The sequence below is a fragment of the Pseudoroseomonas cervicalis genome (assembly GCF_030818485.1).
GTDB lineage: Bacteria > Pseudomonadota > Alphaproteobacteria > Acetobacterales > Acetobacteraceae > Pseudoroseomonas > Pseudoroseomonas cervicalis_A.
In genome coordinates, this window is record NZ_JAUTAJ010000004.1 from 3,387,501 (window position 1) to 3,442,085 (window position 54,585).

The following is a 54,585-nucleotide window of genomic DNA, read 5'->3' on the forward strand; positions in this document are numbered from 1 at the left end:
GTCGAACAGTCTGGAAAGTCTGGCCAGAGCGGGTGATAGCCCCGTAGGCGAAAGACTTGCAAAGATCCTTGAGTAGGGCGGGGCACGTGAAACCCTGTCTGAACATAGGGGGACCACCCTCTAAGCCTAAATACTCCTTGGTGACCGATAGTGCACAAGTACCGTGAGGGAAAGGTGAAAAGCACCCCGACAAGGGGAGTGAAAGAGACCTGAAACCGAACGCCTACAAGCAGTCGGAGCTCCCTCGTGGAGTGACGGCGTACCTTTTGTATAATGGGTCCGCGAGTTTCTGTTTGCAGCAAGCTTAAGCCGTTAGGTGTAGGCGCAGCGAAAGCGAGTCCGAACAGGGCGCCGAGTTGCAGGCAGAAGACCCGAAACCGAGTGATCTAGCCATGGCCAGGCTGAAGGTGGGGTAACACCTACTGGAGGGCCGAACCCACGCCTGTTGAAAAAGTCGGGGATGAGCTGTGGCTAGGGGTGAAAGGCCAATCAAACTCGGAAATAGCTGGTTCTCCGCGAAATCTATTGAGGTAGATCGTCAGGCGAACACCGCCGGAGGTAGAGCACCGGAAGGGCTAGGGGGACCCAAAGTCCTACCAAACCCTACCGAACTCCGAATGCCGGTGAGTGCTACCTGGCAGACAGACAGTGGGTGCTAAGGTCCATTGTCGAGAGGGAAACAGCCCAGACCAACAGCTAAGGCCCCCAAATCGTGGCTAAGTGGGAAAGCATGTGAGACGGCCAAAACAACCAGGAGGTTGGCTTAGAAGCAGCCATCCTTTAAAGAAAGCGTAATAGCTCACTGGTCTAATAGCTGTCTTGCGGCGAAAATGTAACGGGGCTCAAGCCACGTGCCGAAGCTTTGGGTGCTCGTAAGAGCGCGGTAGCGGAGCGTTCCGTAAGCCTGCGAAGGTGAACCGTGAGGTTTGCTGGAGGTATCGGAAGTGCGAATGCGGACATGAGTAGCGACAAAGAGGGTGAGAACCCCTCTCGCCGAAAGTCCAAGGGTTCCTGCGCAAGGCCAATCCGCGCAGGGTGAGCCGGCCCCTAAGGCGAGGGCGACAGCCGTAGCCGATGGAAACCAGGTGAATATTCCTGGGCCTGTCAGAAGTGACGAGTGTGAAACGTTGTCTCTCCTTATCGGATTGGAGAGGCTGCCAGATCACTCCAGGAAATAGCTCTGACATATAGACCGTACCCGAAACCGACACAGGTGGACTGGTTGAGTATACCGAGGCGCTTGAGAGAACCATGCTGAAGGAACTAGGCAAATTACTCGCGTAACTTCGGGATAAGCGAGACCCACCATTGGGCAACCAGCGGTGGGTGGCACAGACCAGGGGGTGGCGACTGTTTAGTAAAAACACAGGGCTCTGCGAAATCGAGAGATGACGTATAGGGTCTGACGCCTGCCCGGTGCCGGAAGGTTAAGGGGAGGAGTGCAAGCTCCGAACCGAAGCCCCGGTAAACGGCGGCCGTAACTATAACGGTCCTAAGGTAGCGAAATTCCTTGTCGGGTAAGTTCCGACCTGCACGAATGGCGTAACGACCTCCCCACTGTCTCCAGCATGGGCTCAGCGAAATTGAATTCCCCGTGAAGATGCGGGGTACCCGTGGTCAGACGGAAAGACCCTATGAACCTTTACTGCAACTTCGCAGTGGTGCCAGGAAGGGGCTGTGTAGGATAGGTGGGAGGCTATGAAACCGGGGCGCCAGCTTCGGCGGAGCCATCCTTGAAATACCACCCTGCGCCTTTCTGGCATCTAACTGAGCCCCGTATAGCCGGGGCCAGGACCCTGCGTGGCGGGCAGTTTGACTGGGGCGGTCGCCTCCCAAATGGTAACGGAGGCGCGCGATGGTGGGCTCAAGCCGGTCGGACATCGGCTGTTGAGTGCAAAGGCATAAGCCCGCCTGACTGTGAGCGCGACAGCGCGAACAGAGACGAAAGTCGGCCTTAGTGATCCGGTGGTCCCGCGTGGAAGGGCCATCGCTCAACGGATAAAAGGTACTCTAGGGATAACAGGCTGATCTCCCCCAAGAGTCCACATCGACGGGGAGGTTTGGCACCTCGATGTCGGCTCATCGCATCCCGGGGCTGGAGCAGGTCCCAAGGGTTCGGCTGTTCGCCGATTAAAGCGGTACGTGAGCTGGGTTTAGAACGTCGTGAGACAGTTCGGTCCCTATCTGCCATGGGTGTTGGAGACTTGCGAGGATCTGTCCCTAGTACGAGAGGACCGGGATGGACGTACCTCTGGTGCACCAGTTGTTCCGCCAGGAGCATCGCTGGGTAGCTAAGTACGGAACGGATAACCGCTGAAGGCATCTAAGCGGGAAACCAGCCTCTAAACGAGGTCTCCCCAAGGGCCGTGGAAGACCACCACGTCGATAGGCCGCATGTATACGCCTGGTAACAGGCTCAGCTAAGCGGTCCTAATAGCCCAAACGATCTCATCTCTCCCATCGCTGTCGGCCTCAAAACCGACACCGCACGCAGCACCAATCCGCACTCACACTCACTCACATCACCAAATCAGACACACCATCCGTTCACACCCAAAAAGAAGATCCGGCTTGGTGGCCTGGTGGCCATCGCGGGGTTGATACACCCGATCCCATCCCGAACTCGGCCGTGAAACACCCCAGCGCCCATGGTACTTCGCCTCAAGGCGCGGGAGAGTAGGTCGCCGCCAGGCCACCAAGCCGGACCTTCTTTTTGGTTTCCACCATGAACGGAACAAACCCACCACCGCGGGGTGGAGCAGCCCGGTAGCTCGTCAGGCTCATAACCTGAAGGTCACAGGTTCAAATCCTGTCCCCGCATCCCATCGCCCGAACAGATCAGTCCAAGGCACAGCGCAACCACGCTGTGCCTTTTCGCGCTTGCCCCCAGGCTGTAGACAGCCAGGAACCAGCCAGGGGATGCGCATGAAGGGCAGCGTCGCAATCATCGGCACCGGCTTCGTGGCCGATCTCTACATGCGCGGGCTGCAGACCTTCCCCGGCATCACCCTCCTCGCCGCGCATGACATCGATGCCGGCCGGCTGCAGGCCTTCTGCGCCCATTGGAAGGTGCCCGCTGCCGCCACGCTGGAAGAGGTCTTCGCGGCGAAGCCGGACCTGATCCTCAACCTGACCAACCCGCACGCGCATTACGCCGTCAGCCGCGCCTGCCTGGAGGCGGGCTTCCCCGTCTGGTCGGAAAAGCCGCTGGCGACCAAGCTCGAGGATGCCGAGACGCTGCACGCCCTGGCCGCCGAGCGCGGCCTGCCGATCGCCTCCGCCCCCTGCAGCCTGCTGGGCGAGGCGGCGCAGACCGCCTGGCTGGCGCTGCGCCGCGGCCTGATCGGCCAGCCCCGCCTGGCCTATGCCGAGCTGGATGACGGCTTCATCACCCAGGCCCCCTATCAGCACTGGATCAGCGAATCGGGCGCCCCCTGGCCGGCGCAGGACGAATTCGCGGTCGGCTGCACGCTGGAGCATGCCGGCTACTACCTGACCTGGCTGATGGCCATGTTCGGCCCGGTGCGCCAGGTCGTCGCCGCCTCGGCCCACACCGCCGGCGTGCCGCTCGCGGATGGCAGCCCGGCGGCGCCGGATTTCTCGGTGGCCACGCTGTTTTTCGAGTCGGGCATGGTGGCGCGGCTGACCTGCAGCATCGTCGCCAGGCATGATCACGGCCTGCGCATCTTCGGCGATGACGGCACGCTGGAGCTGAAGGAATGCTGGGCCAATGACGCGCCGGTGCGCATCCGCCGCCGCCTGCGCATCCGCCGGCGCCTGGTGGAACTGCCCTTCACCAGGCGCTTCCGCATCAAGGGCCCGACCCATCCCAAGACCGGGCGGCGCGGCGCCGCCAGCATGAATTTCGCCCTCGGCCCGGCCGAGCTGCTCGCCGCCATGGCCGAGGGGCGCAAGCCCGTGCTGGATGCCGATTTCGCCCTGCACCTGACCGAGGTGACGCTGGCCATCCAGGATGCGGGCGACCAGGGCAGCGCCCGCCCGATCAAGAGCCGCTTCGCCCCCGTCTCCCCGATGCCCTGGGCCGCGGCATGAGCCCCCGCCCGCTCGGCTTCGGCATCATTGGCACCGGCGGCATGGCCGCCCGCATGGCGGGCACGCTGCGCGCCCTGCCGGGGGTCAGCCTGCTCGGCGTCGCCTCCAACAGCGGCCGGGCGCCGGATTTCGCGGCGCGTCATGGCATCGCCAGCGCGCATGCCTCGGCCGAGTCGCTGCTGGCCCTGCCGGGGCTCGACGCCGTCTATGTCGGCAATGCCAATCGCGACCATGCCGCCGCCATCCTGGCCGCCGCGCGGGCCGGCAAGGCGGTGCTGTGCGAGAAGCCCTTCGCCCTTGGCCAGGCCGAGGGCGCCCAGGTGCTGGAGGCGGTGCAGCGCGCCGGCATCCTGTTCATGGAGGCGATCGCGCCGCCCTTCCTGCCGGCGCATCAGCGCCTGGCCGGGCACGCCACCGGGCGGGACGCGCCGCTGCAGCTGAGTGCCAGCTTCGGCTACCCCGAGGATGCGGCGCTGCGCCCCGGCCTGTTCGCCGCCGGCGCGCTGCGCGACCGCGGCATCTACCTGCTGGCCCTCGCGCTGCGCCTCTGCGGCCCGGTGGAGACGCTGCAGGCCGCCCTGCGCCGCGGCCCCGAGGGGCAGGATCGCGAGGCGGCGCTGCTGCTGCGCCACGCCAATGGCTCGCTCTCCCAGCTCACCGCCTCGCTCGACCGGCTGCTGCCGAATGAGGTGACGCTGGCCGCGCCCGGCGCGCTGTTCCGCCTGCCGGCGCCGATCATGCACCCCGAGGCGCTGCTGACCCTGCCCGCCCCGCCGCCCGCCGCTCAGGGGGGCGAGGTGCCGGGGCAGGGGCTGAAGGCGAAGCTGCGCCGCTCCCCCCTGCTGCGCCGGCTGCGCGCCGCCCTGCCGCAGGGCGGGCGGGAGCATCTGCCCTGGGGCGAGGATCCCTATGCCGCCGAGGCCGCGCATTTCGCCGAGCTGCTGCGCCAGGGGGCGACGCGCAGCCCGATCCTGCCGCCCGAGCTGTCGCTCGACCTGCAGCGGCTGATGGATCAGGCGCTCGAGAGCGGCTGAAAAACCCCGGCGACAAGCTCGTTTCGCGCGTGCAGCATGCCGGGCATGCCGCGTTTCACCGAAGCCGAGCTGATCGCCCTGGTCGCCGCCGCCCGCTCCTCCGCGCGCGGCGACCCTTTCGCCAACCCCGCCCTCTCCGTCGCCCTGGCGCTCAGCCGCAAGCTGGATGACGGGGAGGCCAGCCATGCCGAGCTGGCCGGCCTGCTGCGGCAGCTCGGCCGCGCCGCTTTCCAGGACCGCGCGCGGCGCCTGGCGCATGCGGCCGGCGGCAAGGCCGGGCTCACCGGATCGGACGCGGCGCTGGCCGCCATCGCCCGCCGCGTCGCCCGGCCCGACCCGGAAGACAGCCCGGTGCCGCTGGCCCGCTACCGCGCCGCCTGCGAACGCATCCGCGCCGCCGCCGTCTTCACCGCCCACCCGACCTTCAGCCTGCCGCGCGAGACCGGCCAGGCCCTGGCGCAACAGGCCGGCGGCGTGCCGGCGCCGGAGCCGCTGGCGCTGCGCCCGGCGGCGCCGACGCTGGAACAGGAATTCGAGCAGGCGGCCCAGGCCATCGCCCAGGGCCGCGACGCGCTGGACCGGCTGGCGGCCGCCTTCCTCGGCACCGCGCGGGCCATCTGGCCGGATCGCTGGACGACGCTGGATCCGCGCCCGGTCATCCTGGCCTCCTGGGTCGGCTATGACACGGATGGCCGCACCGATATCGGCTGGCAGGACACGCTGCGGCTGCGGCTGCGCATGAAGCGGCTGCAGCTGGCGCGGCTGGAAGCGCAGCTGGCCGACCTGCCGGAGGATTGCACCGCCGGCTTGCGCGCCCGCCTGGCCGAGGCGCTGGGCGCGGTGGAAGCCCAGATCGCCGCCTGCCCACCGCCCGGCCCGGTGCAGGGCGAGGCCGCCCAGGGCTTCGCCCGCACCCTGCTGGAGCGGCGGGAGGCGGCGCTGACCACCCCGGCGCCGCTGCTGGCCCTGTTCCCCGCCGCCATCGCCGCGGCGCCGGAGGAGCAGACGCGGCAGGCGCTGTGCATCGCCCGGGCCGGGCTGGTGGCGCATGGGCTGTCGCTGGCGCACACCCATGTGCGGCTGAACGCGGCGCAGCTGCACAATGCCGCGCGGCTGCGCTTCCCGCATCTGGGCAGCGGGCCGGAGGACCCGGCGCGCCGCCGCGCCCTGTTCGCCGCCATCAACACCGCGCTGGAGGAGGCCCAGGCCGAGCCGGTCGACACCGGCGGGCTGATGGCCGAGCAGGCCTCGGCGGCGCGGCTGATGATGACGGTCGCGCAGATCACCAAGCATATCGATGCCAGCCAGCCGGTGCGCTTCCTCGTGGCCGAGACGGAGAGCGGCTACACCCTGCTCGCCGCCCTGCTGCTGGCCCGCCTCGCCGGCGTCGAGGACCAGGTCGAGATCTCGCCCCTGTTCGAGACCGCGGAGGCGCTGGAGCAGCGCGGCGAGCGGGTGGTGGAGGAGGCGCTGCGCAGCCCGCAATGGCGCGCGCATCTGGCGCGCGTCGGGCGGCTCTGCCTGCAATTCGGCTATTCCGATTCCGGGCGCTATGTCGGCCAGGTCGCCGCCACCCATCTGATCGAGCGGCTGAAGCTGCGCATCGTCGAGCTGCTGGCCCGCCACGGGCTGACCCAGCTCGAGGTGGTGCTGTTCGACACGCATGGCGAGGGCCTCGGCCGTGGCGGCCATCCGGACGGGCTGGCGGCGCGCTTCGACTATCTGGACCCGCCGGCGGTGCGCGCCGCCTTCGCCGCGCGCGGCATTCCGGCGCGGCTCGAGACCTCCTTCCAGGGCGGCGATGGCTATCTGCTGTTCGGCACGCCGGCGCTGGCCCAGGCGACCATCGCGCGCATCGCCGAGCACGCCTTCGCCCCCCTGCCGGCCGGCGAGCCTGACCCGGTCTATGCCGAGGGCGGTTTCGCCGCCGATCTCTTCGCCGGCGCCCGCGCCGCCTTCGGCGCGCTGGTGGAGGATCCGGGCTATGCCGCGCTGCTCGGCGCCTTCGGCCCGGCGCTGCTGGACCGCACCGGCTCGCGCCCGGCCAACCGGCAGAGCGATGCGGGCGGCCCCATCGCCATCCGCCACCCGCGCGAGCTGCGCGCCATCCCCAACAACGCCGTGCTGCAGCAGCTGGGCTTCCTGGCGAACCTGATGCACGGGCTCGGCCAGGGGGCGCTGCAGGAGCACGACACCTTCGCCGAGTTGCTGCAGGACAGCCCGCGCTTCGCCAATGCCCTGGCCTTCGCCCGTGCCGGCCTGGCCCTGTCGGATGCGGACGTGCTGCGCGGCTATGTCGCCAGCCTGGATCCCGGCACCTGGCTGGACCGCGCGGCGCAGAGCCGCCGGCCCGGCCGCGCCGCCGCCCTGCTGGCGGTGGCCCGCGCGCTGGAGGAGCTGGAGCTGGGCGACCCGGCGCGCGCGGTGCTGCGCCGGCTGAAGGCGGATGACCTGGCGCTGCGCGCCGCCTGGCCGGGCGGCGCGCCGGGCATGAGCGACCGGCTGTTTGCCCTGCACGCGCTGCGGCTCTGCCTGATCCACCGCATCTGGCTGATCGCGGTGACCGTGCCGGATTTCTCGCCGCGGCACGGGCTGACGCGGGAAGGGCTGGTGCGGCGCCTGCTGCGGCTGGATGTGGAGGCGGCGGTGGAACTGCTGGAGCAGGTCTTCCCGGCGCAGGACCCGCCCGAGGCGTCGCTGGACTTCGCCGAGCCGGCCTCACCCCGGCATGGCGGTTATGGCCAGGAGCAGGCGGAGATCATCCGGCCATTGCGCGAACTTTTCGCGCTGGTGCGGGAGGTGTCGGCCGTGGTCTCGCTGGAATGCGGAGGCTTCGGATAAGCCCTTCTTTATTCTGAAGACTTTTTTCAGTTTGGCGTCCCGCTTCAGGCCTGAGGCGGGACGCCAAACTGGCAGAAAGTTTTTTGGTTCTTTTTTTCAAAAAAGAACATCTTCCGCGCTTCATAGGCCGAGGGAGAGAGCGCATGGAGTTCGGAGTGAGCGGCACGCTGATCGTGCTGGTGGTGCTGGTGGCGCTGGCCATCCTGACGGCGTTCAAGGGCATCCGCACCGTGCCGCAGGGCGAGTCCTGGACGGTGGAGCGGTTCGGTGCCTTCACCCACACGCTGCAGCCCGGGCTGAACTTCATCATCCCCTATATCGACACGATCGGCCGCCGGGTGAATGTGCAGGAGACGGTGCTGGACATCCCCGAGCAGGCGGTGATCACGCGTGACAACGCCAATGTCTCGGTCGATGGCGTGGTCTATTACCGCGTGATGGATCCGGCCAAGGCGGCCTATCAGGTGCAGAACCTGACCCAGGCGCTGACGGCGCTGGCGATGACCAATATCCGCGCCATCATCGGCGAGATGGATCTCGATGCCGCGCTGTCCTCGCGCGACAAGATCAACACGCATCTGCTCTCGGTGCTGGATGGCGCGACCGATCCCTGGGGCGCCAAGGTGACGCGCGTCGAGATCCGCAAGATCGAGCCGCCGGCCAACCTGGTGGCCGCGATGAACACGCAGATGACGGCGGAGCGCGAGCGGCGCGCCATGGTCGCCCGCGCCCAGGGCGAGCGCGAGGCGGCGATCGCCCGCGCCGAGGGCGAGAAGGCGGCGCAGGTGCTGGAGGCCGAGGGCCGTCTGGAAGCGGCGCGGCGCGATGCCGAGGCGCGCGAGCGGCTGGCCCAGGCCGAGGCCGAGGCGACCCGCTCGGTGGCCGCAGCGGCGCGGGATGGCGGCGATGCCGCGCTCGGCTACTTCATCGCCGAGCGCTACATCCAGGCCTTCGGCCAGCTGGCGGCGAACCCCTCCTCCAAGCTGGTGGTGGTGCCGATGGAGGCCTCGGCGCTGGCGGGCGGCATCACCGGCGCGGTGGAGCTGTTCCGCAATGCCGGGGGCGCCGGGCCTGTCGTGCCGCCGGTGGGCGGCGCGCCGCTGGTGTCGCGGCGGCCCGGCTCGGTGCCGGAGGCCGGGCGCGGCGCATGATGGAAGGCTGGGCGATCTGGGTGGTGATCGGGCTGCTCGGCCTCGGGGCCGAGCTGGTGCTGCCCGGCGCCTATCTGGTGTGGGTGGGGGTGGCGGCGCTGGGCACCGGGCTGCTGGTGGCGGTGGTCGATCCTGGCCTGCCGGCGACGCTGGTGGTGTTCGTGGCGCTGCTGGCGGCCGGCATCGCGCTGGGGCTGAGGCGTTTCCGCCAGCACACCACACGGCAGACGCCCAACACGCCGACGTCCGGCCTGGTCGGCCGGCATGGGGTGTGGCTGGGCGCGAGCCGGGTGAGGGTGGGCGATTCCGACTGGCCGGCGCGGCTGGAGGGCGAGGCCGAGCCCGGCCAGGCGGTGCGCGTGCTGGCCGTCGAGGGCATGACCCTGCTGGTCAAGGCCGACTGAAGGCGGGGTCCGGGGAGATCCTATCTCCCCATATCTTCCCTTTGGGGCGGATGGGGTTTGGGGAAGGCAGAGCCTTCCCCAAGGATTCTTTCCGGTGTGGCCGGCAGATCGAGCTTCCGTCCTCCCAGCGCATCGCGCAGCGCGTTCCACACGGCGGTGGCAAGCAGCAGCGGCGGCTCGCCCACCGCCTTGGAGCGGAAGATGGTGTTCACCCGTGCGGGCGCGTCTTCCAGCAGGCGCAGGTTCAGCACCGGCGGCATCTCGCGCGAGCCCGGGATCTTGTAGGTGGAGGGGCCGATGGTGCGCAGCCGGCCGTCCCGGTCCCAGACCAGTTCCTCGCAGGTGAGCCAGCCCAGGCCCTGGAGGAAGGCGCCCTCGATCTGGCCGCGATCGATGGCGGGGTTCAGGCTGCGGCCGCAATCCTGCACCAGGTCGGCGCGCAGCACGCGATGCTCGCCGGTCAGGGTGTCGACCAGCACATCGGCGATGGCGGCGCCGTAGGAGAAGTAGAAGAAGGGATGCCCGCGCATGGCGACCGGGTCCCAGTGGATGTCGGGCGTCCTGTAGAAACCCGTGGCGGAGAGGCTGACGCGCTCCGCCCAGCAGAGCTGCGCCAGCTCGCCGAATTCCATGCTGTGGTTGCCGGCGGTGACGCGGCCTTCGGCGAAGGTGATGTCCTCGACGGAGATGTTCCAGCGCCGCGCCGCGACCTCGGCCATGCGGGCGCGGATGGTGCTGGCGGCGGCGTGGGCGGCCCAGCCATTCAGGTCGCTGCCGGTGCTGGCGGCGGTGGGGGCGGTGTTGGGTACTTCGGCGGTGGAGGTGCCGGTGATGCGGATGCGCTCCACCTCCACGCCGAAGACATCGGCCACCACCTGCGCCACCTTGATGAACAGGCCCTGGCCCATCTCGGTGCCGCCATGGTTCAGGCGGATGGAGCCATCGGTGTAGACATGCACCAGCGCGCCGGCCTGGTTCATCGCCATGATGCCGAAGGAGATGCCGAAGGCGAGCACGAAGCCGCCCAGGCCGCGCCGCAGCGTCGGGTGCGCTGCGTTGAAGGCGTCGATCTCGGCGCGGCGGGCGTTCCAATCGGCGTCCTGCTTCGCCTCCGCCCAGACGCGGCGGATCAGATCGCCTTCCAGGGGCTGGCCATAGGGTGTCTCGGCGCCGTTCGGCCCGCCGGCGAAGTTCCTTTCGCGCACTTCATCGACGCTGAGCCCCGTGGCGCGCGCGACACCGAAAAAAACATCCTCCATCAGCAGCGCGCCCTGCGGCCCGCCGAAGCCGCGGAAGGCGGTGTTGCTGACGGTGTTGGTCTTGCAGGCCAGGCCGGTGATGCGCAGCGCCGGCACGTCATAGGCGTTCAGCGCGTGGGTGACGGCGCGGAAGATGACGCCGCCGGAGAGATCCAGGCTGTGCCCGCCATCGGCGGCCAGCGTCGCGTCCAGCGCCAGGATGCGCCCCGAGGCGTCGCAGCCGGCGCGCCAGCGATAGAGGAAGGGGTGGCGCTTGCCGGTGGCCGCCATGTCCGCCTTGCGGGAGAGGCGCAGCTTCACCGGCCGGCCCGTGGCGCGCGCCGCCAGCGCCGTGGCGGCGGCCAGCCAGGAGGCATTGCTTTCCTTGCCGCCGAAGCCGCCGCCCATGCGCCGGCACTGCACGGTGATGCAGGCGAAATCGCAGCCCAGCACACGGGCGGCGATGTGCTGCACCTCGGTCGGGTGCTGGGTGGAGGAATGCAGGGCGATCTCGCCATCCTCGCCGGGGATGGCCAGGGCGATCTGCCCCTCCAGATAGAAATGCTCCTGCCCGCCGCAGCGGAATTCTTCTTCCAGTTGGATGGGGGCGTCGTTCAATGCTGCCGCCCAGTCGCCGCGCTCGATCACCTGGGGCGGCATCAGCAGGGCGTTGGCGGCCAGCGCGTCCTCGATGGAGAGCACCGGCGGCAGCTGCGTGATCTCGGGCCGCAGCGCGGCGGCGCCGGCCAGCGCCGCGTCGCGCGTGGTGGCGACCACCACAGCGAGGGGCTGGCCCCAATGCTCGACACGATCCTCGGCGAACAGCAGCTCCGCCGCCTTGCCGCTGGGAGAAATATCGTTGCGGCCGGGGATGTCGCGCGGGCCGAGCACGGCCACCACCCCCGGCACCGCCCGCGCCGGCGCCATGTCCAGCGGCGCCAGATGCCCATGCGCCACGGGGGAAAGCGCCAGCGCCGCGTGCAGCAGGCCCGGCGGCTCGGGCAGATCGTCGGTGAAGCGGGCCTCGCCGGTCGCGTGGCGCAGCGCGCTGTCCTGGCGGAGCGAAGCACCCATGCCGGTGCGGCTGGGGCGGATCACGGCGTCGGTCATGCCTGCACCTCCAGCGCCAGATCGGGCCTTGTGGCGCGCCAGAACAGCCGCATCAGCAGCCCCTGCGCGCCGCGCAGCCGGTATTCCGCGCTGCCGCGGCCATCGGAGAGCGGGGCGACATCCCCGGCCAGCGCCTGCGCGGCGGCGGCGAAGCTGGCCTCGGCCAGCGGGGCGCCGGTCAGCGCCGCCTCGGCCCCCGCCGCGCGGAGCACGGTCGCGGCCATGCCGCCAAAGGCCAGCCGGGCCTGGCGGATGCGCCCTTCCTCCAGCTCCAGCAGGAAGGCCGCCGAGACGGTGGAGATGTCCTGGTCGTGCCGCTTCGACAGCTTCTCGCAGGCGAGGATCGCGCCCGGCGGCGGGCGGGGCAGCTCGATCGCGGTGATGAGCTCATCCGGCGCCAGGGCGGTGCGGCGATAGCCGGTGAGGAATTCCGCGACCGGCAGGCTTCGCGCACCCCGCGCGGCGGATTGCAGCTCCACCATGGCACCGAGGGCCAGCAGCGGCGGCAGCGCATCGCCGATCGGCGAGGCGGTGCCGAGATTGCCGCCCAGCGTGCCCATTCCGCGGATCTGCCGCGAGCCCAGCCGCGCCAGCAGCCCGGCCAGCGGCGCCAGCTCGGGCAGGCCGCGCAGCGCCCGCAGCAGCGCCCCATAGGGCAGGGCAGCGCCGATGCGCAGCATGTCCGCCCCGATCTCCAGGCCCCGCAGCTCCGCCACCGCGCCGAGCCCCAGGATGCGCGCCGGCCTCTCCCGGTGCTCGGCGAAGCGCAGGCCGAGATCGGTGCCGCCGGCCAGCAGCCAGGCCTCGGGATACGCCGCGCGCAGCGCCAGCGCCTCGGCCAGCGTCACCGGGGCATGGAAGACTTGGCCGGGAGCGGCCAGCTCGGCCGAGCGCGGGGGCGGCAGGGCAGGGGGCGCGGCGCCGTCATCCTGCACCCCCTCGAACACCGAAAGAATGGGGCGATAGCCGGTGCAGCGGCAGAGATTGCCCGCCAGCGCCTCATGCGCTGGGCCGCCCTCCCGTGCATGCGCCCAGGCGGACATGACGATGCCCGGCGTGCAGAAGCCGCATTGCGTCGCATCGCCCTCCGCCATCGCCCGCTGCACCGGGTGCGGCGCGCCGGGGCGCGACAGCCCCTCCACCGTGCGGATCGCGCGGCCCTGCATCTGGCCCAGCACCGCCAGGCAGGCATTGATCGGGGTGCGGGCGCCATCCGCCTCCTCCAGCACCACGGTGCAGGCGCCGCAATCGCCCTCGGCGCAGCCCTCCTTGGTGCCGGTCAGGCCGGTGGCCCGCAGCCAGTCCAGCAGCGTCGTGCCGGGCAGGGTCTCCGCCGGCAGGGTCCGGGCTTCCCCGTTCAGGATGAAGGCGATGCGCTGGGTCATGCCAGGGATCGAAGCAAAACCAGGGCCAGCCGGGGAGGGGTTAAAGCGATACGCCCCTCCTGAAGCGGCCCGCCTCTCCACCCGACAGCGGCAGCCCGACAGAAAAGTTCTTTTTTGGAAAAAAGAACCAAAAAACTTTTTTCCGTTTGCGGCGCGCCCTGGCTGCCCGCGCAACCCCCCTTCGCAGCGTCCCGCTTCGCAAGGGGACGGCGGCAGCCCGAAAGAAATTTGGAAAAAAGAACCAAAAGACTTTTTCCGTTGGCGGCGCGCCCTTGCTGCCCGCGCCCCGCCCCTTCGCCGCGTCCCGCTTCTCCACAAAACGGCGGCAGCCCGAAAGAAAATTGATAAGGGTCAAGGAGGCGGGCCACGCAGGGGCGTAACTGGAAAAAATGTCGCCCGAAACCTTCGCCCGCTACGCCGGCGCGGCCCTGCCGCGCTACACCTCCTACCCCACCGCGCCGCATTTCGCGCCGCTGGCGGAGGCCGAGTACCGCGCCTGGCTCTCCGGCATCGCGCCGGGCGACGCGCTCTCGCTCTATGTGCACATCCCCTTCTGCCGCAGCCTCTGCTGGTATTGCGGCTGCCACACGGCGGTGACGCGCATGCCGGCGCGGCTGGCCCGCTACAGCGACGGGCTGCTGGCCGAGGCCGCGCTGCTGGCGGCGGCGCTGCCGGCGCATGGCGGTGTCTCCGCGCTGCATCTGGGCGGCGGCACCCCCTCCTCGATCGGGGCGGAAGGGCTGTCGCGCCTGCTGGCCGCGCTGCGCAGGCACTTCCCCTTCCGCGACACTGCCGAGCTGGCGATCGAGCTGGACCCGCGCGTGCTGACGCCGGTGATCGCCGATGCGCTGGCCGAGGGCGGCATCACCCGCGCCAGCCTCGGCGTGCAGGATATCGACCCGGAGGTGCAGGCGCGCATCGGCCGCATCCAGCCCTCCGAGCAGGTGGCGCGCGCGGTGGCGCTGCTGCGGGAGCGCGGCATCGGCGCCATCAACCTGGACCTGATGTATGGCCTGCCCGGCCAGGGCGTGGCGGAGGCCGAGGCCAGCGCCCGCTTCGCGGCGGAGCTGGGGGCCGACCGGGTGGCGGTGTTCGGCTACGCCCATGTGCCCTGGATGAAGCCGGCGCAGAACGCCATCGATGCGCGGATGCTGCCGGGGGCGGAGGACCGCCTGGCCCAGGCGGAGGCCGCGGCCTCGGTGCTGGAGGCCGCCGGCTACCAGCGCATCGGCCTGGATCATTTCGCCCGGCCCACGGACCCGATGGCGCGCGCCGCCCTGGCCGGCGCGTTGCGGCGCAACTTCCAGGGCTACACCACGGATGCGGCGCCGGTGCTGCTCGGGCTCGGCGCCTCCTCGATCGGCCGGCTGCCGGCGGGCTTCGCCCAGAACATCGCCGATGAGCGCGGCTGGCTGGCCGAGATCGAGGCCGGGCGGCTCGCCATCGCCCGCGGCCGCGCGCTCACCGAGGAGGACCGCCAGCGCGCCAGCCTGATCGAGCGGCTGATGTGCGACCTCGCCTTGCCGCTGCGCGCGGTGCCGGAGACCGTGCTGGAGGCGGCGCGGCCGCGCCTGGCGCCGCTGCTGGCGGATGGTGTGGTGGCTGAGCGCGAGGGGCGGCTCGAGGTGACGGAGCGGCGCTTCCTGCGCCATGCGGCGGCGGCGTTCGACGCCTATCTCGGCCAGGGGCCGGGGCGGCACAGCAAGGCGGTGTAAGGCCGCTCCGCCGGGCGTGAGCGGCAAAGCGCGGCGCGGCACGACGCGGCGGGATGCGCCGCGCGCCGCCGCGGCCTATCATGCGGCGCCGAGACTTGAACGGAGCCGGACACAGCCATGGCCGAGATGCTGCGCACACCCGAGCGGGACCGCCTGATCGCCTATCTGGAGCAGAGCCTGCAGCGCGGCCTCACGCTGGGCGGGCGGGAGGTGGTGGCGCTGCGCGAGACGCATGGCCATTTCCCGACCGCCGCCTGGTGCTGGAGCGCCGACACCGCCGCGGCGGTGGAGCTGCTGGCCCAGCCCGGCCTGCGCCCGCGCTGGGCGAAGCTGTGCGACGGGCTGACCGATTTCCTGCTGGCGATGGGCGAGGGCCGGGTGCTGTCCCGCCGCGTCGCGCCGCCGGAGCTGCAGGTGCTGAGCGAGGATCCGCGCAACCTGCACATCGTCACCGCCACGCATGAATACCGCGGCGATTTGTCGCGCGGCCGGCTGCGCCAGTCGCTGCGCGCCAGCCCGATCACCCGGGCGCTCGACTATACCGGCCATCTGGTCGAGTTCCGCCTGGGGCGCGAGCGCTTCTGCCTCGATGTCGAGGAGACCATCGTCGAGCAGGGGGTGCGGCGCGAGGGCGATGCCGTGCTCCTGTTCCATGAGAGTGCGCTGGCGGTGAAGGCCGGGCTGCTGCTGAAGAAGCAGCGCGCCATCGGCAGGCTGCGCTACGAATACCGCATCGCCGCCGGCGATCCGCGCCTGCACCTGGCCGTGACGCTGCGCGCCGAGCCGGGTGTCAGCCTGACGCGCATCCGCCTGACCACGGCGGTGGACGAGCTCTCGGCCGATCCGCAGCGGGTCTTCGCGCATCTGGGCCTCGGCGCCGGCGGCGCCCACCGCCACCCCGCCGCGCCGGAGGGCGAGGCCACCGCCACGCTGCAGGAGGGCGCGACCGAACTGGTCAGCCTGGTCGAGGACCTGCTGCCGGCCGAGGCGCTCGGCCTGCATATCGCGCCCGCGGCGCCGCAGGCGGTGGTGAATGTGAAGCTGCAGGCCCGCCAGGGCCGGCCGCACTGGCTGCTGCTGCGGCATGGGCGCGACAGCCTGGAGGGCGGCCAGAGCTTCACCGCGCAGGAGGCCCGGCTGCTGACCGGCGGCACCGACCGCGCGGCGCTGGCCGACTACGCCGCGCTGCTGCGCGACCCGGGGCTGGGCTCCGGCCGCGACCCGGGCCTGACCATGGACCCCGGCGTGGCGCTGAACGCGGTGGCCACCCAGCTGCTGCACGACGCCGCCGGCGGCTATGAGGAGCGGCTGGAGCCGGCGCGCCGTGCCAGCCTGCGCGCCTGGTATGACCGCCATCTGGAGGCGATGTTCCAGGCCATGGGCGAGGGCTCGCCCGAGGGGCTGCGCCCGCGCCGCGCCGTGCTGCGCAGCCTGTCCTTCGCCCTGCTCTCGCTGGACGCCATGCATCGCGCCACGGCGGAGGAGCCCTATGCGCTGCGCCTGGCGCGCGGCCTCGACCTGCTGTTGTCGCTGCAGCAGGGGGAGGAGGCCGGCGGCGCCTTCGCCGAGCCCGGCCAGGCGGCCTATCTGGACGGCCATGCGGCGGCGATGCTGGCGCTGTCGCGCATCGCGCTGCGCTGGCCGGAGCCGCGGCTGCACGCCGCGCTGCGCCGCGGCCTGGCCGCCATCGGCCAGGGCAACATGCAGATCCCGCTGGAGGGCGGCCTGTACCGCATCGACACGCCGTTGGTGCGCAGCCGGCGCGAGGATGGCCGCTGGAGCGAGGATGGCGGCTTCTGGTCCTTCAAGCTCGGCCTGCTGATGCGCGCGCTGCAGGCGCTGCTGCTGGCGCAGAAGCAGGGCGCCGTGCCGCTGGAGCCGGCCGAGATCCAGCGCGCCGAGGCGCTGCGCGACGCCGCCTTCCAGCTGCTGCGCGGCCGGGTGGGGGAGCTGGAGACGGCGCTGGAGCTGCGCACCTCCCCGGTGGCGACCGAGGGCAATGCGGCGACCCAGCCGGTGGTGCTGCTGGGGCTGACCGGCCCGGACGCCGCCATCGCCCGGCTGGCCTCCGCCGAGGCGGCTGCCTGAGACGCCGCATGGCCCGCGCCATCCTGTCGCCTGCCGCCCGCCCCGCCGGCGGGACGGCCCCGCCTGCCCGCCGCCCCGGCGGCGCGGCGCCGCTGCTGCGCCGCGCCGCCGCGCTGCTCGGCCTGCTGCTGGTGGCCGCCTGCGCCGCGCCCCAGCCCGTGGCGCGGCTCGCCCCGCCGCTCTCCTACCCGCCCAGCGTGCGCGAGCGCATGCTGCGCATCGCGCTGGAGGAATGGGCGGAATGGGGCCGCATCACCCTCGACCCCGGCCAGCGCCGCGCCAGCCCCGCCGGCCAGCCCTCGCCGGAAGGCGAGCTGGGCAATTTCCCCCGCGTGCTGGCCTATTGGCGGGCGGTGGACGAGGCCGAGGCGGAGAGCGCCATCGCCCGCAACCGGGTGCGCTACGCCACCGCCCTGGCGCAGCCCGGCGCGCCGGCGGCGCTGTGGAGCGAGCCCGCCTGGTCCGCCGCCTTCATCAGCTACGTCCTGCGCGGCGCCGGCGTGGACCGGCGTGAATTCCCCTCATCCGCCGCGCATGCCTTCTACATCGACGGCATGCTGGCCGATGCCCGCGCCTTCCCCGACGCCGCGCCCTTCCTGCCGCATGACGTGGCGGAGTATGCGCCGCAGCCCGGCGATCTGGTCTGCGCCGACCGCTCCTCCCGCCCGCTGGCCGAGTGGCGGGCGCGGCTGCGCGAGAGCGGCCAGTTCCGCCCGATGCATTGCGACATCGTCGTGGCCGTCCATCCCGGGGTGGTCGAGGCGGTGGGCGGCAATGTCGCCGATGCCGTCACCCTCTCCCGCTTCGCCGCCGATGCGGCGGGGCGGCTGTTGCCACGGGCGCCGGGCGCCCCGACATGGTTCGCCGTGTTCGAGAACCGCCTGGGGCGTCTGCCCCCCTGGAGCTGGAGACCCGCCTCGTGACCGATCTGTTCGAGCCGTTGACCCTGCGCGGCGCGGTGCTGCGCAACCGCATCGGCGTCGCGCCCATGTGCCAGTACAGCTGCGGCCCGGACGGGCTGCCCACCCCCTGGCATCTGGCGCATCTGCATGCCCGCGCCATCGGCGGCGCCGGCCTCGTCATCGCCGAGGCCACCGGCATCTCGCCCGAGGCGCGCATCACGCCCCAGGATCTGGGGCTGTGGAGCGACGCGCATATCCCCGGCCACGCCCAGCTGGTGCGCGCCATGGCCAGCGCCGGCACCGTGCCGGGCATCCAGATCGCCCATGCCGGGCGCAAGGCCAGCACGGCGCAGCCCTGGGTCGGCGGCCTGGCCCGCGACCATGGCTGGCAGCCCGTCGCACCCAGCGCCCTGGCCTTCGAGGGGCTGCACCAGCCGCGCGCCCTGGACGAGGCCGGCATCGCCAAGGTGATCGCCGATTTCGCGGCCACCGCCCGCCGCGCGGTGGCCGCCGGCTACCGCTTCATCGAGATCCATGGCGCGCATGGCTATCTGATCCACCAGTTCCTCTCGCCGCTCTCCAACCAGCGCAACGATGGCTGGGGCGGCGATTTCGCCGGCCGCACCCGGCTGGTGCGCGAGGTGATCCAGGCGGTGCGCGCCGCCATCCCGGATGACGTCGCGCTCGGCCTGCGCCTGTCGCACACCGACTGGGCCGAGGGCGGCTGGAGCACCGAGGAGACGGTGGCCCTCTGCGCCGAGGTGAAGGCGCTCGGCATCGACCTGGTCGACATCTCCTCCGGCGGGCTGGTGGCGCATCAGAAGATCCCGATCGGGCCGGGCTACCAGGTGCCGGGCGCGGCCGCGGTGCGCCAGGGCGCGCCGGGCCTGCCGGTCGCCGCCGTCGGCCTGATCACCGAGCCGCAGCAGGCCCAGGACGTGCTGAGCGAGGGCAAGGCCGACATGGTGCTGCTGGCCCGCGCCACGCTGCGCGACCCCTACTGGCCGCTGCACGCCGCAGCCGCCCTCGGCCGCATGGACCGGGTGACGGTGCCGCCGCAATACGACCGCGCCTGGGGCTCGCTCGGCAAGACGGCGGGGCTGCAGGCGGTGACCGGCGAGCCGCTGCCGCCGCTGGCCGGCTGAGGCCGCGCCCGCACGCCATGGCCCGCATCCCGGTCACCGCCCGCCTCTCCATCGATGAGAGCGAACTGGACGAAAGCTTCGCCCGTGCCTCCGGCGCGGGCGGGCAGAACATCCAGAAGGTGGAGACCATGGTGCAGCTGCGCTTCGACGCGCGGAACTCGCCCAGCCTGCCCGAGCCGGTGCGCGAGCGCCTGCTGAAGCTGGCCGGGCACCGCGCCACGGCGGCGGGGGAGGTGGTGATCACCGCCCAGCAATTCCGCACCCAGGCCCGCAACCGCGAGGATGCGCTGGAACGCATGCTGGAGCTGATCCGCGAGGCCGCCAAGCCACCGCCGCCCAAGCGCCGCGCGACCAGGCCGACGCTGGGCTCGAAGAAGCGGCGGCTGGAAGGCAAGTCGCAGCGCGGCGAGACCAAGCGGCTGCGGGGGAAGCCCACCGGGGACTGAAAAGGAAAAGCCCGGGGGAATGAATTCCCCCGGACCCCCATCTTCTTTCTGTCCGCTGCCGGGCAGGGCGGCGACGGGGTCGCTCAGCCCGCGACCGGCTGCGCCGCCGGGTCGGGGCCCAAAATCTCCTCCACCGTGCCGTCGCCGATGATGCGGCCCTGCTCCAGCTTGATCACCCGCGTGCACCAGCGCCGCACCACGCCCATGTCATGCGTCGCGATCACCAGGATGTCGGCGCCGGTCACCAGCCGCGCCAGCCGCGCCTCCGCCTTGGCCATGAAATCGGCGTCGCCGGCCAGGAACCACTCATCCATCAGCAGGATCTGCGGCGTGATGGCGGTGGCGATGGCGAAGGACAGCCGCACCTGCATGCCGGCCGAATAGCCGCGCGTCGGCATGTCCAGGAACTCGCCAAGGCCGGAGAAGGCGGCGGCATCCGCCTCCAGCGCGGCGATCTCTGCCTCGCTCATGCCCCGGTACAGCCCGCGCAGGCGGATATTCTCCCGCCCCGTGCTGTCCGAATCGATGCCGGCGCTGGGGTCGATCAGCGAGCCGACCTCGCCCACCACCTCGAGCTGCCCGGCCACCGGCTCATAGATGCCGGCCAGGGTGCGCAGCAGCGTCGTCTTGCCGGCGCCATTGGTGCCGACCAGCGCCACACGCTCGCCGCGATGGATCTCGAAATTCAGGTCCTGCAGCGCCGAGACGACGACGCGGTTCGACTCGTCGGTCTTCAGCCGGATCGCCGCCTTGGCCAGCAGCCGCTTCTTCAGGCTGCGCGCGGCCAGGTGGTAGAGCGGGAACTCGATGCGGAGATCGCGGGCTTGGATGCTGGCCACGGTGTCAGACCCAGAAGGCGACGCGGTTGCGGAAACGGATGAAGAAGACCAGCGCCACGACGCCCAGCACGGCGCTGTAGCCGATCGCCGCCAGCCAGACGGTCAGCGACCCGCCGCCCTCGATCAGCGGCCCGCGCACCAGCTCCAGCATGGTGTAGAACGGGTTCAGCGGCAGCCATTTGGCGCCCTCGCCCAGCAGCTCGGGCTTCCAGATCACCGGCGTCAGGAAGAAGGCCATCTGCATGACATTGGCCACGATCGGCCCGATGTCGCGGAACCGGGCGCAGACCATGCCGAGGAACAGCGAGGCCGAGAGCGCGTTCACCGCCAGGATCGCCAGCCCCGGGATCAGCAGCAGCACCTCCGCCCCCGGCCAGTGCCAGACGAGGGCGAAGACCAGCAGGATCAGCGGCAGGCTGTGCGCCGCGTTCAGCGCGTTGCGGAACACGCAGCGCAGCGCATGCACCGTCAGCGGCAGGCGCAGCTGGCGGATCACCCCATCGGCGCTGGAGAGGCAGACCGTGGCGTCGGACACCATCGCCGCCAGCGCGTTCCAGACGATCAGGCTGGTCGCCAGATGCGGCAGGTAGTTCGCCAGGTCCATGCGGAAGAGCTGCGAATAGAGCAGCCCGAGCCCGCCTACCATGGCGGCGGTGGACAGCGTCACCCAGAACGGCCCGATCACCGAGCCGCGGTAGCGGTTGCGCAGATCCAGCCGGGCCAGCGCCCAGGCCAGGCGCCAGCCGGTCAGGCCGTCGCGGAGATCGGCCATGGCGCGGCCGCGCCGGTCCGGCTGGCTCGCGTCGATGCGGTAGGTGGGGAGGGCCGCTTGCTGCATGGCGGCGGGTCATACACCGAGGAACGCGACCGCCGCCAGGGCAGTGCTCGTTCCTCGCCCTGCGGGGCTGCCCCGCGGCCGCCGGGCGTGGCCCGCGCGGCGGCGGCAGGGGGGGGCGGCAGGGGGGGGGCGGCAGCGGGGGCGAATCGGGCGGCCGCCAGGGCCGCCCGCGCGCTCAGCCCGGCAGCCCGGCCTTACTTGGCCCCGCCATAGACGGCGCCGCCATAGCCGGCCGGGGTGTTGTAGGCGGGGGCGCCGCCATAGCCCGGCTGCGCGCCATAGCCCTGCGGCGCATAGGCGCCCGGCGGCGGGCCGCCGGCGGCGCGGGAGATGCGGGTGCGGTCGCCGCGGCTGATCACCACGCGGTCATTCACCTGCAGCCCTTCCTCATTGGTCTGCACCACCGAGATGTCGCCGCCCTGGTCCTCGCGGATGAAGAACTCGACCGCGTTGGTGGTGCCGACGCCGCGGCCGATGGCATTGCCGGCCAGGCCGCCGATCACCGCGCCGCCGAGCCCGGCCAGCGCGTTGGAGCGCCAGTCGCCGCCGATGAAGCTGCCGGCGACGCCGCCGGCCACCGCGCCCGCCGCCGTGCCGACGCCGGCGCTGCTCTGGTTCTGCACCTGCACCGGCCGCAGGCCCACGATCGTGCCGTAGGAGACCGAGGCGGCGCGGCCCATCGCATAGCTGCTGTAGGTGGTGCCGGTGTTCTGCGGCGCGCAGGCCGCCACGGTGCCGCCCACCAGCAGCAGGGCGAGGCCGGCGCGAAGGCCGCGGGAGAGGCGAGAAGGCGCGGGCATGGCGGTATCCCCTTGTTAGTCTTTCGTCGGGCCGCGCCCGGAGGCACGGCGTGTGGCAGATTATCGCACCGCCCCAGCCTGACCAGAGCGGGCTCTGACCAGAGCGGGGCCAGCCAGAGCAAGTCTGGCCAGAGCGGGGCTGACCCCGGCGGGGTCGACCCAACAACGCCGGACAGGCCCTGCCGGTGGCGCGCGGCCCCGCCGACACCCTGGCGAACGGCCCGGCCCAAGCCCCGATTCGCCCGCCGCCCGCGCAACCGCCGCGGCCCGGCCGCGCTGCCCTCGGGCGGCCCTGGGCGGAGCCGCGGGCCGGCCGGGCCCGCCTGCCGCAAGGCGGCGCCGGACCCACCCCACAGGGATGGGGTCGCGCGGCGCCTCGCGCCAGGGGTAAAAACGCCGCGCGCGGTCACGCCTCGCGGCGGTTCCTGCAGACGAGGCTTGCGCCAATCCGCTGTTTCCTCTAGCGGTTTAGCCGCAGATGTTCTGCTGAAACCTCAACCCGGGGGCGGTTCCGGATTCAGGGCGTGGGGGCGCCCGGGATCCATCCACAGGAATGCGTGTTTCCGGGCCAGACGGAGAACAGGGGATGACTCCGTTCCAGAACGGTCGGATGACGCCGGGGGGGCGTGTCCGACTGGCCGCCACCCTGTCCATGGTGGCGCTGCTCGCGGCCTGCGGAAGCAGCCAGCAGGCCCGCACCACGGCGCCCAGCGCCGCGGCCGAGGCCGCCGCCTGGCCACAGCCGACCAGCTACGACCCGCCCGGACCGCCCAGCGATCCCTGGGGTCCCTACATCAAGGAAGCCTCGCGCCGCTTCGACGTGCCGGAGCGCTGGATCCGCGAGGTGATGCGCCAGGAGAGCGGCGGCCGCGTCGGCGCCCGCAGCCCGGTCGGCGCCATGGGGCTGATGCAGGTCATGCCCGGCACCTATGCCGAGCTGCGCGCCCGCTACGGGCTGGGGGACGACCCCTACCACCCGTGGAACAGCGTCATGGCCGGCACCGCCTATGTGCGCGAGATGTACGAGCTGTATGGCAGCCCGGCCTTCCTCGCCGCCTACAATGCGGGTCCGCGCCGGCTCGAGGATTACCTGTGGAACGGCCGCGGCCTGCCGGCCGAGACCCGCAACTACGTCGCCCGCATCGGCCCGCGCATCATCGACGCGCATCCGGGCCGCCGCGCGGCGCCGGAGGTCTATGCGGCGGCCGAGATCCCGCTGAACATCCCGGCCGGCCCGCGCCGCGGCGACACCGCCACCATGCTGGCCCTGCGCGAGCAGCGCAACGCGGTCGACCCCGGCATCCGGGTGGCCAGCCTGCCGCCCGGCCCGGTCATCCGCATGGAGCCGATCCCGGACGGCTCGACCTACGCGGCCGCCGAGCCGGTGCAGGTGGCCAGCCTCGACCCGGCCTCCGGCGCCTCGGTGGTGCGGATGGAGCCGATCCCGGACGGTTCGACCTACGCCGCCAGCGCGCCGGCCGCCACGCCGGAGCCGGCGCCCGCGCCGGTGTTCACCGGCAGCGCGCTGGCCGCCGCCAGCGTGCCCGCCGCCGCCCGCCCCGCCGCCGGCGCCCGAGCCGCGCCAGGCGCCCAGCCTGCTGGCCGCCGCCCAGGCGGCGCCGCGTCCGGCGCCGGCCGCCAGCGCCGCGCCGGCGCCCACCACGGCGCGCATCGCCACCGCCTTCGCCGAGCCCCGTGGTGAGACCCGCTCGGCGCCGTCCCTGCGCGGCTTCAGCCTGGTCGGCACCGCCAATGCGGCGACGGTCGCGCCGGCCGGCGTGCTGCGCCTGCCGGAGCGCAACGCCCGCGCCGCCGCGCCGGCACCGACCCCCGTCGCGGCGCCCGCCGCCGCCGGGGCCTGGGGCGTGCAGGTCGGTGCCTTCGGCAGCGCCAACCTGGCGCGCAGCGCGGCCAATGAGGCGCGCAGCCGCATCGGCCTGGGCAGCGCGCGCCCGGCGGTCGAATCGGTGGCGCAGGGCCGCAACACGCTCTACCGCGCCCGCGTGCTCGGCCTGTCGCGCGAGAGCGCCCAGTCCGCCTGCGAGAAGCTGCGCAGCCAGGGCGCCTGCATCATCGTCTCCCCCGACGCCCAGGGCTGAGGGGAAGGCCGGCACGAAAAAGGCCCGGCGGGGAAACCCGCCGGGCCTTTTTCATCTCCGCTCTGCGGCGGGGATCCTAGACCAGCACCGTGCCATCAGCCTTCAGCACCTCCCCGGCGAGGTAGAGGCTGCCGCAGATCAGCACCCGGCCGGGGGCGCCGCCCTCGGCGGCGATGGCGCGCAGCGCGTCCTCCACATGCGGGCCGGGGCGGGCGCGGCCGCCGCTGGCCTCGATGATGGCCTCCACCGGCATGGCCAGATGCTGGCCGGGCTCGGCCACCGCCCAGAGGCTCTCGGCCAGCGGCAGCAGCGGCGCCAGGAAATCGCCCGAGGCCTTGCCCTGCTTCATGCCGACCACCAGGTGGCGCGGCCGGTCGGCCCAGTCCGGCAGGTGCTCGGCCAAAGCATGGCCGCCGCCGGCATTGTGGCCGCCATCCAGCCACAGCTCCCAGCCCTCGGGCAGCAGCGCCGCCAGGGCGCCGTGCAGCCGCTGCAGCCGGGCGGGCCAGCTGGCGGTGGTGAGCCCCGCGGCGATCGCCGCCTCGGTCAGCCAGGGCGGGTTCCAGCTGCGCAGCGCGGCGATGGCGATGCCGGCATTGTCGGCCTGGTGCGCGCCGGGGAGCGCCGGGCGCGGCAGCTCCATCACCCCGCCGGGGTCGGCATAGCGCAGCCCGGCCTCGTTCCAGTGCACCGTCCAGTCCTGGTTGCGCACGGCCAGATGGGTGCCGACCCGCGCCGCCTCCTCTTCCAGCACCATCAGCGCCTCGGGCGCCTGCAGGCCGGTAGCGGCGGGGCTGCCGCGCTTCAGGATGCCGGCCTTCTCGGCGGCGATGCCGGCCAGGCTGTCGCCCAGATACTCCATATGGTCCATGGAGATGCTGGTGATGGCGCAGGCCACCGGCTGGTCGACCACATTGGTCGCGTCGTAGCGGCCGCCCAGGCCCACCTCGAGCAGCAGCAGATCGGCGGGCACGCGGCTGAACAGCAGCAGGGCCACCGCCGTGGTCACCTCGAAGACGGTGATCGGCTCGCCGGCATTGACCCGCTCGACCTCCTCCAGCGCCTCGATCAGCGCCTCCTCCGAGACCAGCGTGCCGGCCAGGCGGATGCGCTCATGGAAGCGCAGCAGATGGGGGGAGGTGTAGACATGCACGCGCTGCCCGGCGGCCTCGGCGATGGCGCGCAGGAAGGCGCAGGTCGAGCCCTTGCCATTGGTGCCGGCCACATGGATCACCGGCGGCAGGCGCCGCTCCGGATGGCCGAGCGCGGCGAGGAGGCGCTGCAGCCGCCCCAGGCTGAGATCGATCAGCTTGGGGTGCAGCGCGTGCAGGCGGTCGATGATGGCTTCGGAGCGGCTCACGCCTCGGGCCTCGCTGCGGGATGCGGCCGGGGGCTTAGGCGCCGGCCGGCTTGGCGGGCGCCGGCTTGGCGGCGGGCAGCGGCGTCACCGTCGCGCCTGAGGCGGTGGCGGGCGCGGCCGGGGTGGCGGCCGGCGCGGCGGGGGCCGCCTCGGGGGCCAGGGACTCGGCCAGGGCCGGCCCGGCCGCCGTCTCGGGCAGCAGCGGCTCGCGCAGCAGGCCGATGAGATGGGCCAGCGTCTCGCGCATCGCGCCGCGCTTGACCACCATGTCGAGGATGCCGTGCTCCAGCAGGTATTCGGCGCGCTGGAAGCCCTCGGGCAGCTTCTCGCGCACCGTCTGCTCGATGACGCGGGCGCCGGCGAAGCCGATCAGCGCGCCGGGCTCGGCGAGCTGGATGTCGCCCAGCATGGCGAAGCTGGCCGTCACGCCGCCCGTGGTCGGGTCGCACAGCACCACGATGAAGGGCAGGCCGGCCTCCTTCACCATCTGGGCGGCGATGACGGTGCGCGGCATCTGCATCAGGCTCAGCGCGCCTTCCTGCATGCGCGCCCCGCCGGAGGCGGTGAAGACGATCAGCGGCGCGTCCTGCAGCACGGCCAGCCGCGCGGCGGTGACCAGCGCCTCGCCCACGCCCGGGCTCATGGAGCCGGCCATGAAGCCGAACTCGAAGGCGGCGACGACGGCGCGGCGGCCCTCGATCGTGCCATGGGCGACGGCCACGGCGTCATCCATGCCGGATTTCGCCTGCGCCTCCTTCAGCCGGTCGGCGTAGCGGCGCTGGTCGCGGAAGCGCAGCGGGTCGGCGGGCGCCTTGGGCAGCTCGATGCGCTGGAAGCCGGCATCGAGGGTGTATTCGATCCGCTTGGCCGCGGCGATGCGCATATGGTGCCCGCAATGGGTGCAGACATGCTGCGCGCGCTCGAGGTCGCGGTGGAAGATCATCTGCTCGCAGGCGGGGCATTTGTGCCAGAGATTGTCCGGCACCTCCTTGCGGCCGAGCCATGTCTGGATCTTCGGCAGCGCCCATTCGCTGATCCAGTTCATGCGGACCCTTTCCCTGTTCCTGAAAGCCTGAGAAGCCGGGTGGTTAGGCCCGGCGCCCTGCCGAGGCAAGAGGAAAGGCGCCCCGGGCGCCGGCGGGCATGGCGCCGGGATGAAGTTCCGGCCACGCGGCAAAAACCGCGCCGCCGGGGCGTTGGCAGGGCCACGCCGTCATGCTTGGCCATGGCTGGCCCTGCCATCCTATCCTTGCCGTCCTGGCCCCGTCGCGCGGGGCCGGCCACCGATCCGGAATGCCCCGATGAACCTTGCCCTGCTGCTGCCGCCGCTGCTGCTGGTCGGCTCCAACATCGTCATGACCTGGGCCTGGTATGGCCATCTGAAGCAGCCTTCCTGGCCGCTCTGGCTGGCGGTGCTGATCAGCTGGGGCATCGCCTTCTTCGAATACTGCCTGGCGGTGCCGGCCAACCGCATCGGCTATGGCGCCTATACCGGCCAGCAGCTGAAGGTGATGCAGGAGGTGATCACGCTGATGGTGTTCGGCGGCTTCTCGGTGATGGTGCTGGGGGAGCCGCTGCGCTGGACCTATCTGGCCGCCATGGGCTGCCTGATCGCCGCCGTCGTCTTCATTTTTCTTCCTGTTGACTGAAGGCGGGGTCCGGGGTGGCCCTGCCACCCCGGCGGGGTCCAGGGGCGGCGCCCCTGGCCCTGATGGTCAGTTCCCGCGCATCGCCGGCACCAGCAGCCCCACATTGTGCCGCACCATGGCTTCATAGGTCGGCGCCGGCCCGTCCGCGGCGGAGAGCGCATCGGCATAGAGCTTGCCGCGCACGGTGACGCCCGCCTCCGCCGCCAGCCGGTTCAGCGTGGCGGGGTTGGCCATGTTCTCCAGGAAGAGCGCGGTGATGTTCTCCTGCTTCAGGGTGCGGATCAGCCGCGCCACCTCGGCGGCGGAGGGTTCGCTCTCGGTGCTGACGCCCTGCGGCGCCAGGAAGCGCACGCCATAGGCGGCGGCGAAATAGCCGAAGGCGTCGTGGCTGGTGACGACCTTGCGCCGCGCCTCGGGGACGGTCGCGATCTGCTGGCGCACCCAGGCATCAAGCTCGGCCAGCCGGCCGGCATAGGCGGCGGCGGCGGCGCGGAAGGTCCCGGCGCGGGCGGGGTCGGCCTTGGCCAGGGCCTCGCCGATGTTGCGGGCGTAGATCTGGCCGTTGCGCAGATCCTGCCAGGCATGCGGGTCCTGGCTGCCATGGCTGTGGCCGTGCCCATGGCCATGCCCGCCGGCCTCCTCCAGCCGGCGCGGCGTCACCCCTTCGGTGGCGGTGGCGACCGGGCCGGCATAGCCGGAGGAGCGGGCCAGCCGGTCCACCCAGCCATCGAAGCCGAGCCCGTTGCGCAGCAGCAGCTTCGCCGCGCGCAGCGCCTGGGCGTCGGAGGGGCGGGGCTGGAAGCTGTGGGCGTCGACATCCGGCCCGGCGATGCTGCGCACCGCGACGGCCTCGCCGCCCACCTGGCGCAGCATGTCGCCGAGGATGGAGAAGGAGGCGACGACCGGTAGCGGCGCGGCCTGGGCGAGGGCGCTGCGGCCGAGGATGGGGGCGGCGAGGGCGAGGCCCAGCAGGGCGCGGCGCTGCATGGCAGGCTCCGAGGAACGTTATAGTATTCCAATGCGCCGCGCGGCGGCGGATTGCAAGCCCCGCCCGGGGCGGGCCCGCCCCGCTAGCGGCGGCGGAACAGCCCGGTGATGCGCTGCCACAGCCCCGGCCCCGCGGGCGGCTGGCCGCGCCGATGCGCCTGGTGCCGGCGCTGCTGCGAGGGCGGCGGCAGGGCGCTGGCCAGGGTGTGCCGCCCGGCATCGCGCTGGCCGATCAGCCGCAGCTCCAGCGCCACCACCTGGGCCACCGCCTCCTCCGGCCGGTTTTCTGCCAGTTGCCGCGCGGTGGTCGCGGCGTCGTCCCAGGCCTCGGCGCGGCGCAGCGCGTCGATCACCCGCACAGTCTGCTCGGCGTCCAGCGGCGGGCCGCCGCGCCACAGCGCCACCGCCTCCTGCCGCCAATGCGCGGCGAGGTCGGGGCGGTTCATGTCATCGGCCACCCAGGCGGCGTGCAGCGTCGCCTCGGCCGCGGCGTGCAGCGCGCCGGTCTCCTCCAGCACATGCGCCCAGGCCAGGAAGCGGCGGGCCAGCGGCGGGTGGCTGGTGTCGGCGATCAGCGCGCGGAAGGGGGCGGCGGCCACCGCCTCGGCCGCCGCCGGATGGGCGCGGCCGATATCGGGGGCGGCATAGGCGCAATGCGGGCATTGCTGCAGCCAGCGCGCCATGGTGCCGCGCAGCGGCTCGCCCGGGCGCAGATCGAGATCGGGGGCCTGTTCGGGCGGGCCGGGGCGGAAGGGCGGCTGGCGGCTCTCGCCACCGCAGACGGCGCAGCGCAGCCCGCCGGCGGCGGTGCCGGCCTTGGAACCGGCGGAGGGAGAGCCGGCAGGGGTCGAAGAGGTCGCCATCCCCCAAAGCTAGGCACGAAGCCGCCCGGCGCGAAGGGGCGGAAACGCGCAAAGGTGACATGGCTCGCCGCATGGTGTTGCGCGGCCGGTCCGGTCGCGCCAAAGATCGCGCCATGCCCCGCGGCGACCTCTTTCCCGATATCGCGCCCTATGAGACCGGCCTGCTGCCGCTGTCGGGCGGGCATGTCATGTACTGGGAACAGGTGGGCAATCCGCGCGGCCAGCCGGTGCTGTTCCTGCATGGCGGGCCGGGGGCCGGGGCCGGGGCGGTGCATCGCCGCTTCTTCGATCCCGCCCACTGGCGCATCGTCATTTTCGACCAGCGCGGCTCCGGCCGCTCGCGCCCGCTCGGGGAGCTGGCCGGCAACACCACGCCGAACCTGGTGGGCGATATCGAGACGCTGCGCCGGTTCCTGGGCATCGAGGGCTGGCTGCTGTTCGGCGGCTCCTGGGGCTCGACCCTGGCTCTGGCCTATGCCCAGGCGCATCCGGAGCGGGTGCAGGGCTGCGTGCTGCGCGGCGTCTTCCTCGGCCGCGCGGCGGAGGTGGAGTGGTTCCTCTACGGCATGCGCCGCGTCTTCCCCGATGCCTGGGCGCAATTCGCCGAGCACATCCCCGAGGCCGAGCGCGGCGACCTGCTGGCCGCCTATCTGGCGCGGCTGACCGACCCGGACCCGCAGGTGCATTTCCCCGCCGCCCGCGCCTGGAGCCAGTATGAGGGGCTGTGCAGCACGCTGATGCCGAGCCCGGACACGGTGGCGAGCTTCGCCCAGGACCGCACCGCGCTCGGCCTGGCGCGGATCGAGGCGCATTACTTCGCCAACGACCTGTTCCTGCCGCCGGAGGGGCTGCTCGGCCATATGGCGCGCATCGCGCATCTGCCGGCGGAGATCGTGCAGGGCCGCTACGACATGGTCTGCCCGGCCGAGAGCGCCTTCGACCTGGCGGCCGCCTGGCCGCGGGCGCGGCTGACGGTGATCCCGGATGCCGGGCATTCGGCGCTGGAGCCGGGCGTGCGGGTGGCGCTGGTGGCGGCGGTGGAGCGCTTCCGCCGCCGCGGCTGAACCTGCCCGCCAGGGGGCCGGGCCCGGTTCCGTTGCGCGGCGAACTCGGCTATCCTGCGCGCGGCGTCTCCGTAGCTCAGCCGGATAGAGCACCAGATTCCTAATCTGGGGGCCGTGGGTTCGAATCCCGCCGGGGACATGCCTTTTCAACGCTTTATGAGGCGAAGTCGGGCTTGGTTTCCGGTCTCCGGAAACTGGTTTCCGGCGCCTTCACTGAAGGCGGAAAAGGTATTCCCGCCCGGGCTCGATTCCCAGGCATCGATGGCGCCAGCCGCCACATCCCCCCGACGCGGAATATACACGTCCAGGATCTTCATGGTCTGGTCGATGCTGTGCCCGGAGACGGCCGCGATCTGCGGCGGCGTCGCTCCGGCCAATGCCATTTGCACCATGCCCGTCCGCCGCAGGTCGCGGCGCTGCAGGGGCGGGATGATGGGCAGCCCATCCTCCGCCAGCGCCTTGTTGCGCGCCTTCAGGTGGGCGTCCCACGAGCGGCTGAAATTGCGCTTCGCCCAGGCCAGGCCGGTCGGCGACGGCACGAGGTAGTGCTGACCGCTGGGAAGGCCGCGCAGGATCTTCGCCAGGCGGTGATGGCAGGGCGTCCACACCAGGGCCGCAGTCTTGCGCTGCCGGAGGCCGATCCATAGGCGGCCGTCCGTCTGGCTCTCCTGCAGGTTGTCCCGGGTCAGGGCCATCACGTCTGAAAGGCGCTGCACGGTGTAGAGCAAGAGCGCCATGCCGGCCTGGAGGCTGGGCCTGGCGTCCACCAGGAAGGCGTCAATCTGCTGAGGCGACCAGACTTCCGTCCGCGGCTCCACGGTGATGAGCGAGACGCCATCTGTCGGCTTGGCCGAGATCAGGCCGCGGCGCTTGGCGAAGCCGAACAGGATCCGGAGCATGCGGACCAGGCTGTTGGCCTTGTGCCGCTGCCCGGTGGCGGCCGTGCGATCCCGGATGGCGTAGATGACCGCCGGCGTGATGTCGGCCAGGTGGCTGCCGTGCAGGTCCTTCAGGAGCTCAGCCAGCTCGTAGGCATATTGGGCCCGGGTGCTCTGCCGCTTGTCGAGGAACTCGGGGGCGGCCTTGAAGGACGCCACCAGCGCTTCGAAGCTGCGGGGATCCGTCACCCGAGGCGCCATGGCGTCGCCCCGGAGCTCGCGAAGCCGCTCGATGGCAACCTCGCGATCCGAGCCCAGCGCCTTCCCCGTGACGCGGTCGAAGTAGTAGATGCGCTCCAGGCCCCCAGCGAGGCGCTTCCGGACGGGCTTAAGCCCGGCGGGAACGTCCTCCGCCGGCGATGGCGGTGGCGGGAAGGGGAGCGGTGACTTTGCCGTCATGGCGGCTTGCAATCCTATTCAGTAGCCTCGTCTCGCCGCTCGGGCGGCCTGCGACGGCGGGAAGAGATGGCGCCGGCTCAGGCGCCGGCGGTTCGGTCGGGGTGGCTGCCGGCGGCGCCAGGCAGAACCCCGCCAGGGCGTCGGCCGCGGCATCCAGCCGTTTGCGGTCCCAGGTCAGGCGCCGGCCGGTTGCGCCGCGCCGCAGCGGGGGCGGCCACATGCCGGCCTCCACCTCAATGGCGAAGGTCTCGGCGCTGACGCCCAGGTAATCGGCCGCCTCGGACTGGCTGAGGAAGCGCCTATCCCCCATCCCGCACCCGCCCGGGCACGAGGCCCCATTTCCAGATCGCGCGGCTCACAGGTGCCTCCGCGAAAGCTGCCAAGTCCAGAAAACGGCCATGATAAGGAACGGCCCGACCGTCATGGCGGCCGCAACCAAGCCGGCGGCGTTGGCATCGTGCGGCGCGAACGAAACAAGCGCCCAGATCGGCACCAGGAAGACCACGAGGCCCAGGAAAGCAGGCAGGAGCTTCCGGGGCTGTCTCGCGAAGGGCCGATGGGCCGCCTCGAAGTGGCTGCCAGCCTTTCCGCACAGGTGATCACAGGCGCGAGCCACGCTTGCATAGGTGTCGTCCGCGAACACTGAAGGATCCACGAGATGCGCGCCGCCGCTGGCCACCTTGGGGTGCCGGCATCTGGCAAAGCGCCAAGCGTTCGGATCCAGGATCACCCTTTCCCCTCCCAGCGCTTTGCTCGTCCGGCTCGGCTCCAGCTGCACCCAGCGGCAGGAGCTGCAGGCCGGCGGGAGGCTCTCGGCCACGGCCTGCGGCGTCGGGCCCACGGGCGGCAGCGCGGCCGGCTTCAGGTGCTGCGCCAAGCTGCTGGAGCGCCCCCAGGCCAGGCGCAGGTACTCCCGCCCGTCCTCATGGTGCCCGCTGGTCAGTTCGACGTACCCGGCTCCGAACCTCATCGGGGCTCCTCCGGAGAGGGCGCGGTCGCGCCGGGTCGGGCTGCAATCATGGCGCGGTGGACGTCTGCAGCTGCTTCGAAGACCAGCTTGCCCTCTTCGAACATGGCGCTCTCGATGGCCAAGCCTCCGGCCACTTTCATAGCCCCGGTCGCCTCATTAGGCACCACGACCAAGCTCGCCGCCGGCTGCAGGATCAGCTCGGCGGTGAGACCGATCTCCTCCAAAGCAGCGGCTGCCAGCATCCGCAGCTCTCCGGCCTGCGTCAGGGCCGCGGCATCCCCCTCCTGGCCCGGACGGTAGTCCCCATCGGACATGATTTCGGCCACGATGGACCAGCACGGATGACGCGCATGGCACATCGCCCGCGCCGCGGCTTCCAGGACCGTCATCTGCTCAGCCGGCATCGTCGTCGCCTCCGGCCGGCGGGCGAGGGATTAGGGCGAGGATCTCACGGTGCAGCTCCCCGGCGGTGTAGGTGCTGCCGTAGGCTTCTGCGCCACGGTTTATCCGTCCGCCGCCTTCGTATGAGCGGGTCGCCTCCAGGTAATGGTCGCGCTTCCTTGCGGCTAGCACGGCCGCCCGGCGCAGGCCCCGGGCCTCGGCCTCGGCGAGCTGCGTAGCAAGCTGGTCGGCCCCACACGGCGGCTGGCGGTTATAAATTGCCCACCCGATCTCTAGACTGGCCGACATGCGGCCATGGGCGTCGTGGACGTTGCGCCCCTCAGGCAGAACGATGGTGCGGGCCAGCTCGGAGCAAGCATCTCGCTCAGCCATCACCGCTGCGGCAATCCGAACCGACATGTTGCGCTCCGCCTCCTGCCGCTGGCGCAGCATGGCGCGCAGGTCAACCAAGAGGTCATGAGCCAAGTCGTTGTTGGAGGGTGCCAGCTCCGCGGGGCCGCAATAATCGTCAGCCTCGTCGATCTTCCGCTGAGCCCGCTCGATCGTCGCTTCAAGCTCGGCATCGCTCGGGAAATCTTCACCCAGCATCGCGAAGCGCCTCCATCCCGGCTTCGGTGGTGCGGTAGTGCGGCGACCGGCCGTCCCAGCGCTCGATCCGCAGCAGGTGCAGCTTGGTCAGTGTGCCGGCCAAGGCATGCGTCGGCGCGGCGTCATGCAGCACCGTCTTGCCGTGCCGGAACTCGCTCAGCATGGCGAGCTGGGGCCTCGTCAGGGGCGGGGTCATGGGCGGCGCTCCCCACAGCCCATGTGCCGCCCGTCGGTGGTCAGGCGTGGCGTGATGCCGCCGCCTGGTACCGAGAGGTATTGGCAGCCGGTCAGGTTGTCGGCGTGGAGACGCATACCGGAGCGGCCATGCGGCGGGTCGGTGCTGTCGCGGCCTTGCGGGGCGCGCATCAACAGGATGCCGGTCACCGCGCCAGCGAAGAAGGTCAGGGACACAGAGGCGCCCATGGCTGCGCCAATGCCGAAAAGCCGTAGCGTGTCGCCCATCACTCCCCCTCCATCATTGCAGCGCGGGCTCGGAGGGCGGCGGCGGCCAGACCCAGGGCCGCAGCGTTCGGGCCTCGGGCGTCGCCCCAGTAGGCCACGGTCCTGGGCTCGGGGTCGGCGCAGTAGCAATCTCCGCAGGACGCCGCAGACCACTCCCAGCCTTCCGGCACCAGCCCCATCGCCGCGTCCAGGCTGGCGGAATAGCGAGGGAAATGGCGGATCGGGATGAGGGCCGAGAAGGCGGCATCGGGAAACCCGGCTTCGTCCCCGAGCGCACCGACAGCGCGAGCAATGGCGAGGTCCAGCTTAAAGTCCGGCCCCCCCGCCCTCTCGACGCGATCGGCCAGGGCCAGGAGCGTTTGACGGTCGGTCATGCCGTGAACTCCCGGCGGATGAGGCTGAGGAAGTCCCGATCGCTCATGTCGGTGACGTCGATGCCGGGAGGCTGGCCGAGATTGCGCCTGGCTTGGGCCGTGCGGACGGCTTCCTCCAGACGTGCCCGCAGCTTTGCCTCAGCCTCATCATGGGCCAGCAGGGTGGCGCGGTCAGACACGGCAGTATTCTCCTTCACCGCGCAGGCAGAGGGCGAAATGCACGGCTTCGCCAGATATCTCCGGCATGCTCGTGCTGATTCCGTCGTAGCTGTGCCACAGAGCCTTCAAGGTCTCGGTAGGCATGTGCATTGCGGCGAGTAGGCCATCGTATGGGGCCTGGCGGTTCGTGAGGGCGCGAAGCACCCCCTCGTAGCGCTGCAGGACCAGTTGCATGGTCTGCCGCTGCCGATCGGTCCTGAGCTTTGCATCGGCAGGCGGCTCGGCTGCGCCTCCGGTCATGGAGGTCCCCGGGACCGCGCTGCCCCGTGCATCCCCCAGGAACGCGGTCAACGCGTCGCGGAGGCGCGCGACTTCCACCTCTGTCATGTTCAGACGCACGCCGGCGTTCCAGTCCTCCACAATCTCCAGGGCGAGGTGTTTCGCAACCTCGTCAGCCTGAAGACGGATGATCCCGCCATGCTGCGGGCACTGCACCCGCATCTCGCTGTAGGGCTTTGCAAGCTCGCTCATGCCGACACACCCCGACCAAGCCCGGCCCTACGGAGCACACACAGCGGAATGGCCACCGCCCTATCCTTGTGCACCACGGTGAAGCGCTGATGGAGCCCGCGCCGCGCGCCAGGAGCAGCGGCAAGAGTGCTGGACCAGCCCACGGCCCAGCGCGTCGTCCGGAACAGCTTGGCGGCATACTCCGACCGATTGCCGACGAAGAGCTTCAGATCGCGGAACACCATACCGCGCTGGCGCAGCAGCGCGTCCGCCCGGTCGGGATCGAGCTCCGACGACTCCGCCATGCACGCCCTGACCAGGCATTCGACGGTGCGCACCGGCTCCTTCGGGACGGAGCTGGCGGGCAGGCCGAACAGCAGGTGCCGCAGGGCGGCGCGCCACTCCGGTTCCGGCTCCGAAGGCAGCGAGGCGCCAGCCTTGGCGGCCTGCATGTCGACGCCGGCAACGGTCTCCTGCCGGAACCGCAGAAGCGCCTCCAGGGCGTTGGCGACGGCGGTGGCCTGCGCGTCGGCGTCGTGGAAGGCGCGGGCGTTGTCCAGGTGGCCAGCAGCGTCGAGGGTGGCCGCGATCGCAGCGCTTTCGGCGGCCTTCTCGCGCCGCTCGGCGATCAGGGCGAGCACCGCGGCGTCTGTCGGATAGGCATCAGTCATTGCCAGATTCCTTGCTGCGCAGGGCGAGCCAAATGTCGAGGAGGTTGGTGAGCACCATGCCGATGGCGACGCCCACGAAGCAGGCGGGGATTTCACGACTCCACGCGGGGTTCCCGGTGCTGTACGCGCTGGCGAAGGACGCCAACCCGTAGAAGCAGCACGCCGTGAAGAGGGCGCCGAGCGGCCCCATCGCGGGGCGCTTGATCGCCATCAGCAGGACAGCGAAGGCTTTGCGGGTCATGGGATCAGCCTCGGCGGCAGTTCGGGCTCGCCGGCCATGCGCAGCAGGTCGCGGATCACCTGCTCCGGCCAGTCGCCGACCACCCCCTCGCCGAAGTCGATCCCGCCCGGCTGCTTGGCCTGATGCGCCGCAACCCGGGCCTTCGCCGCGAGCCCCTCCAGCGTCGTGGCGCGCAGGCCTTGGAGCTCTTCCTCGATGCCATCCACCAGCGCTTCCAGGTCATCCGGTGACATGCCCATGGGCGCGCCGTCCGGGCCAAGCCACGCGGCCTTCCCGTTGTAGGCGTCGAGCGCCCGCGTGTACTCGGCGCAGAGGCTTACGAGCCTCGCATCGCCGCCCAGCGCCCCGCCGATCGACGGGAGGGCGGGGGCCGCCGAGAGGGGCCGGGCGGGCGCCGGCGCCTCGCTGGCGGAATCCATGACGCCCCTCATTTGCCGCGCTCCGGCACGCCGGCGATCCGCAGCACGTCGCCGATGACCTGCTCGGCCCAGTACCCGCCGAAATGGTCGAAATCGACGATCCCGTTGGGGAGGCGGATCCAGTCGGCCGCCACCTTCGCCTTGGCCACCACCCCGGCCATGGTCGTGGCCTGGATGCCCGCCACGCGCTCCCGCGCGGCATTCATCGCGTCGTACAGCGGGTCGTCATCGACGTCGGTGTGCCCGCCTTCCTCGTCGAACTTCCGCTTTGCCGCAAGGAACTCGTCGCACAGCCGAACCAGCTCGGCGTCGTCACCCTCATGAAGCTGCACCACGTCATTCGCGAGGGACGCGGCCAGCGCCACCGCCTCGCCATCACGCGGCAGCAGGCGTTCGGTCAGGCGAGCCTTCGCCACCAGCCCGCGAGCGGTGGTCGCCGGGGTGGTCACTGCCGTCCGCTCCGCCCGATCCATGCGCGCCATCACGACACCCATGCTCTGCTCAACCGATCGATCTTCTTCCTCGCTCAAGTCGCTGAGCTGCAGTTTCACGATCTCACGGAGGGCCAGGTCGGCGGTCTCGAACTCTTCGAGGGCCGCGATAAGGCGAGCCTCCGGGTTCTCATGCGCCAGGGCGGGATTGCCGGGGAGCGCCCTGAGCGGGGCGGGCGGAAATGCCCGGCGCCGCTCCGACAGCGACACCACCTTTGCCGTCGTCTCCCCATCCGGAGTGAACGTGGATGTCATGGGGATTCCTCCCCGCCGGCCACACTCGTGGGCGGGATCGCCAGCGGCGTGGGCGTCTTGCCGACAGGGCGAGAGGCTGCGGGCGAAAGGGCGTGTAGGGCGGCCATCACCCGCGCGACCGGGGCACTGATGTGCTCCATCATGCCGCGTCGCCTCCCCCAAGGGCGGCCTTGCCCAGCTTGTCGACCTCGCCGATCGCCTTCAGCGGGTTCAAGCTGTCGATGCCGTAGTATTCCCGGAGGCGAGCCACCGCAGGCGAAGACACGTCAGAGCCGAAATAGTGAAGGGCGGCGTGGACGTGACGCCTAACGCGCTCGACCAGAGCATCCGCGCCGTCTTGATCATGCTCGAAGTTCTCGTGATCCTGGCAGGCGTCAACCGCCAGCATCAGACAGAACAGCGCTTCCTCCTTGGAAGACGCCTGATACCAGGACGCGGCAAAACACACCGCCTCCATCCTGGCCAGGGCTGCCGCCATGACCTTGTCCGCCTCACTCTTGGCCGGAGAGCCTAGAGGGATATCGCCCACATCGTCGTAGGCGTCGGCGCAGCGCACGGCCTCCGCCATCAGCGTCTGAAGAACCCGCGGAGACTGGGCGTTGGCAGGTCGGGCCGCATTGTCGTCCACCCTGGCTGCAGCCTTCGGCAGCGGCTTCGCGGGGTGGCGAGAGACGGTCACCTCGGCCTTGTGTTGAAGGGTGCCCGCGCCCATCAGGCGGCACTCCTCAGGCCGGCGGCGCGCTCGAATGCCGCAGCCGAGCGATGCAGCTTCAGAGCGCGGAGTGCGTCCCCCTCCGCGAGGGCGGCCCACGCATCGGCGCGGTACATCGCGCCCCACATGGCGACCGAGGCGCGATTGCGCTCCTCCCCCGGCTCCATGCAGTCGCGCCAGCTCCGCAGCAGCAACGAGTGTGCGAACAGTCGGCGGGAACGCTCATTGCGCCGCCGGGCGGCGCGGGACAGGCCGGGGCTCGCGCTGACCGGCCGGACGTTCTGCAGGGGGGAAGGGACGGCGCCGATCGGCGCCTGGACGAAGGTGCCCGGCAGCGGCGCCAGCATGGCGGCGCCCGCGTCACCAAGGCGGGAAAGGATGGAACGCACGGTGGAGGTGCCTCCGGGGTGATTGCTTCCCCAATATCCCCATTACGGGGATGGCACGCAACTAGAAATCGTCGAAATGGGGAACATTATCCCCGGAGCGGGTATGGTCTTGCGCTTCGCTCGACCGTTGTTCCTATAATGTTCTCGTTCAGAGAGGGAGCCTGCCCATGCCCATGTTCGAGCTAAGCCCCGTCCCTTCCATGCGCTGGCATGCCGCATGGGCGCCGGGAACCGTTTACGATTCCTGCGTCGTATCGGCGGAAGACGAGGGGCATGCGCGGCGTTTGGCTGCGCGGTTCTTCGGCCCCAGCCCCACTGCCGAGGTAGCTGGCGAACCTTGGTCGCGAGCTGACCTAGTCTTGGCAAGGCAGCTGAGGAAGCAGGAGGACGGCCCCGAGCCGCCTCTGGGGATGGTGATTCCTATGCTTCCGTTGCAACTTGAGTAGCGCCACGCCGCCCGACGCCTCCCGACGCCTCCCGACGCCTCCCGACGCCTCCCGACGCCTCCCGACGCCGCCCGACGCCTCCCGACGCCGCCCGACGCCTCCCGACGCCGCCCGACGCCGCCCGACGCCTCCCGACGCCTCCCGACGCCTCCCGACGCCGCCCGACGCCTCCCGACGCCGCCCGACGCCTCCCGACGCCGCCCGACGCCGCCCGACGCCGCCCGACGCCTCCCGACGCCGCCCGACGCCGCCCGACGCCGCTCTGTGAGGCGGGAGGGGGGCTTATCCCCCTACGTTCCTGCTGATCCACACCACCCGGCCGAGGATGACGAGGTCCTCCTCCTGCACGCCGCGGGAGGGCTCATAGGCCGGGTTGTCGCTTGCGACGGTGAGGGTCTTGCTCGCCCAGTCGCGCATGATGCGCTTCACCTGGACCTCCTCGCCCGTAGCGATGACGTACATCCCGTCTCGGCCGACCTTGTGCACCGAACGGTCAACTAGGATCTGGTCATCGTTCAGCAGGGTCGGGGACATGCTGTCCCCGGAGACGCGGACCAGCGCCAAATCCTCGAAGCGGGCGCGGGTGACGCGGCGGATGTGCTCCAGGCCGAGGAGGTGCCAGCCTTCCGGCTCCGCATGGTCAGAGTTGAAGGCGCCTGGGCCGGCTGATACCGCTACGTCATAGACGGGCAGGGAGGCGTAGAAGCGCCCTTTGTATTCCACGCCGTCGCTTATAAGTGGGCTGGGAACCGCTGCGGGCCCGGACGGCAACGGGATGGTCTGGACATCCTTGGCGGGTGCGGGCTCGTCAAAGAGAAGCGCCCTCGGCTCGACACCGAGGGCCTCGCAGAGGCGGCCCAGCAGGCTCGCGGTCATCGTCGCCTGGCCGTTCTCAATCCTTGCGATCGTGGCGGGAGATACGTCGGCCCTCCTGGCGACTTCATCCGTAGACAAGCGGAGCGAACGGCGGATCCGGAACAGTCGGCGCCCGGTCGCCTCGTCTGCGTCCTTCTGGCGATCTTCGGCGACTAGCCCCGTAGCCACATCGCTGGAGACTCCTAGAAGCTCCCACCAAGTCGTGTTGAGGGCGGGAGCAAGGCGCATTGCCCACTCACGGCTCAGGCGGCGCTCACCGTTTTCCAGCTTCGATATCTGCTGCGTGGATGTGCCGGCGGCTTCGGCCAGCCTCCCCTGGGAGAGGCCAGCCTGTTCACGGTACACCCGGAGGATCTGGCTGGGGTCAGACGGCATGGCGCATAGTCGCCAATCTGGTGCGGCGCGCTAGAACCACCTTGGGGAATTTGCGTTGACAGGTGATCCCCAAAACGGGGATATTCGCCGTTATGGACCTGCGCACCTTTCTCGACCAGCATTCCGTTGGCCCGACCGCCTTCGCGCGGCAGATCGGCGTGGGTCTCTCGACCCTGTACCGGTACATGGCCAAGGAGCGAATCCCCCGCCGTGAGGTGATGCTTCGGATCACCAAGGCGACGGGCGGTTCGGTCACGTCCAACGATTTCTTTTATGCGGAGTGCGTCAACGGTTCGCCTGAGCCGTCGCTTCCGCCCGCTCAAGGTCGGACGGAGTGACCTCCGATCCGATCCAACCGAAACCCGGGTGGTGGATGGCGGCCAGCATCTTGCCGCCATCCTCCGCCTGCAGGTGGAAGCCCGCACCGACCAGGATGCGGCTGCCCGGGAACATGACCGGCAGCCGGCGGGGCTCCATCCCCGCGCGGCACGCCATCAGGTCCTCGATCAGGGCTTCCAGCTCCGCGGCATCCAACTCCCGGTCGATCGTCACGACGGCGGTCTTCCGGTCCGCTGCGATACCGCATTCCATCTGCATCACGCTCTCCTCTGTCCAAACGGTTGGCGCTCTCAACAGGCCCAACCTTGGCAGGGGAGTTGTTCGAGGTGTCCAACAAGTCGTGTCAGCGCTCGAACAGATCGTTCGAGGGGGCAGAGATGTCTTGCACTGTTCCTGATGAGATCCGCGCCATCGTTCGGAGTGCGGCCGAGCCGTGCCCGCCTGGCGACAGTGTCAAAGGGGCCATCAGCCGCGCTGCTCGTGCGCTGGGCCTCAGTTACAGCCGCGCCCGCGCGCACTGGTACGGCCTCGCCCGCCTGATCCCGGCGGAAGAGGCTGACGCTCTGCGCGAGGCAAGAATCCAACTGATCCGTGACCGAGCCGCGCGTCTCCGCGCCGAGCTCGTCGCGCTCGAAGCCGAGGAAAAGTCACATGACATGGGTCTGGCTCAGGGCTTCGGACCTGCTTCTCTGGTTGGGCGAGGGCCTGATCGCCGCGGGGGAGACGTGCCTGCGGATCGCCAAGAGGCGGCGTGACAGGAGCCGCCGATGAGCGGCGCCGGGTTCCCCCGGCACGATCCGGCATCCGTGCCGGGTCAGGCCGGCAGCGAGGCGGGCGGCGTGCCGGGGGAACCCGGCCGCACGGCGGCGCGCCGCCGGGGTGCACCGGCTGGTGAGGGCGGATCCTGCCGCGGCGCTCCTTCCGCCGGCAAGGTTTTCCCCTTGGAGGGGGTAAACCCCCGCCCAGCCACGCCCGTCGCCGCCCGGATCTACCTCGGCGAGCAGGGCGTCAGGGACAAGCTGCAGGAAGCCTGCGACCTGGCCGGCGGTCAGCGTCGCTGGGCGGAGGCCCATGGCCTCAGCGAGAGCAGCGTCTCCGACACCCTGCGGGCCGTCCAGGCGCCCGGCCAGCGCATCCTGAAGGCGCTCGGCCTGGCGCGCGTCACCCGCTACGTCGACACCCGGAGGTCCAACGGATGAGCGCTTCGGAGATTTCCGAAGTTCCGCAGGGCAAGGATGGCTCGACCTATCCGCCGCCTATGACGCCTCCAGAGTGCGACCTCCGAGGTATGCCGTACATGCCCCTCGATGTGGTGCGCCTGATCGACAGCGACCTCTTCGCGCTTTCCACCGGGGACGAGTTCAAGGCGGCCGTGGCGCTCTGGTGCAAAGCCTTCCTGCAGAGGCCCGCCGGCAGCCTGCCGGACGATGACCGCATCCTGGCCCATCTGAGCGCCGCCGGTGCGCGCTGGGCCAAGGTGAAGGAAATGGCGCTGCGCGGCTGGGTCCTCTGCGCAGACGGCCGTCTCTATCACCCCGTGGTGGCCGAGAAGGTCGTGGACGCTTGGCAGGCGCGCCTCTCCCAGCGTGCTCGGACCGAGGCGGCGCGCGCGGCCAAGGCGGCTCGCAAGGCTGACCACACCAGCGTCAAGCCGGGGGCAGGGGGTGTCTCCTCGCGTCCTGTGACAGGCCCGCTTGCTGCTTCTGTCGCAAGCTCTGTCACAGACGATGTGACAAGCTCCAAGGGAGAGGGAAGGGAGAGTAAAGGGATAGAAGAAAGAGAAGATTCTCCGCTTCGCTACGAATCTTCCCCCCCTAACCCCCCGCAAGCGGGGGGCACGCCGGAACTGTTCGAGCCTGAGGCGCTGGAAGCCCGCAGCGGCCGCATTGGCGGCGACGCTGCCGGGAGGGCAGCCCGTCGCAAGGGCTTCGACGACGCCCGAATGATGGCCGTGGTGGAGGCCTGGAACGACAGCGTGCAGGGGCGGATGCCGAAGGCGCACGGCTTGGCGAAAAAGGGCCGGCGAGAGCTGATCGCCAAAGCGCTCGACCGCAGCGGGGGCAAGGTCGGCGCGCTGCGGGACCTATTCCTGGCGTGCGCAGCCTCCCCCCACCATCGCGGCGAGAATGAGCGCGAGTGGGCAGCCTCCCTCGACTGGCTGCTGAACCCGCGCATCCGGGACGAGAAGGCCGAGGCTTGGGGCGTGGACTGGAGCCAGGGGGCCGAGGACAGCCAGCCCGAGGCGCCCGCGCCGATGTTCAACGGATTTGGAGGGATGCACTGATGGCTCGCCGCATTGACGGGCGGAACTTCATCGTTGGTGATGATCTGGCCGACATCTTCGCGGAGGCTGGCATCTCGCCCGGCCGCGCCCGCCTGAGCCCCGGCAGGAACGTCAAGGTCCGGTGCCCGGCCTGCCAAGCCCGGGACGAGGACAGCCTGTCTGTGAAGATCGACGCCGACGGGCAGGGGGCCGCCTGGCATTGCTTCCGGGGAACGTGCGGGGGTTCCTGGATCGTCCCAGGCTCTGGTCGGGTCGAGGGGGCCGACCAGCACCGCCGGGACGCGATTTCTAGCCTGCCTGAGCGCCGTTTGGTGGTGTCCCCGGTACCTGACAGCCCGGACGATCAAAAACGCCCTGGCGGCCTTCTGCGGCTCTTTCAGCAGCGTGGCATCTCCGAAGAGACTCTCGGCGCCTTCGGCGTCTATGGGACCTCGCGAGAGTGGCCGATGCTGGACGAAGCCGGCAAGCCCGTGAAGGACGGTGCGGGCAAGGTGCTGTGGGGGCCGGCGCCGACGATCGTCTTCCCCTACCTTCTGGGCGGGGAACTGGTGAACCGCAAGTTCCGCTCCGACCGGAAGCAGTTCGCCCAGGATAGGGACGCGCTCCGTAGCCTGTACAACGTCGACGCCGTGGAAAGCCCGGACATGCTGCTCTGGGTGGAAGGCGAGATGGATGTTCTCGCCTGCTGGGAGGCTGGGCTGCGGCAGGTGGTCAGCCTTCCCGACGGGGCACCCTCCAAGCTGCTCGAAGAGGACGACCCCAGGCGCCAGGACGATGCCCGCTTCGAGGCGCTGCAGACCTGCGCCGACCAGCTCGCGGGGATCGAGCGGATCTATATCGGCACGGATATGGATGTGCCGGGCAACTACCTGGCGGAGGAGCTGGCGCGCCGGCTCGGGCGAATCCGCTGCTGGCGAGTGACCTGGCCAGAGGGATGCAAGGACGCCAACGAGACCCTGGTGAAGCTTGGGCCTGAGGCAGTGCAAAGGGCGGTGGCAGAGGCGCAGCCCATGCCGCTCGCCGGCATCTTCGACATGCCGCCGGGCACGCTTCGGGAGTTTCTGCACAGCGGGAAGGGTGAGGCGGGTCTCGGAAGCGGGATCGCAACCCTCGACGAAATCGCGAAGCTGCCCCAGGGCAGCGGTTGGCTGACCGTGCTCACTGGGGTCCCGAGCCATGGCAAGTCCAGCTTCCTGCGCACCTGGCTGACCTTCATCGCCATGAAGCATCGCATCGGCATCGTCTGGTGCAGCCCCGAGGACAACCGGCCCGAGACCCTGGCGCTCCGGCTGTGCTCGGTGATCCTGAAGCAGCCCATGAAGTCGGCCGGCGCCTATGTGCCGAGCGACATGCTGGCCAGGGCCGAGGACTTCATCCGCGAGCATGTGACCTTCCTCTGGTCCAACGACCCCGATGTCGAAATGTCCCTCGACTGGGTGCTGAAGCGGGCTGAGGAGGCGAAGAAGCGCCACAAGCGGAACCTGCTCGTCCTCGACCCCTGGAACGAGTTCGAGCATCAGTTCACCCGGCACGAGACCGAGACCCAGTACACGGGCCGTTGGCTGCGCAAGCTGAAGGCATGGGGCCGTGCCGAGGGCATGGGCATCCTGATCGCCGCCCACCCCACGAAGATGCTCAAGGATCCCAAAAAGGGCTACCCGGTCGCCGACGGCTACGACATCAATGGCGGCGCCAACTGGTTCAACAAGGCCGACCTCGGCCTCACGGTCTACCGACGGGAAGAAGGCTTCCCCGAGATCCACTGCTGGAAGGCCCGCTTCGAGGCTTTCGGCAAGCGCCACGAACATGCTCGCCTGGTTCTGGACCCGCGGAGCGGCCGGCTGGCCAGCCCGGGGCGAGCGGACTCCATCACCGACCCCATGGGAGGCTACGCATGACCAAAAGGATTCCAGCGGCTAATGCCATGATCGGCTTTAACCTGTCTCTCGGCGGGCGGGTAAAAGACGTGGTCGTTCTCCGTGATGGCCGTGGCAAGGAGTGGAGCCGAACAGGTACTCCTCAGGCTTGGCGCGACTCTCGCATGTCTGAAGGCGCATGCTCCACCAACTGGCTCAATGGCGAGCATGAGAACACGCCGGAATGGGTCTTCAGCAGCATGATGTGCTTTTGGGGCTTTGCTGACAGTGGCGAGGCGGAGCGGGCCATTGCGGCTTTTGCCAAGATCGAAGAATGCGCATGGGCTCGCGCCATGATGCCCTTGGTTCCGCCCGACAAGATTCAGTGGAGGCTCGCATGATGGCCGCGCAGCCGATGACCCTGGCGGAGATCGAGGCCGATCCCGTGCCGCTGATCCGGCGCTGCATGGAGGCCTATCCGGGCCTCTGGTGGGGCTCGCACCTGGCCAGGCAGGAGCCGGTCACCCAGACCGGTCAGGATCTGCGCCAGATGCGCGAGGAGGACCGCGCGGAGACGCTAGGCGTGCAGGGGCAGCAGCAGGTGATCCGCGCCGCCCAGTTCCTGGCCCAGGCGCCGCGCACCGCCACCGTGAACCGCAAGCGCGGTACCTACGCCTGGAAGCATGCGGCGGAGCGCTGGCACGAGCGGCGCGGTACACCGGCCTACGTGGGGGAGGGCGCCTTCCTGATCGCCGCCATCGGCATGGGCCTCATTGCCAAGCCCCGCGGGCCGCATCACCTGCTCAACCTGTCCGAGGCCGGGTGGATCGACAGCAACCCCGAATGGCGAGCCCCTCGCCGGAGGCGCGGCCAATGAATACCGGGAAAGAGCGGCTGCGGCCGGCGCCGATCGCCCAGAGCCCCATGACCCGCGTCGCCGGCGTGGTGAAGCTGGATGGTGGCCCGCGCCCCTTCTGCATGACGGATCGGGACCGGGCGGAGATGCTGTCGACGGCCCTGACCAATGATGTGGCGGGCGCCATCACCCGGCCCAGCGGCACAGCGGCCGACAAGCGCCGGCCTGATCCTTCAAGCACCAGCTGGGACGGGCGCCAGCAAGCCGCGGCTGCCGAGCTCGGCCGGCTGTGGCGGACCTCGCTGCGCGGGCGCAGCTTCCCGATGGGATACGGTGGCGGGCACAAGCTGGGAGAGCCCGACCCCTCGGAGGCTGCGGTCTGTCAGGACGCATGGAATCGCTACTGCGAGGCCATGGAGGAGGTGAAGCGACGGTGCAGCGCCAGGCATGAGCAGATGCTGCGCCTGTCGGTCGTCTATGAGGAGCCCGTTCGCCTCGACACGGCATGGATGGTGCGGGAGGCGCTCAGCTTCTTGGCCGACCATTGGCGGCTGAGAAATCGTTGACGAGGCGATTCGCGGCCACTATATGAAACGACGGGCGGGGAGAATTGCGCCCGCTACACAGCGCCTGAGGCCACAAGCCTCGGGCGTTTTCCGTTTTAGGGGGTCCGATGCCGGGTGATCCCTTCTACCGCTCGCCCTTCTGGCGGGCCCTGAGGGCATCGGCCCTGAAGCGCGACGGCCACCGTTGCACCACCCCAGGCTGCGGTTCCACAAAGCGGCTGACGGTGGACCACATTGTCTCTCGCCGCGCCGGCGGGGCTGACACCCTGCCCAACCTCATCACCCGCTGCCAGGACTGCGACAACCAGGTCAAGGAACAGGCAGGGGCGAGGCGTGGACAGGGTCTGCCCAGGGCCCGGGGGTGCGACGCCTCCGGCCGACCTCTCGACCCTCTGCACCCATGGAACGCGGCCCGAAAGGCAGGATGACCAAGCCCCTTCCAAGCCCCGCGTTGGGCGCATGGGGAGGGGGGATCGAATCTTTGGGGCGCATGGGTGGCTGGACCGGCCCGGGGTTGATTTCGCGCAGGGAGCAAAAATCGAAGGGGGGGTTACCGGTCGGGCCCGCCCGTAGCGAGCCGGTTTCGCCGGATCTGGAGCTGGAAAATGGCCCTCGGAGTGATTGCCGGGCCGGGAATGGACATCGAAGAGCCCCTCTGGGAGCTCCTGATCCCCGATCGGCCGGACGGATTGTCGGCTCCACTGCGCGAGGTGGCACATCGGGAGTGGGTTCGGGTCACCGCTGAGTTGCGGGAGACGCAGACCCTCGCCGCCGTGAACCGCCACGCCGTGCAGCGCCTGGTCCTCGCTTATGTCCGGTACGACGCCGCGGCGGCGATGGTCATGCGTGACGGCGCAGTGGTGGAAAGCCCGAGAACAAAGGTGCCCCAGCTGAACCTGTGGCAGGTCGAGATGAGGCAGGCGGATTCCGATGCCACGGGCGCGGAAATGGAGCTCTGCCTGAGCCCTCGCCGTCGCAGCGCAGCAGGCAAGGTGCAGCGGAAGGTCAAACGTGCCACGGCAGCGGACACCTACCTCAGGGGAGCGGGCGGCTGATCCGACTACCGCTTGGGCGCAAGATGTCCTCTCGGGCCGGATCATAGCCGGCGAGCTGGTCAAGCACGCCGCCGAGCGCCATGTGCGAGACCTTCGGGACGGCCCGAAGCGCGGCCTCCACTGGAGTCCCGAGCAGGCGGCGCGGGCCGTCAACTTCTTCCCTGCCGTGCTGAGCATCACGGAGGGCGCAAAGGCAGGGAAGCCCTTCGACCTACTGCCCTGGCACCTCTTCACCGTCGGCAATCTGTTCGGATGGCGGCGTCCTGATGGTCTCCGACGCTACCGCACCGCCTGGCTAGAGACGGGCAAGGGGCAGGCGAAAAGCCCACTGATGGCGGGGGTTGGCCTGTACATCATGGGGTTCTGCGGCATCCAACGCGCCGAAGTCTACGCGATCGCAGGAAGCAAGGACCAGGCGAACGTCCTATTCAAGGACGGGGTCGCCATGTGTCGCGCGCCGATTCCGGGCGATGAGGATAGCGCCTCCCTGGAGGAGAAGGGTGCGGTCGTCATCCGCGGTACGGGTGACATGGCCTGGAAGATCGAGCACCCGGATAGCGGGTCGAAGTTCCAGAGCTTGGCCGACGGAGAGACGGTGTCCGGTCCGCGCCCGGCCGCCGTGCTGGCGGATGAAATCCACGAGTTCAAGTCGGCCGCGGCTATCGATCTATGGCAGGCCGCCATCACCAAAATGAGCGGCGACCCGCTGATGATGCTCGGGACGAATACCCCAGCAGCGGACCAGCACGTCGGAACAGAGCAATCGGAATACTACCAGAACGTGGCGCGCGGCGTTTTCAAGGATGACACGTCTTTCGCTTTCGTCGCCCGCACGGACCCTGGCGACAATCCTCTCGACGATGAGTCCTGCTGGCCGAAGTCGCTGCCGGCCCTCGGAATTACCTATCCGGTCGAGAATGTTCGATCCGAGGTGAACAAGGCCCGCGGCCTCGCCAGCAAGGCGCTCACTGTAAAGCGCTTGTTCTTTGGCATCCCGGTGGGATCCTCGGCCTACTGGATCGATGAGGACCTGTGGGACAGCGCCCTTGGCGAGGTGCTCGAGGCGGATCTGCGCGACTGCCCTTGCTGGCTGGGCATCGACCCTTCGCAGCGGAATGACCTGACCGCCCTGGCTGCCGTGTGGCGGAAGGCGGGGCGCTACGCTGCCAAGGTGTTCTACTGGAAGCCGCGAGAAGGCCTTGCGGACGCGGAGGTGCGCGATAAGGCGCCGTACACGCAATGGGCCGAGCAACGGCTGCTGAATGCGATCCCCGGACGGGGGATCAAGATGGGCTTCATCGTGTCGGAGGTCGCCCGCCTCGTGGCGGAGAATCAGGTGGAGGCGATGGCCTTCGACCTGGCGCACTTCTCGGGCTTCCGTGAAGCGGCTGAGCTCGGCGGGCTGGCGACCTGGGAATATCAGGGCCCAGAAGAGCCGGCCGGCTCTGGACTGAAGATGATCCGGCACGCGCAGGGCGCCAAAGGCCTGCACTCGGAAAAGCAGCTCTGGATGCCGCGGTCGGTGCAGGCGCTCGAGGACATGATCCGCAATGGTGAGATCACGATCGACGACAGCCCTGTCACCCGGTGGTGCTCCGGCAATGCCATGCTGAACTCTGATGGCCAAGGCAATCGGTTCTTCGACAAGAAGCGAAGTCTGGGTCGCATCGATGGAATGACGGCGCTTGCCATGGCGGTGGGCGCGTCCACGACAGCCGCGCAGGCAACGGCGCTTTCGTTCTGGGAAACAATGTGAGCGGCGGGAGGCCGGACGAATGGGGTTCTGGTCCCGCCTGATAGGCCGGGAGGAGCGCGCCGCGTCGTTTTCCGACACGCTCGATCTTCTTCGCGGCATCCTGGCCGGTGGCCGGTCGACCAAGAGCGGAAGCACGGTCAACGTCACAACGGCGCTGCAAGTCACCACGGTCCTGGCTGGTGCGCGCGTGCTGGCTGAGGATGTGTCTGGGCTGCCGCTGAAGGTGGTCAGGCAGACTGACGACAGGCGGACCTACCTCTCTGAGGATCCGCTGCAGCAGCTTCTGGACTTCCCGAATGAATGGCAGACCGGTCGCGAGTTCCGCGAGCAGATGATGCTGCATGCCGTGCTATGCGGGAACGGTATTGCCTGGAAGAACATCGTCCGCGGCGAGGTCCGCGAACTGCTTCCGCTTCACCCTGGCTGGTGCACCACTGAGCAGAATCAAGACTGGGGCATCGTCCACAAGGTGAGGTTGCCGGATGGGACCAGCCTCACATTGAGGCCGGCTGATGTCCTCCATCTGCGCGGGCCGAGCTGGTCGGGCTTCTCTGGTTTGGAGGTCCTTAATTTGGCGAGAGAGGCTATCGGCCTCGCGATTGCGACCGAGAACGCTCATGCCAAGCTTCATCAGAATGGCCTGCAGACGACCGGGACCTATTCCGTCGATGGCGCATTGAACGAGACGCAGTTCAAGCAACTGCGGGCATACATCGAGGCCCACTATGCCGGGCCGCAGAACGCTGGCCGACCGCTGCTCTTGGATCGATCGGCAAAGTTTGCTGCCTCATCCATGAGTGGCGTCGACGCGCAGCACCTCGAGACCCGCAAGTTCCAGATCGAAGAGATCGCGCGGGCGCTTCGGGTCTTCCCGCAGATGATCGGCTATTCCGACAAGGCCAGCACCTTCGCGTCGGCCGAAGCCTTTTTCCTGGCGCATGTGAAGTACAGCCTCATGCCCTGGATCGACCGCTGGGAAGGCGTAATCAAGCGCGATCTGATCGGCCGGGACCGCGTCGGAGTGCGGGTCAAGCACAACGTGGCGGCGCTCGAGCGGGCGGACATCAAGACCCGGTATGCGGCCTACGGCCAGGGCATCAAGGACGGCTGGCTGCTGCGGAATGAAGCACGCGGCTGGGAGGACCTGGACGAGATCCCAGGCCTCAGCGAGCCGCTGCAGCCGCTGAACATGGCAACGCCTGGCAGCGAGGGCGATCAGCAGGACGATGCTCTGGACGCTGGAGGCCAGCCGACGAAGGGCCGCCGCCCTTTCGGCGCCAGGGCCTTCATTCCGAATCAGCCCCGCGGGGCTGACGGGCGCTGGGTCAGCAGCGGGAGCAACCCCCGGCAGATCAAGCGCTTCCACAATCGCGCCAAGCGCAGCCGTAGGGCCGGCAAGGTCAGCGTCCACATGGTGGGGCTGGTCAGCTCGGCCAACGCCGCCAACGTCCTGGCAGCGACCGGCCTGACCGTCGTCGGCCTGCGGCGGACCATGGGCAGCGACAATGTGCTGCATGCCCTGCGTCAGCATGGCGATCGGGTGAAGGAAAGCCGCCGGGGCCAAGTGGCCATCACCGCGGCCGATCTGGGGCGGGTGCCTCGTATCGTCGCGGCGGCAACGCGGATTGAGCGAGGCAAGAATGCCGCCAGCGGCCCGAGCTATGTCTACACGGCCCGGCTTGGCCGCTTCGAGTACACCTATGTGGAGCAGCTGCGGCGCGGCCAGGGAACCGTCACCTTCAAGACGCTGTGGAAGCGGCGAATTTGAGGGGAGATGGACCGGGCCCCCATCGTGCGCGCGCCAGATTGCTCTGGCTGGCCTGAGGCGAACGTCCGGAACGCACCCGGTCCTTCCGACAATCTAGGAGCTACGGCGGCCAATCTCAAGCGGATTGGACGCACGGCCTGCTGAGCCTCATGCCCGGCGCCGAAGCGCTGTCCATCGGCATACGTCCAGAACGACCGCAGGACCGTGCCCTGCGACTTACGGCGCCCATCGGGCACCCTTCAAGGAGAATGCGATGCACCAGGCGGCAGAGCGCCGGCGGAGCGCCGCCGGGCTGGAGCTTCGGAGCGATTTCCCGGCCCGGAAGACCCTGGATTTCGGGCTGGAGATCAAGGAGGTGGCGCCCGATGGCTCCTTCTCCGGCTATGGCAGCGTCTTTAACCACCTCGACACCTATTCCGACCGGGTGGAGCCGGGAGCCTTCCGCTCCACGCTGGCCGAGCACCGCGCCGCCGGCACCATGCCTGCGCTGCTCTGGCAGCACGACCAGCGGCAGCCGATCGGTGTCTACACGGACATGCGTGAGGATGAACGCGGCCTGTGGGTGGAGGGCCGGCTGGCCCTGAAGACGCGCCAGGGCGCCGAGGCCCACGAGCTGCTGCAGATGAAGGCGCTCTCCGGCCTGTCGATCGGCTTCGTCACGGTGCGCTCCGAGCGCGACGAGAAGAGCGGCATCCGCACCGTGAAGCAGGCGGACCTCTGGGAGGTCAGTCTTGTCACCTTCCCGGCCAATGGAGCGGCGCGGGTGGCGCAGGTGCGCGCCGCCGACCGCATTCGCCAACCCAAGGAATTCGAGGCCTTCCTTCGTGACGAAGGCGGGTTCTCCCACAGCCGCGCGCGCGCCATCGCGAGCGTTGGCTTCAAGGCTGCCATGGATCTTCGCGATGAAGAGGCGGGCGGCGTGTCGGAGCTGATGGACAGCCTGCGGGCGCTCCAGGGCTCTTTTTCGACCACCTGAACACCCCGCCCCAAGGAGGGCAGCATGACCCGAACCGACCTCATGGGCGGCACCGCCCTGCACGGCCGCGCGCCCACGCTGGAGCGCCGCGACGGCGGCGGCACCGCCAGCTTCGAGGAAGTCCGCCGCCTGATCGAGGGCGTCAACCGCGGCTTCGAGGAGTTCAAGGCGACGAACGATCGTCGCCTGAAGGAGATCGAGAGCCGCGGCAACGCCGACCCGGTCACCAGCGACAAGCTGGGCAAGCTGGATGAGCAGCTGAACAAGCTGTCGAACGAGCTGCTCGAGCTCGGCAAGAAGGCGAACCGCATCGGTGGGCCGGGCGGCGGCGATCACAAGCCCGGCGACGGTCCCGAGCATCGCGAGCACCGCGCGGCCTTCGACACCTGGGCGCGCCGCGGCGAGGGCAATGAGCGCGAGATCAACGGCCTCGCCCAGAAGGCCATGTCGACGCTGGTGCCGGCCGATGGCGGCTACCTGGTCCCGGAGATCGTCGACCGCAACATCCTGAACCTGCTGCGCGACGAGAATCCGATGCGGCAGCTGGCCAACCAGATCACGGTCTCCTCGCCCGATTACAAGCGGCTGGTGAATCTGCATGGCGCCGGTACCGGCTGGGTCGGCGAGACCGATGCCCGCCCCGCCACGAACACGCCGCAACTGGCCGAGATCGGCGCCTTCATGGGCGAAATCTATGCCAACCCGCAGGTGACCCAGACCCTGCTGGATGATTCGGTGGTGGATCTGGAGGCCTGGCTGGCAGGCGAGCTGGCGCAGGAATTCGGGCTGGCCGAGGGGCAGGCCTTCATCTCCGGCGATGGCGTGAAGAAGCCGAAGGGCTTCCTCGCCTATCCGACCGCTGCGACGAAAGACGGCACCCGGCCGCTGGGCACCTTCCAGCACATCGTCACCGGCGCCGCGGCGGCCTTCCCGGCCTCCAACCCGAGCGACCTGCTGGTCAGCCTGATCTACATGCTGAAGTCGGGCTATCGCACCAATGCGCGCTGGTACCTGAACAGCGCCGTGCTGGCGACCGTCCGCACCTGGAAGGATGGCCAGGGCAACTACCTCTGGCAGCCGAATGCGGCGGCGGGGCAGCCGGGCACGCTGCTGGGCTTCCCGATCGCCGACATGGAGCAGATGCCGGACGTGGCCGCGGGTTCCTATCCCATCGCCTTCGGTGACATGCGCCGGGCCTACACGATCGTGGATCGGATCGGCACCCGCACCCTGCGCGACCCCTACACCAACAAGCCCTATGTCGGCTTCTACACGACCAAGCGCGTCGGCGGCATGGCCGTGGACACTCAGGCGCTGAAGTTCATCAAGGTCGCCGCGTCCTGAAGCCAGGCGCCGGCCTCGCGCCGGCGCCTCCCCCCGCCAAAGCAATGGAGGGCCAAATGGCCAAGCAGAACGAGACCCCGGACAAGCCGGTGGATCAGAATGCGACGGCGTCGCCGTCGAGCACTGAGACCCTGAACCCGGCCGGCACGGCGCCGAAGGATCCGGACCAGGCCACCGTCGCCGCTGCTCATGCCAAGCATGAGGAGCAGAAGGCCCTGGCCGAGCGGGTCGAGGCGGCGAAGTGGGACGGCGTCCGCGCCGGCCTGACCCCGACCGAAGCCCTGGCCAAGGCCCAACGCGAGGTGAAGGCTGAAGGCGCGGCGCCCGAGAACAAGGGCGCCTGAACGTGCGCCGCTGGCTCCTGGGCGCCGTCGCGGCTGTCTTCTGTGTCGGTGCGGGCATGGCGCTGGCCCAGGGCGGATTCACGCCCTGGGCGCAGCCAGATGGAAGCGTTCTCACCGGGTCGGTGCTGAATTGCGTCACCACTGGCCGCACCGCCGTGCCGTGCGGCACGAACAGCACTCCGCTGCGCGTGTCGCCGGCCTCTGGCGCTGCGGCTCAACCGGTCAGCGGCAGCGTTGCCGTGACCAATCTTCCGGCCACCCAGCCTGTGAGCGGTACGGTTTCGGTCTCCAACCTGCCGGTGACGCAGCCGGTCAGTGGCTCCGTCTCTGTGTCCAACCTGCCGGCCACTCAGCAAGTCGGCGGCACAGTCTCGGTGGGCAACTTCCCCGCCGCCGCGGCGCCGCTCCCGAACCGCGGCGTGGCCACGGCCTGCACTGGGGCCGGCAGCATCGGCACGACCTCGACGGCAGTCTGCGCTGCGGGCACTGGGCGGCTCTACCTCGCACTCCAGAACCAGAGCGACACGGCGGTGATCTACTGCAACCTGATGGGCGGGGCCGCGACCGCCGGCCCGCCCTCGCGCAAGCTCATGCCGAACGCCAGCCTTGTGCAAGGCCACAGCGGCGGCGGCTTCGTGACCACCGCGGCCATCAATTGCATCGCCACGGCAGCGGCGACCCCGCTCTCGGCGGAGGTGGTACAGTGATCCGCGCCGTGGTCGCCCTCGCGCTACTGGCCGCCCCGGCCGCGGCGCAAGAGATCACCCAAAGCGGCATGGTGGCCGGCCAGCCGATGGCCCATGGCACGACTGTGCTGCCCTACACTGCGGCCACGCTGGCGGTTGGCAAGGTCACCGCGACGATGGCGGTCCCCGGCGTGCAGGTCGGCGATATGGTCTTCGTCACCCCGGAATCGACGGCGGGGATCTCGGTGGGAACGGTGCTCAATCCGATCGCCGAGGTTCCGGCCAACGGCCAGGTGCGGCTGACCTGGACCACGCCGGGATTGGTCGCCGTCAACCTCGGCACCGTCAACCTGCGCTTCCGCTGGATGAGGTTCGCCAACTGATGCTGACCGTGATCACCCCTGCCGAGCGCACGCGCCTGACTACGGTGAAGACGGCACAGGCTCATCTGCAGATCGACGGCGATCCCGATGAATTCTATCTGGGCGAGCTCATCGATGCCGCCTCGGCCATTGTGGTTGGGTGGTGCTGCAGAAGCTTCGCCCGCGAGACGGTGCGGCAGACCTTCCGCGGCACGCTGGGCGATTGTCTGGTCCTGGAGCGGCTGCCGGTGGCCACGGACGTTACCGTGTCTGTCGACGGCCGAGCGATCGAGGCAGAAGCCTTCGAGATTGAGCCTGGCACGGGGCTGCTCTACGCGCTGTCCGGCTTCCGGCGCTGCGCCTGGCAAGGCTCCTTTGCCTCGGTCACCTACACCGGCGGCTACTTCCTCCCTGGCGCCCAGAACCGCAACCTTCCGCGCGATGTGGAGCAGGCTTGCCTGGTCACCATCGGCGCCCTGCACGCTGCCCGTGGCCGCGACCCGCTGCTGCGCTCCGAGAGCACCGAGGATGTGGGTTCGGCATCCTGGCTGGACCCGCGCGCGGGCATGGAGGCCCTTCCTCCCCAGGCTGCAGGGATGCTGGCTCCTTATAGGGCCTGGCGAGCCGGATGAGCCATCGCCTGGCCACCCGCCGCCGCCAGATCCGAGCCAGGGGCCGCACCATGCTGCTGGCGCGCCCCGACGG

At 70.2% G+C, this 54,585-nt stretch carries 58 protein-coding genes, 2 tRNA genes and 2 rRNA genes (2 of these 62 running past the window's edge); 36 read left to right on the forward strand and 26 right to left on the reverse strand.

Annotated elements, in window-relative coordinates; genetic code table 11:
- From QE401_RS19865 to QE401_RS19900, 8 genes are all read left to right on the forward strand, one after another.
- Positions 1-2,455, forward strand: a 23S ribosomal RNA gene (locus QE401_RS19865); it begins 281 nt to the left of the window's first position.
- A 123-nt stretch (positions 2,456-2,578) separates the two neighbouring features.
- Positions 2,579-2,693, forward strand: a 5S ribosomal RNA gene (rrf, locus tag QE401_RS19870).
- A gap of 54 nt (positions 2,694-2,747) precedes the next feature.
- Positions 2,748-2,821: transfer RNA gene (locus tag QE401_RS19875), tRNA-Met, on the forward strand.
- Between the two features lie 104 nt (positions 2,822-2,925).
- The gene (locus tag QE401_RS19880) at positions 2,926-4,053 is read left to right on the forward strand and encodes a Gfo/Idh/MocA family protein (protein WP_307139827.1); all 1,128 of its coding nucleotides are present in this window, start codon (positions 2,926-2,928) and stop codon (positions 4,051-4,053) included.
- A complete protein-coding gene (locus QE401_RS19885; RefSeq protein ID WP_307139828.1) occupies positions 4,050-5,087 on the forward strand; it encodes a Gfo/Idh/MocA family protein in 1,038 nt (345 codons plus the stop codon). The genes QE401_RS19880 and QE401_RS19885 overlap by 4 nt, the downstream gene beginning before the upstream one ends.
- Before the next feature lie 45 nt (positions 5,088-5,132).
- Complete coding sequence (locus QE401_RS19890) at positions 5,133-7,928, forward strand: phosphoenolpyruvate carboxylase (protein ID WP_307139829.1); 2,796 nt, start codon at positions 5,133-5,135, stop codon at positions 7,926-7,928.
- Positions 7,929-8,071: 143 nt separating this feature from the next.
- Entirely contained in the window at positions 8,072-9,079 is a 1,008-nt protein-coding gene (locus tag QE401_RS19895; protein ID WP_307139830.1) for an SPFH domain-containing protein, read from the forward strand.
- Entirely contained in the window at positions 9,076-9,483 is a 408-nt protein-coding gene (locus QE401_RS19900; protein ID WP_307139831.1) for an NfeD family protein, read from the forward strand. Before QE401_RS19895 ends, QE401_RS19900 begins: the two co-directional genes overlap by 4 nt.
- A gap of 20 nt (positions 9,484-9,503) precedes the next feature.
- Here QE401_RS19900 and xdhB read toward each other — a convergent pair whose 3' ends face one another.
- Positions 9,504-11,831, reverse strand: a complete 2,328-nt coding sequence (xdhB, locus tag QE401_RS19905; protein WP_307139832.1) for a xanthine dehydrogenase molybdopterin binding subunit — start codon at positions 11,829-11,831, stop codon at positions 9,504-9,506.
- The gene (locus tag QE401_RS19910) at positions 11,828-13,216 is read right to left on the reverse strand and encodes a xanthine dehydrogenase small subunit (RefSeq protein WP_307139833.1); all 1,389 of its coding nucleotides are present in this window, start codon (positions 13,214-13,216) and stop codon (positions 11,828-11,830) included. The genes xdhB and QE401_RS19910 overlap by 4 nt, the downstream gene beginning before the upstream one ends.
- A 389-nt stretch (positions 13,217-13,605) precedes the next feature.
- Between QE401_RS19910 and hemN the strand changes: the two genes are divergently transcribed.
- From hemN to arfB, 5 genes are all read left to right on the forward strand, one after another.
- Complete coding sequence (gene hemN / locus QE401_RS19915) at positions 13,606-14,931, forward strand: oxygen-independent coproporphyrinogen III oxidase (protein ID WP_307139834.1); 1,326 nt, start codon at positions 13,606-13,608, stop codon at positions 14,929-14,931.
- A gap of 117 nt (positions 14,932-15,048) precedes the next feature.
- Complete coding sequence (locus tag QE401_RS19920) at positions 15,049-17,019, forward strand: hypothetical protein (protein ID WP_307139835.1); 1,971 nt, start codon at positions 15,049-15,051, stop codon at positions 17,017-17,019.
- Positions 17,020-17,027: 8 nt separating this feature from the next.
- Positions 17,028-17,942, forward strand: a complete 915-nt coding sequence (locus QE401_RS19925) for a DUF2272 domain-containing protein (protein ID WP_307139836.1) — start codon at positions 17,028-17,030, stop codon at positions 17,940-17,942.
- Positions 17,939-19,066 (forward strand): NADH:flavin oxidoreductase/NADH oxidase, encoded by a 1,128-nt coding sequence (locus tag QE401_RS19930; protein ID WP_307139837.1) that lies wholly within the window; start codon positions 17,939-17,941, stop codon positions 19,064-19,066. Before QE401_RS19925 ends, QE401_RS19930 begins: the two co-directional genes overlap by 4 nt.
- A 17-nt stretch (positions 19,067-19,083) precedes the next feature.
- Positions 19,084-19,512, forward strand: coding sequence for an alternative ribosome rescue aminoacyl-tRNA hydrolase ArfB (arfB, locus tag QE401_RS19935; RefSeq protein ID WP_307139838.1), 429 nt, complete (start codon positions 19,084-19,086; stop codon positions 19,510-19,512).
- Positions 19,513-19,595: 83 nt separating this feature from the next.
- Here arfB and QE401_RS19940 read toward each other — a convergent pair whose 3' ends face one another.
- The 3 genes from QE401_RS19940 to QE401_RS19950 all read right to left on the reverse strand — a co-directional run bounded on the left by QE401_RS19940 (position 19,596) and on the right by QE401_RS19950 (position 21,989).
- Positions 19,596-20,351: an ABC transporter ATP-binding protein gene (locus QE401_RS19940; RefSeq protein WP_307139839.1), complete on the reverse strand. Its 756-nt coding sequence runs from the start codon at positions 20,349-20,351 to the stop codon at positions 19,596-19,598.
- A 4-nt stretch (positions 20,352-20,355) separates the two neighbouring features.
- The gene (locus tag QE401_RS19945) at positions 20,356-21,189 is read right to left on the reverse strand and encodes an ABC transporter permease (protein ID WP_307139840.1); all 834 of its coding nucleotides are present in this window, start codon (positions 21,187-21,189) and stop codon (positions 20,356-20,358) included.
- Positions 21,190-21,383: 194 nt separating this feature from the next.
- A complete protein-coding gene (locus QE401_RS19950) occupies positions 21,384-21,989 on the reverse strand; it encodes an outer membrane lipoprotein (protein ID WP_307139841.1) in 606 nt (201 codons plus the stop codon).
- Between the two features lie 586 nt (positions 21,990-22,575).
- On the opposite strand from QE401_RS19950, the gene QE401_RS19955 reads away from it, so the two are divergent.
- The gene (locus QE401_RS19955; RefSeq protein WP_307139842.1) at positions 22,576-23,691 is read left to right on the forward strand and encodes a lytic transglycosylase domain-containing protein; all 1,116 of its coding nucleotides are present in this window, start codon (positions 22,576-22,578) and stop codon (positions 23,689-23,691) included.
- Positions 23,692-23,767: 76 nt separating this feature from the next.
- Entirely contained in the window at positions 23,768-24,088 is a 321-nt protein-coding gene (locus QE401_RS19960; RefSeq protein WP_307139843.1) for an SPOR domain-containing protein, read from the forward strand.
- Between the two features lie 76 nt (positions 24,089-24,164).
- On the opposite strand, the gene QE401_RS19965 is transcribed toward QE401_RS19960, so the two are convergent.
- Together QE401_RS19965 and accD are read right to left on the reverse strand one after the other, a co-directional pair.
- On the reverse strand, positions 24,165-25,448 hold the full coding sequence (locus tag QE401_RS19965; protein WP_307139844.1) for a bifunctional folylpolyglutamate synthase/dihydrofolate synthase: 1,284 nt from the start codon (positions 25,446-25,448) through the stop codon (positions 24,165-24,167).
- A 34-nt stretch (positions 25,449-25,482) separates the two neighbouring features.
- Entirely contained in the window at positions 25,483-26,493 is a 1,011-nt protein-coding gene (gene accD, locus QE401_RS19970) for an acetyl-CoA carboxylase, carboxyltransferase subunit beta (RefSeq protein ID WP_307139845.1), read from the reverse strand.
- A gap of 256 nt (positions 26,494-26,749) precedes the next feature.
- On the opposite strand from accD, the gene QE401_RS19975 reads away from it, so the two are divergent.
- On the forward strand, positions 26,750-27,097 hold the full coding sequence (locus QE401_RS19975) for a DMT family protein (protein ID WP_307139846.1): 348 nt from the start codon (positions 26,750-26,752) through the stop codon (positions 27,095-27,097).
- Positions 27,098-27,163: 66 nt separating this feature from the next.
- Here QE401_RS19975 and QE401_RS19980 read toward each other — a convergent pair whose 3' ends face one another.
- Both QE401_RS19980 and QE401_RS19985 read right to left on the reverse strand, forming a co-directional pair.
- Complete coding sequence (locus QE401_RS19980) at positions 27,164-28,084, reverse strand: metal ABC transporter solute-binding protein, Zn/Mn family (protein WP_307139847.1); 921 nt, start codon at positions 28,082-28,084, stop codon at positions 27,164-27,166.
- Between the two features lie 83 nt (positions 28,085-28,167).
- Entirely contained in the window at positions 28,168-28,947 is a 780-nt protein-coding gene (locus QE401_RS19985; RefSeq protein ID WP_307139848.1) for a hypothetical protein, read from the reverse strand.
- A gap of 113 nt (positions 28,948-29,060) precedes the next feature.
- Here QE401_RS19985 and pip point away from each other — a divergent pair, with 113 nt between their 5' ends.
- Both pip and QE401_RS19995 read left to right on the forward strand, forming a co-directional pair.
- Positions 29,061-30,011 carry a prolyl aminopeptidase gene (gene pip, locus QE401_RS19990; protein ID WP_307139849.1) on the forward strand — a complete coding sequence of 317 codons (951 nt, stop codon included), beginning with the start codon at positions 29,061-29,063 and terminating at the stop codon, positions 30,009-30,011.
- Positions 30,012-30,076: 65 nt separating this feature from the next.
- Positions 30,077-30,150, forward strand: a tRNA-Arg gene (locus QE401_RS19995).
- Positions 30,151-30,157: 7 nt separating this feature from the next.
- Here the strand turns inward: QE401_RS19995 and QE401_RS20000 are convergent.
- The 16 genes from QE401_RS20000 to QE401_RS20075 all read right to left on the reverse strand — a co-directional run bounded on the left by QE401_RS20000 (position 30,158) and on the right by QE401_RS20075 (position 39,688).
- On the reverse strand, positions 30,158-31,348 hold the full coding sequence (locus QE401_RS20000; RefSeq protein WP_307139850.1) for a tyrosine-type recombinase/integrase: 1,191 nt from the start codon (positions 31,346-31,348) through the stop codon (positions 30,158-30,160).
- Positions 31,349-31,703: 355 nt separating this feature from the next.
- Complete coding sequence (locus QE401_RS20005; protein WP_307139851.1) at positions 31,704-32,318, reverse strand: hypothetical protein; 615 nt, start codon at positions 32,316-32,318, stop codon at positions 31,704-31,706.
- Entirely contained in the window at positions 32,315-32,722 is a 408-nt protein-coding gene (locus tag QE401_RS20010) for a hypothetical protein (protein WP_307139852.1), read from the reverse strand. Before QE401_RS20010 ends, QE401_RS20005 begins: the two co-directional genes overlap by 4 nt.
- Positions 32,712-33,308 carry a hypothetical protein gene (locus QE401_RS20015; RefSeq protein WP_307139853.1) on the reverse strand — a complete coding sequence of 199 codons (597 nt, stop codon included), beginning with the start codon at positions 33,306-33,308 and terminating at the stop codon, positions 32,712-32,714. The genes QE401_RS20010 and QE401_RS20015 overlap by 11 nt, the downstream gene beginning before the upstream one ends.
- Positions 33,298-33,504, reverse strand: a complete 207-nt coding sequence (locus QE401_RS20020; RefSeq protein WP_307139854.1) for a hypothetical protein — start codon at positions 33,502-33,504, stop codon at positions 33,298-33,300. Before QE401_RS20020 ends, QE401_RS20015 begins: the two co-directional genes overlap by 11 nt.
- Positions 33,501-33,770: a hypothetical protein gene (locus QE401_RS20025; protein WP_307139855.1), complete on the reverse strand. Its 270-nt coding sequence runs from the start codon at positions 33,768-33,770 to the stop codon at positions 33,501-33,503. The genes QE401_RS20020 and QE401_RS20025 overlap by 4 nt, the downstream gene beginning before the upstream one ends.
- Complete coding sequence (locus QE401_RS20030) at positions 33,770-34,144, reverse strand: hypothetical protein (protein ID WP_307139856.1); 375 nt, start codon at positions 34,142-34,144, stop codon at positions 33,770-33,772. The genes QE401_RS20025 and QE401_RS20030 overlap by 1 nt, the downstream gene beginning before the upstream one ends.
- Positions 34,141-34,323 carry a hypothetical protein gene (locus QE401_RS20035; RefSeq protein WP_307139857.1) on the reverse strand — a complete coding sequence of 61 codons (183 nt, stop codon included), beginning with the start codon at positions 34,321-34,323 and terminating at the stop codon, positions 34,141-34,143. The genes QE401_RS20030 and QE401_RS20035 overlap by 4 nt, the downstream gene beginning before the upstream one ends.
- On the reverse strand, positions 34,316-34,834 hold the full coding sequence (locus QE401_RS20040; RefSeq protein WP_307139858.1) for a hypothetical protein: 519 nt from the start codon (positions 34,832-34,834) through the stop codon (positions 34,316-34,318). Before QE401_RS20040 ends, QE401_RS20035 begins: the two co-directional genes overlap by 8 nt.
- Positions 34,831-35,484, reverse strand: a complete 654-nt coding sequence (locus QE401_RS20045) for a hypothetical protein (RefSeq protein WP_307139859.1) — start codon at positions 35,482-35,484, stop codon at positions 34,831-34,833. Before QE401_RS20045 ends, QE401_RS20040 begins: the two co-directional genes overlap by 4 nt.
- Positions 35,477-35,725, reverse strand: coding sequence for a hypothetical protein (locus tag QE401_RS20050; RefSeq protein ID WP_307139860.1), 249 nt, complete (start codon positions 35,723-35,725; stop codon positions 35,477-35,479). The genes QE401_RS20045 and QE401_RS20050 overlap by 8 nt, the downstream gene beginning before the upstream one ends.
- Positions 35,722-36,144, reverse strand: a complete 423-nt coding sequence (locus QE401_RS20055) for a hypothetical protein (protein ID WP_307139861.1) — start codon at positions 36,142-36,144, stop codon at positions 35,722-35,724. Before QE401_RS20055 ends, QE401_RS20050 begins: the two co-directional genes overlap by 4 nt.
- A gap of 8 nt (positions 36,145-36,152) precedes the next feature.
- Positions 36,153-36,890 (reverse strand): hypothetical protein, encoded by a 738-nt coding sequence (locus QE401_RS20060; protein ID WP_307139862.1) that lies wholly within the window; start codon positions 36,888-36,890, stop codon positions 36,153-36,155.
- A 139-nt stretch (positions 36,891-37,029) separates the two neighbouring features.
- Positions 37,030-37,602, reverse strand: coding sequence for a hypothetical protein (locus QE401_RS20065; RefSeq protein WP_307139863.1), 573 nt, complete (start codon positions 37,600-37,602; stop codon positions 37,030-37,032).
- A complete protein-coding gene (locus tag QE401_RS20070; protein ID WP_307139864.1) occupies positions 37,602-37,991 on the reverse strand; it encodes a hypothetical protein in 390 nt (129 codons plus the stop codon). The genes QE401_RS20065 and QE401_RS20070 overlap by 1 nt, the downstream gene beginning before the upstream one ends.
- Before the next feature lie 728 nt (positions 37,992-38,719).
- On the reverse strand, positions 38,720-39,688 hold the full coding sequence (locus QE401_RS20075; protein WP_307139865.1) for an XRE family transcriptional regulator: 969 nt from the start codon (positions 39,686-39,688) through the stop codon (positions 38,720-38,722).
- A gap of 92 nt (positions 39,689-39,780) precedes the next feature.
- Between QE401_RS20075 and QE401_RS20080 the strand changes: the two genes are divergently transcribed.
- Positions 39,781-40,026 (forward strand): helix-turn-helix domain-containing protein, encoded by a 246-nt coding sequence (locus QE401_RS20080; RefSeq protein WP_307139866.1) that lies wholly within the window; start codon positions 39,781-39,783, stop codon positions 40,024-40,026.
- On the opposite strand, the gene QE401_RS20085 is transcribed toward QE401_RS20080, so the two are convergent.
- Positions 39,974-40,285 carry a hypothetical protein gene (locus QE401_RS20085; RefSeq protein WP_307139867.1) on the reverse strand — a complete coding sequence of 104 codons (312 nt, stop codon included), beginning with the start codon at positions 40,283-40,285 and terminating at the stop codon, positions 39,974-39,976. The two genes, QE401_RS20080 and QE401_RS20085, sit on opposite strands and share 53 nt — an antisense overlap.
- 683 nt (positions 40,286-40,968) lie before the next feature.
- Between QE401_RS20085 and QE401_RS20090 the strand changes: the two genes are divergently transcribed.
- From QE401_RS20090 to QE401_RS20170, 17 genes are all read left to right on the forward strand, one after another.
- Positions 40,969-41,226 carry a hypothetical protein gene (locus QE401_RS20090; protein WP_307139868.1) on the forward strand — a complete coding sequence of 86 codons (258 nt, stop codon included), beginning with the start codon at positions 40,969-40,971 and terminating at the stop codon, positions 41,224-41,226.
- Between the two features lie 98 nt (positions 41,227-41,324).
- A complete protein-coding gene (locus tag QE401_RS20095) occupies positions 41,325-42,311 on the forward strand; it encodes a DUF1376 domain-containing protein (protein ID WP_307139869.1) in 987 nt (328 codons plus the stop codon).
- On the forward strand, positions 42,311-44,209 hold the full coding sequence (locus tag QE401_RS20100; protein ID WP_307139870.1) for a toprim domain-containing protein: 1,899 nt from the start codon (positions 42,311-42,313) through the stop codon (positions 44,207-44,209). Before QE401_RS20095 ends, QE401_RS20100 begins: the two co-directional genes overlap by 1 nt.
- Positions 44,206-44,568 carry a hypothetical protein gene (locus tag QE401_RS20105; protein ID WP_307139871.1) on the forward strand — a complete coding sequence of 121 codons (363 nt, stop codon included), beginning with the start codon at positions 44,206-44,208 and terminating at the stop codon, positions 44,566-44,568. The genes QE401_RS20100 and QE401_RS20105 overlap by 4 nt, the downstream gene beginning before the upstream one ends.
- Complete coding sequence (locus QE401_RS20110; protein ID WP_307139872.1) at positions 44,565-45,044, forward strand: hypothetical protein; 480 nt, start codon at positions 44,565-44,567, stop codon at positions 45,042-45,044. Before QE401_RS20105 ends, QE401_RS20110 begins: the two co-directional genes overlap by 4 nt.
- Complete coding sequence (locus tag QE401_RS20115; protein WP_307139873.1) at positions 45,011-45,589, forward strand: hypothetical protein; 579 nt, start codon at positions 45,011-45,013, stop codon at positions 45,587-45,589. The genes QE401_RS20110 and QE401_RS20115 overlap by 34 nt, the downstream gene beginning before the upstream one ends.
- 107 nt (positions 45,590-45,696) lie before the next feature.
- Complete coding sequence (locus QE401_RS20120; RefSeq protein WP_307139874.1) at positions 45,697-46,017, forward strand: HNH endonuclease; 321 nt, start codon at positions 45,697-45,699, stop codon at positions 46,015-46,017.
- A gap of 177 nt (positions 46,018-46,194) precedes the next feature.
- Positions 46,195-46,644 (forward strand): P27 family phage terminase small subunit, encoded by a 450-nt coding sequence (locus QE401_RS20125; protein ID WP_307139875.1) that lies wholly within the window; start codon positions 46,195-46,197, stop codon positions 46,642-46,644.
- 166 nt (positions 46,645-46,810) lie between these two features.
- Positions 46,811-48,400, forward strand: coding sequence for a terminase large subunit (locus QE401_RS20130; protein ID WP_307139876.1), 1,590 nt, complete (start codon positions 46,811-46,813; stop codon positions 48,398-48,400).
- A gap of 19 nt (positions 48,401-48,419) precedes the next feature.
- A complete protein-coding gene (locus QE401_RS20135) occupies positions 48,420-50,168 on the forward strand; it encodes a phage portal protein (RefSeq protein WP_307139877.1) in 1,749 nt (582 codons plus the stop codon).
- 253 nt (positions 50,169-50,421) lie between these two features.
- Positions 50,422-51,144 carry an HK97 family phage prohead protease gene (locus QE401_RS20140; protein ID WP_307139878.1) on the forward strand — a complete coding sequence of 241 codons (723 nt, stop codon included), beginning with the start codon at positions 50,422-50,424 and terminating at the stop codon, positions 51,142-51,144.
- 24 nt (positions 51,145-51,168) lie between these two features.
- The gene (locus QE401_RS20145; RefSeq protein WP_307139879.1) at positions 51,169-52,488 is read left to right on the forward strand and encodes a phage major capsid protein; all 1,320 of its coding nucleotides are present in this window, start codon (positions 51,169-51,171) and stop codon (positions 52,486-52,488) included.
- Positions 52,489-52,544: 56 nt separating this feature from the next.
- Complete coding sequence (locus tag QE401_RS20150; protein ID WP_307139880.1) at positions 52,545-52,832, forward strand: hypothetical protein; 288 nt, start codon at positions 52,545-52,547, stop codon at positions 52,830-52,832.
- 56 nt (positions 52,833-52,888) lie between these two features.
- Complete coding sequence (locus tag QE401_RS20155; RefSeq protein ID WP_307139881.1) at positions 52,889-53,539, forward strand: hypothetical protein; 651 nt, start codon at positions 52,889-52,891, stop codon at positions 53,537-53,539.
- Entirely contained in the window at positions 53,536-53,901 is a 366-nt protein-coding gene (locus QE401_RS20160) for a hypothetical protein (RefSeq protein ID WP_307139883.1), read from the forward strand. The genes QE401_RS20155 and QE401_RS20160 overlap by 4 nt, the downstream gene beginning before the upstream one ends.
- Positions 53,901-54,512, forward strand: coding sequence for a head-tail connector protein (locus QE401_RS20165; RefSeq protein ID WP_307139884.1), 612 nt, complete (start codon positions 53,901-53,903; stop codon positions 54,510-54,512). The genes QE401_RS20160 and QE401_RS20165 overlap by 1 nt, the downstream gene beginning before the upstream one ends.
- Positions 54,509-54,585: the beginning of a hypothetical protein gene (locus QE401_RS20170; protein WP_307139885.1), read on the forward strand. Its footprint extends 250 nt past the window's final position; 77 of the gene's 327 nt are visible here — the first part of the coding sequence; its start codon is at positions 54,509-54,511; the stop codon falls past the right edge of the window. Before QE401_RS20165 ends, QE401_RS20170 begins: the two co-directional genes overlap by 4 nt.

Coding starts and splice junctions, on each gene's coding strand:
- QE401_RS19880 (WP_307139827.1), top strand. CDS start 2,926: ATGAAGGGCAGCGTCGCAATCATCGGCACCGGCTTCGTGGCCGATCTC.
- QE401_RS19885 (WP_307139828.1), top strand. CDS start 4,050: ATGAGCCCCCGCCCGCTCGGCTTCGGCATCATTGGCACCGGCGGCATG.
- QE401_RS19890 (WP_307139829.1), top strand. CDS start 5,133: ATGCCGCGTTTCACCGAAGCCGAGCTGATCGCCCTGGTCGCCGCCGCC.
- QE401_RS19895 (WP_307139830.1), top strand. CDS start 8,072: ATGGAGTTCGGAGTGAGCGGCACGCTGATCGTGCTGGTGGTGCTGGTG.
- QE401_RS19900 (WP_307139831.1), top strand. CDS start 9,076: ATGATGGAAGGCTGGGCGATCTGGGTGGTGATCGGGCTGCTCGGCCTC.
- xdhB (WP_307139832.1), bottom strand. CDS start 11,831: ATGACCGACGCCGTGATCCGCCCCAGCCGCACCGGCATGGGTGCTTCG.
- QE401_RS19910 (WP_307139833.1), bottom strand. CDS start 13,216: ATGACCCAGCGCATCGCCTTCATCCTGAACGGGGAAGCCCGGACCCTG.
- hemN (WP_307139834.1), top strand. CDS start 13,606: ATGTCGCCCGAAACCTTCGCCCGCTACGCCGGCGCGGCCCTGCCGCGC.
- QE401_RS19920 (WP_307139835.1), top strand. CDS start 15,049: ATGGCCGAGATGCTGCGCACACCCGAGCGGGACCGCCTGATCGCCTAT.
- QE401_RS19925 (WP_307139836.1), top strand. CDS start 17,028: ATGGCCCGCGCCATCCTGTCGCCTGCCGCCCGCCCCGCCGGCGGGACG.
- arfB (WP_307139838.1), top strand. CDS start 19,084: ATGGCCCGCATCCCGGTCACCGCCCGCCTCTCCATCGATGAGAGCGAA.
- QE401_RS19945 (WP_307139840.1), bottom strand. CDS start 21,189: ATGCAGCAAGCGGCCCTCCCCACCTACCGCATCGACGCGAGCCAGCCG.
- QE401_RS19950 (WP_307139841.1), bottom strand. CDS start 21,989: ATGCCCGCGCCTTCTCGCCTCTCCCGCGGCCTTCGCGCCGGCCTCGCC.
- QE401_RS19955 (WP_307139842.1), top strand. CDS start 22,576: ATGACTCCGTTCCAGAACGGTCGGATGACGCCGGGGGGGCGTGTCCGA.
- accD (WP_307139845.1), bottom strand. CDS start 26,493: ATGAACTGGATCAGCGAATGGGCGCTGCCGAAGATCCAGACATGGCTC.
- QE401_RS19975 (WP_307139846.1), top strand. CDS start 26,750: ATGAACCTTGCCCTGCTGCTGCCGCCGCTGCTGCTGGTCGGCTCCAAC.
- QE401_RS19980 (WP_307139847.1), bottom strand. CDS start 28,084: ATGCAGCGCCGCGCCCTGCTGGGCCTCGCCCTCGCCGCCCCCATCCTC.
- QE401_RS19985 (WP_307139848.1), bottom strand. CDS start 28,947: ATGGCGACCTCTTCGACCCCTGCCGGCTCTCCCTCCGCCGGTTCCAAG.
- pip (WP_307139849.1), top strand. CDS start 29,061: ATGCCCCGCGGCGACCTCTTTCCCGATATCGCGCCCTATGAGACCGGC.
- QE401_RS20000 (WP_307139850.1), bottom strand. CDS start 31,348: ATGACGGCAAAGTCACCGCTCCCCTTCCCGCCACCGCCATCGCCGGCG.
- QE401_RS20005 (WP_307139851.1), bottom strand. CDS start 32,318: ATGAGGTTCGGAGCCGGGTACGTCGAACTGACCAGCGGGCACCATGAG.
- QE401_RS20010 (WP_307139852.1), bottom strand. CDS start 32,722: ATGCCGGCTGAGCAGATGACGGTCCTGGAAGCCGCGGCGCGGGCGATG.
- QE401_RS20015 (WP_307139853.1), bottom strand. CDS start 33,308: ATGCTGGGTGAAGATTTCCCGAGCGATGCCGAGCTTGAAGCGACGATC.
- QE401_RS20020 (WP_307139854.1), bottom strand. CDS start 33,504: ATGACCCCGCCCCTGACGAGGCCCCAGCTCGCCATGCTGAGCGAGTTC.
- QE401_RS20025 (WP_307139855.1), bottom strand. CDS start 33,770: ATGGGCGACACGCTACGGCTTTTCGGCATTGGCGCAGCCATGGGCGCC.
- QE401_RS20030 (WP_307139856.1), bottom strand. CDS start 34,144: ATGACCGACCGTCAAACGCTCCTGGCCCTGGCCGATCGCGTCGAGAGG.
- QE401_RS20040 (WP_307139858.1), bottom strand. CDS start 34,834: ATGAGCGAGCTTGCAAAGCCCTACAGCGAGATGCGGGTGCAGTGCCCG.
- QE401_RS20045 (WP_307139859.1), bottom strand. CDS start 35,484: ATGACTGATGCCTATCCGACAGACGCCGCGGTGCTCGCCCTGATCGCC.
- QE401_RS20050 (WP_307139860.1), bottom strand. CDS start 35,725: ATGACCCGCAAAGCCTTCGCTGTCCTGCTGATGGCGATCAAGCGCCCC.
- QE401_RS20055 (WP_307139861.1), bottom strand. CDS start 36,144: ATGGATTCCGCCAGCGAGGCGCCGGCGCCCGCCCGGCCCCTCTCGGCG.
- QE401_RS20060 (WP_307139862.1), bottom strand. CDS start 36,890: ATGACATCCACGTTCACTCCGGATGGGGAGACGACGGCAAAGGTGGTG.
- QE401_RS20065 (WP_307139863.1), bottom strand. CDS start 37,602: ATGGGCGCGGGCACCCTTCAACACAAGGCCGAGGTGACCGTCTCTCGC.
- QE401_RS20075 (WP_307139865.1), bottom strand. CDS start 39,688: ATGCCGTCTGACCCCAGCCAGATCCTCCGGGTGTACCGTGAACAGGCT.
- QE401_RS20080 (WP_307139866.1), top strand. CDS start 39,781: ATGGACCTGCGCACCTTTCTCGACCAGCATTCCGTTGGCCCGACCGCC.
- QE401_RS20085 (WP_307139867.1), bottom strand. CDS start 40,285: ATGCAGATGGAATGCGGTATCGCAGCGGACCGGAAGACCGCCGTCGTG.
- QE401_RS20095 (WP_307139869.1), top strand. CDS start 41,325: ATGCCCCTCGATGTGGTGCGCCTGATCGACAGCGACCTCTTCGCGCTT.
- QE401_RS20100 (WP_307139870.1), top strand. CDS start 42,311: ATGGCTCGCCGCATTGACGGGCGGAACTTCATCGTTGGTGATGATCTG.
- QE401_RS20105 (WP_307139871.1), top strand. CDS start 44,206: ATGACCAAAAGGATTCCAGCGGCTAATGCCATGATCGGCTTTAACCTG.
- QE401_RS20110 (WP_307139872.1), top strand. CDS start 44,565: ATGATGGCCGCGCAGCCGATGACCCTGGCGGAGATCGAGGCCGATCCC.
- QE401_RS20115 (WP_307139873.1), top strand. CDS start 45,011: ATGGCGAGCCCCTCGCCGGAGGCGCGGCCAATGAATACCGGGAAAGAG.
- QE401_RS20120 (WP_307139874.1), top strand. CDS start 45,697: ATGCCGGGTGATCCCTTCTACCGCTCGCCCTTCTGGCGGGCCCTGAGG.
- QE401_RS20125 (WP_307139875.1), top strand. CDS start 46,195: ATGGCCCTCGGAGTGATTGCCGGGCCGGGAATGGACATCGAAGAGCCC.
- QE401_RS20135 (WP_307139877.1), top strand. CDS start 48,420: ATGGGGTTCTGGTCCCGCCTGATAGGCCGGGAGGAGCGCGCCGCGTCG.
- QE401_RS20140 (WP_307139878.1), top strand. CDS start 50,422: ATGCACCAGGCGGCAGAGCGCCGGCGGAGCGCCGCCGGGCTGGAGCTT.
- QE401_RS20145 (WP_307139879.1), top strand. CDS start 51,169: ATGACCCGAACCGACCTCATGGGCGGCACCGCCCTGCACGGCCGCGCG.
- QE401_RS20150 (WP_307139880.1), top strand. CDS start 52,545: ATGGCCAAGCAGAACGAGACCCCGGACAAGCCGGTGGATCAGAATGCG.
- QE401_RS20155 (WP_307139881.1), top strand. CDS start 52,889: ATGGCGCTGGCCCAGGGCGGATTCACGCCCTGGGCGCAGCCAGATGGA.
- QE401_RS20165 (WP_307139884.1), top strand. CDS start 53,901: ATGCTGACCGTGATCACCCCTGCCGAGCGCACGCGCCTGACTACGGTG.